Below are 45,551 nucleotides of genomic sequence, written 5' to 3'. Positions count from 1 at the left end.
TTGGTTGGTTGGTTGGTTGGTTGGTTGGTTGGTTGGTTGGTTGGTTGGTTGGTTGGTTGGTTGGTTGGTTGGTTGGTTGGTATAGGCAACCTATTGAACTTTGATAATTCAAAATTTTTTAAATACAGTCTGTATGGAGATGGTATTCACCTGACAGTTGCCCACAAAAGGGAGTGGTCATACGGCTTCAAACCGGATAACAAAACGGTACCCCTACCGTGTTATCTGGAGTCACCATATGACCACCAACGAGAAAGTAGCACGTCATAAACTCAGCCTGCTAGAGCTCGCCAAAGAGCTCAATAACGTCAGAAAAGCCTGCAAGCTCATCGGCTACAGCCGCCAGCAGTTCTACGAGATTCGCCGTAACTACCAGACCTATGGCGCCGAGGGCTTGCTCGACAAACTCCCCGGCTGTAAAGGCGCTCATCCCAACCGGGTCGCTCCCGAGATTGAGCAAGCCATCCTCGATTACTCTCTCACCAGACCAACCCATGGCCCGCTGCGGGTCGCGCAAGAACTGGCTCTGCAAGGCATCAACGTCAGTGCGGGCGGTGTGCGTGGCGTGTGGCAACGTCACGACTTGCTCTCCAAGCATGACCGCTTGTTGCGCCTCGAGAAAACCCATAGGGAACAGACGATTGAGCTCAATGACGAGCAGATCCGCCTGCTCGAGCGCTTCAGCCCCGAGTTTCGCGAACGCCAAATTGAGGTTCACTACACCGGGGAACTGGTGGCGGTCGACACCTTCTTCGTCGGCGCACTCAAAGGGGTTGGCAAGGTGTATCTGCAAACCGTGCTGGACTGCTACAGCCGCCACGCCTGGGGACGGCTCTACACCAGCAAGCTGCCGGTGACCTCGGTTCATGTGCTCAACGAAACGGTCCTGCCGTTCTTCGAAGCCCATGAGGCTCGGGTCTATACCATCTTGTCGAACAACGGGCGCGAGTTCTGTGGGCGCCCTGACCATCATCCCTACGAGCTGTTCCTGCAACTGGAGGGGATTGAGCACCGGACCACCAAGGTACGCAGACCGCAGAGCAACGGCTTTATCGAGCGGCTACATCGTACCCTGCTGGATGAACACTTCCGTATCAAGGGGAGGACAACCTGGTATGAGTCGGTAGAGCAGATGCAGACAGACCTGGATAGCTACCTGGAGCACTACAACATCCAGCGGCCACATCAGGGCAGGATGATGGAAGGACAGACTCCCTACAGCATGTTCAAAAAGGGTCTGAAATTGATACCGAAGGAAGTGCGCACTAAAGTAGCGTAAACAAGACACCGGTTTGAGGCCGGTGTCAGGTGATAACTAGATCTGTACAGCTCCGCTCAGTTCACTTGTCGCCTGACAGGGGATCTCCTGTTGGGACTTGCCCATCTGACTCTCTAGGTTGGTTGAGTCAGAGGATCAGCTCCCCGGATTCGCTGAAAATTTCGGATTTAGTCAATAACCCACTAAAATTCCACAATAATTAAATTTTTTCCTACACTCAGACTAACGCTCACAGGGATGTCACTATGAACTTATCCATTAAAAACAAGCTGGTCTTGGCTATCGGGATCATCATCCTGGTGATCACCGGCCTGCAAGTCTGGTACAACACCTCACAACTGCGCACTGAAACCCAGAGACTGGTCTGGAGCATCATTGACGAAAGCTCCATGGCCAACGTCAAGGGTATCTCCAACTGGGTCGATGCCCGCATCAGCATGGTCAGTACCACCAAGGAAGCATTCACCAAAGAAGATGAACCCATCAGCCATCTGGCCCAAGCCATGAATGCCGGTGGCTTTGAGGGGGTCTATGCCGGTACTGCTGACGGCAAGATGCTCGAGAGTACCCCCTCCGGCCTGCCAGCCGATTATGACCCCCGTCAACGCACCTGGTACAAGGATGCAGTTGCCGCCGGTAAACTGGTCATCACTGCGCCCTACGCCGATGTCTCTAACGGCAGTTTGATCGTCACCATCGCCGAGCCATTCCAGCGTGGCAACACCCAGGGGGTTATCGCCGGAGATGTCTCTATCAGCGCCCTTATCTCGGATATTCTGACGGTCACTACCGAGGGGACTTACGCCATTCTGGTCGACAGCAACGGCACCATCATCGCCCACCCCGATGCCTCCCTGAGTCTGAAACCCGCCACAACGCTAGCCCCCGAGTTGACCGCGTCTTACATCAATCAGATCGCTCATGACGGTACGATCAACGAGCTGGTGATCAGCGGTAAGAAAGAGGTCTTTGACTTTAACGCGATCCCCAACACCAATTGGTATTACGGCATGATGGTGGATGACGAAACCGCTTACCAGTCGGTACGCCGCATGGTCACCTCCTCACTTATTCAGGGACTTATCACCATATTGATCGTGGCTGGCTTCTCCTATGTCGCCATCAACAGCTCGCTAGCGCCTCTGAAAACCCTGGGCGAGGCAATTGCCGATCTCTCCCGTGGCAACGGCGATTTGACCCGCCGCCTCAAGATCGAGCGTGAAGATGAGGTGAGCGCGGTTGCCAAACACGTCAATACCTTCATTGAGCGGCTCCATGCTATGGTGCAGGACATTTCCAACTCCTCCGGCCAACTCAACCAGCAGGCCAAGTCCTCCCACAGCATGGCGGAGAAGGCCAATGAGGGGCTGGCTCGCCAGCAAAACGAGATCACTCAGATCGCCACTGCGGTCCATGAGATGTCGGCAACTGCGGTCGATGTTGCCAGCAACGCCGAGCAAACTGCCGAAGCGGCCCGCAGCTCCTCCAGCAGTTGCGAGCATGGCAAACAGGTGATCGCCCGCAACCAGCGCTCCATCACCGATCTGGCCACCCAGGTGGAACAGGCCTCCAACATCATTCAGGAACTGGAGAAAAACGCTCAGGAGATCAACACCATCCTCTCCACCATTCAGGGCATCGCCGAGCAGACCAACCTGCTGGCGCTCAACGCTGCCATTGAAGCGGCGCGTGCCGGTGAACAGGGCCGTGGCTTTGCGGTAGTGGCCGACGAGGTGCGCGTTTTGTCACAGCGTACCCACAGCTCGACTGTCGAGATCCGCAGCATGATCGAAACCCTGCAACGCAATACCCAGGGAGCGGTCAGCACCATGCACGAAGGCCAGCAGCTGGCCCAGAACAGCGTGGATGACGCCAACAACGCCACCCATGCGCTGGAGCAGATCACCACCTCGATCAACCAGATCTCCGACATGGCGACCCAGATCTCCAGCGCAGCCGAAGAGCAACGAGCCGTCACCGACGAGGTAAGCCGCAACATTCAGGCGGTCAAAGATGTCTCGGACGAACTGGCGTTGGATGCAGACAGTTCACGTCATCTCTCTGAACAACTTAAAAATATTTCGGATGAACTGAGTAATCAGGTCGGTATGTTCCGCATTTGAGTATGAGTAAAGGGGGCGTATATGCCAAATGCCACTCAGTTAAGGCTCCAGAGGCCGCTCCCCTGATGTGTAAAAATCCGAAACCTTTTGATTTGGTTTCGGATTTTTTATGCTTATCGACTAAGGAAGAGGCGAACAAGTTGATTGCTCCTTCATCATAATCAGCCTACTCACGTTTATAATTTCATTACTCCATTCGCACCGTCCTAAAAACATCCGATTACATCTCTATCTTGTTGATATGAAACTGATATATCCATAGCTTACATTAAGTAACGTTAAAAACGTTTGCCATAGTTCTTACATGTGATTGAATATTCGCCGCTCAATTTTTGAGCATGCAAAGGTTATGGATATTAGAATGGATAGTGCAATGTTGTTGCCTGCGGAAAATGCGGGTCATACGAGCCCACCTCGTATGACCCTTTTATTATCTCGTCTGCAATTTGGGGCGAAGATGAATGTTTTGATGGGACTTATGTTGTTGTTAAGGAAGGTGCGAATAAGCGGGGAAATTCTTCTCGGCTGACGCAGTCATTTCATTTCTTCATGTTTGAGCCGATTTTTTCTCCCGTAAATGCCTTGAATCAGCCTATTTAGACCGTTTCTTCGCCATTTAAGGCGTTATTCCCAGTTTTTAGTGAGATCTCTCCCACTGACGTATCATTTGGTCCGCCCGAAACAGGTTGGCCAGCGTGAATAACATCGCCAGTTGGTTATCGTTTTTCAGCAACCCCTTGTATCTGGCTTTCACGAAGCCGAACTGTCGCTTGATGATGCGAAATGGGTGCTCCACCTTGGCCCGGATGCTGGCTTTCATGTATTCGATGTTGATGGCCGTTTTGTTCTTGCGTGGATGCTGTTTCAAGGTTCTTACCTTGCCGGGGCGCTCGGCGATCAGCCAGTCCACATCCACCTCGGCCAGCTCCTTGCGCTGTGGCGCCCCTTGGTAGCCGGCATCGGCTGAGACAAATTGCTCCTCTCCATGCAGCAGATTACCCAGCTGATTGAGGTCATGCTCGTTGGCCGCTTAGAGATCCCCTCATTTTTTAGAATGATAGCGGCACGTTGATCGAAGATATAAACATCTGCTCATTGCTGAAAAAGCCAAACCACGCTACAGACCGCATAAAACCTGATTTCCTTTCTTTTTACGCTTCACTGTATTTGCCGGTCAAAAAGAAGAGGGCATTCTTGGAGTCCGCGCCACGCCTAGCTCATATGAGGGGATGATTAAGCGTTGGCCGCGGTGGTGACTAGGCTGTGGGTCAGGCCACTCTTGGCATCGACACCAATGTGGGCCTTCATGCCAAAGTGCCACTGATTGCCTTTCTTGGTCTGATGCATCTCCGGATCGCGTTGCTGCTCTTTGTTCTTGGTCGAGCTGGGTGCCTCAATGATGGTGGCATCGACCAAGGTGCCTTGAGTCATCATGACGCCTGCTTCGGCCAGACAGCGATTGATGGTCTTGAACAATTGGCGGGCCAGTTGATGCTGCTCCAGCAGGTGGCGGAAATTCATGATGGTGGTGCGGTCCGGCAAGGCGCTATCCAGGGATAACCGGGCAAACAGACGCATGGAGGCGATTTCGTACAGAGCATCTTCCATCGCGCCATCGCTCAGGTTGTACCAATGCTGCATGCAGTGAATGCGTAGCATGGTTTCCAGCGGATAAGGTCGCCGGCCATTACCAGCCTTGGGGTAAAACGGCTCGATGACTTCCACCATGTTTTGCCATGGCAGAATCTGCTCCATGCGGGACAAGAAAATCTCTTTTCTGGTCTGACGGCGCTTACTGCTGAATTCACTGTCGGCGAAGGTGAGCTGATGACTCATGATGAACCCTTTTTCATGGCTCCAGATGACAAACATGATCTCATATCAGGGACTTGTTCGCACCTTCCCTAGCCAAACGACTGGGGTTAAAATGATAAAGATACATAGCTATGGGCCATTATAGAGTTGCATCCTGCATATTGGTTAACGTGTTGATTTATAGTGTTTTTTATGCACGTATGGTGTAATGTGACGCTAGCATGGTATTGAGAATGTAGTTATGGATAACAAAGTTTCAATCGAAGAAATGCAAGCATTAAAAGTATTGCTTGTAGATGACCACGCTATATTGCGGGCAGGAGTCAAAGCTACACTCTCAACAGATCACCTTATGAAGGTGATTGCAGAGGCTGGCAATGGTAAAGAAGGATTAGATCTGGCAGTAGAATATGAACCAGATTTAATATTGCTTGACCTTCAAATGCCAGTGCTTAATGGATTAGAAACGCTGAAGAGAATCAGAGCAAAGAAAATAAAAAGCAAGGTCGTTATCTTCACCGAGTCAGATTTGGAAATTGATGTTGTAGAAGCGTTTAGGTTCGGAGCCAATGGATATCTTTCAAAAAATATTGAACCGCTTGATTTAATTGGCTTCATTAAGAGCATATGTGCTGATACATCAATTGAAAGTCCTCAGTCAAACAATAAAGTAATGTCAATCTCATTATCAGATAGTAATGTTGGCATTATTGAATCATTAAGCCATAGAGAAATTGATGTAGTAAAACTTCTTGCTGAAGGTCACTCAAACAAAGTCATTTCAAAATTATTATATATATCTCATGGGACGGTAAAAATACATGTGAGAAACATTCTAAGAAAACTAAAATTAAAGTCTAGAGTTGCTGTTACTGTATGGGCACATAACCGAACTATTAAGTAACTATAATTTAAAAATGTACATAAATAAAAATTAACTTGATATTTTTATTGTTGCAGATTATTGCCATACTAGTTAACGACTCTCTTAAATCATATGCCCATAGGGTGCATATGATTTATAAATTCTGCTTGCAACGATACATGGCCTCATCCGCCAAACGGAGTAACAAGTTTAGATCTGGTGGTGTAGTTGCATCATATTCCACATAGCCTATAGAACAAGAAAGGTTATATACCTTACCGCTATGCTTATTGAACTCATCAAAGATCTGATTTATTCGATTATTGATTGATTCAATATAGTTAATGTTTGTTTCTGGGAGTAAAACCACGTATTCATCACCACCTAATCGAGCACAGATATCAGCATTTCTAAAAATCAAGTTGATCAAGCTGGCGGCTTGGCACAATGCATCATCTCCAACATCATGACCAAATCGATCGTTTATAGATTTGAAATGATTCAAATCTATAAACAATAATGAAAGGCCCCTTTTCGTTCTGTATGCATGTTGCAAGTACCTCTCAGCCAGAAGAATAAAACCTCGCCTGTTGGTTATCCCCGTCAACTCATCTATTGTCGCCATTTGAACTGCACGTAACTCGCTTTCAACTGTTAATGCCAAGTCGGTAAATAAAGCTCTATCCTTTTCTCCAAAAGCCCTAGCCTTACGGTCTATAAGGCACAACGAACCGATATGCAATCCATCAGTTATTACTAATGAATGACCAGCATAGAATCGGATGTATGGCTCCCCTTGAACCATTGGATTATTATAATAAAGAGGATCTTTGGTTGCATCCTCAATAACAAGCATGCGTTCTTTGAGAAATCCATTTTTACAAAAAGAGATATTAGGAAGAGGTTCATGGATGTTTAGGCCATAACAAGGCTTGGCCCACTCGTGTTCATTGTCTTCGAATGAGATCAGGGCAATAGGCACATCAAACATGTTGCGAGCCATTCTTGTTATACGAATGAAACGTTCCTCTGTTGGGGAGTCAAGCACTTGGAGACGGCGCAATGCATCTAAGCGAAGAAAGTGGGGATCACTGGTTTCAGAGAACGGTTGCATCCTTGCGGCCTTTTACGTTGTGTCCGAAGCGATGCTATTATGACACTCATTTGGATATAACTAAATAGAATGCTGGATTACGGATGACAGATTTTTAGCGCGGGTATGCGAAAATACACACATTTGGTTTTCTAATGAGACCATCACTAGGGGGGCAATCGAAACTCATTCGTGTTGTTCTATGAAGGCGAGGATATCATCGAGCACCCCAGACGCTTGTAAAGCACCATGGCACGAACTGGATTTTAAATTAATCATAATAGCAAAACTGCTCTTGCAGTTGTTCTACTCTACCCTCGGTTTTCATTTTTTTTAGCATTAAGGCCAAATCTTTCGCTAGCCTTGAGTGTTTTTTATTAAGATACGCATAGCCTGCCAAGGTATCAACAATTCCTGCGGAATATATTTTATTATACTCGGTCGATTCCGCAAGCAATGCTTGCTTGCTCCTATCAAATACCAGAGTCTGCTCCACAAATACATCAACGCGTCCTTTTATCAGTTTTTTCAATCCCTGCTCAGTTGTGTTTACCTCTGTCGGCAGGGGGGAGGTAATAAGCTTGGAAAGTGCGTCTTCGGCGCGTTTTGAGCCTCGCCTGAATTCAACTCTTAATCCTTCCTTATCTAGGCTATGCCAAGAATTATATTTTGATTTATTGTCATACACATAAGCTTCAATAGTCACGTTGAAATGTGATTCATTCACTCTGATCAAGTTGGTTGTTTGCTGTTGGTATTCAAATGCCCGATGAATTTCACCATCAACACTGCCATTCTCCGCGAGGATCGGTGCTCTTCCACCAGGAACGCCCTGATATAGAAATTTATATCCCAATCTAGAAAATGCCTCGCTATAAATATTATATAACCAGCACCCATACTTTGAATGATAAGTGTCCGCTGAACTAACTAGAACAATTTTGGTATCAACAGCAATAGCGCATGAAGAAAGTGTCGCAAGGAAAATTAACAATATGTTTCTTATGTTGTATTGTGAAAACATACATACCCCACATTGACACATCCCACTTTTAATATAGCTCACGTTAAAAAATTCGCCATGCTAAATGAAATTAAAATACTGTTGGTGACATTTCTCACGAGATATGGGCTCGCGCCACTTAAATAGTGTTTCTTCCAAAATGGTTTGCTCTGCTGAAAGCTAATGTATAGGAATTCGAGTAGCAAGCCATCAATGCATATTCATAGACAAGTAATTAAAATTATACACAGACACTGAATAAAATAAACAAGATCCCCATGATTAGGGTATCTTGTTTCATACGGTCAATTACTTCTTTACCAGTATAAAAATGATTTCTCTAAGAAATGCTCAGATAGTTGTATTTTTGGCGACAGCTATTTATCGTTTCACTTTGCATGAATACATCTCTTCATCTGCGTGCCGCAGTAGTTGATCTAAATTAGGCGGCATACTAGCATCGTAAATCACAATTCCTAAGGAGCATGACAACTGGTATGGCTTACCACTATGACTATTGAAGTCATCTATTGCATGATTCAGCCGCTCTTTAATTCTCTGACAATGTTCACTACCAGTGCCAGGTAAAAGGACAACGAATTCATCCCCACCAAGGCGAGCGAATATATCAGCATCGCGGAATACTCGGCATAACAACTCGGCCATATGTCGCAACGCGTCATCGCCAATGTCATGACCAAACTTATCGTTAATTAGTTTGAAGTGATTTAGATCTAAAAAAAGTAAGGCCGCTGTGTGTTTTACACGAAATGCATATTTCAAACTTTTTTCGGCGAGCAGCATGAATCCTCTACGGTTAGTTATCCCCGTCAATTCATCTATGGTTGCTCTCTGAACGGCTTGTAACTCACTCTCAACCATGGATGCCAAATCAGCTAACAGCGCTTGGTCTCGTGGGCTAAAACCCCTGGGTTTAGAGTCTATGATGCACAATGTACCCAGCTTCAAACCGTTCCCAACTTCTAGTGGATGGCCTGCATAGAAGCGAATGTGTGGTTCCCCCGTGACTAAGGGGTTGTCAGAAAATCGTGGATCTTGGGCCGCATCTTCAACTACAAACAGTTCTTCACCGAGAATTGCATGACCACAAAAAGAAATGTCTCGCGGTGTCTCCAATACCGGCAACCCACAACATGACTTGAACCACTGTCTGTTTTCATCCACCAATGAAACCAATGCGATGGGCACATCAAACATGTTGCGAGCCATCCTGGTAATCCGGTCAAAACGCTCCTCTGCGGGGCTATCAAGTATCGCTAAACGGCGCAATGCGTCTAAGCGAAGCCGTTCGTTATCCGGTACTACAGGGCTTTGCATCAACATCTCCTTGTTGTGTGGGCACTGTACGCTGCCAACATATACTGTGCATCTGTAGATCTGATGTACTGACAGTATATTACAGTAGGTAGACCTATGATTTCGAGCCATCTCATCTTTGATGACAGGAGCAGTGTTTGCACTCTTGGTAGCGTGGTTGTCGCTCGCTCGACAAACAAGAGCTCGCCTAGAATCCCCCTAGGCTGTGTTCTTAAAGTGATGAAGATATAATCTCACATCTTCTCAACAGCTTAAGATCCATTCCGTGTCCCGCCGTTATCAGCTGACTGATGCACAATGGGGGCTTATCGAGCCCTGTTTCCTTCTCGAAGCCTGATCGGGCGCCCTACCCGTGAAACGCGCCAAGTGCTCGATGGCATTCTCTGGATACTCCACACCGGAGCTCCTTGGCGAGACCTTCCAGAACGTTTCGGACCATGGAATTCGGTCTACAACACCTTCCGGCGTTGGCAGGATGCAGGCCGGATTGATGCCATTCTGGAAGCGCTGCAACTCAAGCTCAATGAAGAAGGGCTCATCGATTTCGACCTGTGGTGCCTGGACGGCTCCAATGTCAGAGCATCCAAAGATGCTGCCGGTGCACGTAAAAAAACACCTCAATGAATCAAGCCCTTGGCCGTTCGCGGGGAGGTTTCGGCAGCAAAATTCACTTGGTCACGGACGGTCATGGCTTACCACTGAGCTTCTGCCTGTCACCGGGGCAATCAGCAGAAATCAGCTATGCAACAAGCGCGTTGGCCATGGCGAGGATACCAACGTCATCAGGTCGCTACCGAACACGGCCAGCGCATCTTGCCGCAGACAAGGCCTATAGCAGCAAAGCCTTTCGAGCCGAGCTACGGCGGAGAAGGATAAAAGCGGTCATTCCGCAACGCAGCGACCAGCAACGGCGCCATAAGGGGCGTCCATTGGTACTGGACAAGGTGCATTACCGCAGGCGCAATGTCGTGGAGCGGTGCTTCGGTTGGTTGAAGAAGTTTCGCCGGTTTTCAACGAGATATGAAAAGCTAGCCAAGAGTTTTGCAGCCTTTATCAAACTGGCATTCTGCCTTCGCTACTTGCGCGAGTTATGTGTGGACAGAAAACCAGCATTTTGAGAACACAGCCTAGTTTTATTCGACCATCCTAGCAAAAAGCCATTCCGCAGTTAACTTGTTTGTCATTAATGAACTAACCTCATATCATCAAGTCTCCCAGTTTTTGCATCTGGATGTTTCACGATGGTCAGAGTCATTTTTCAAGCCAAGGTACATACCTCCGTTGATTCAGGCGGGTGGGTCGAAGTCCCACATTTATGCTTGCAACACTGCGTTATAGAGGACTTTAAGGCTCACCCTCGCTGGAGAAGATCCATCTCATCTTTAGAGCTGGATGAGATTCTCGAACAGCACACCACTAGGTTGTTTGGGGAGGCCAGGCGATTAGATCTGAACACTGTGCCTGAAGGTGTCTCTGTAGATGTGTTCGGGGCTTTGGCTATTGTTACTATAAATTTGATGCAGTGTGACACATACCATTGAAAATATAATATATTCAGACACTTATGGCTTTAAAGCTCAGGCCATCGTCTTCATCGTAGACAAACCTTAACGTTCAGATTGTATGAACGGTAGTAAGTAGTTATCGAGCAAGTCGTCCTGAGGGGGCTCGTTCAGGTTCGAGGAGGGTGATCACAATGATGGGCTCATTTAAAGCTTTCTGGTATGGTTAGCCCATCAGATTTTTTCAGACAGGATGTCGGTGTAATGAGTGATAAAACCCAGTGGAAAACATAGTCATTGATTTCCCGCATGCGTCTTGGGTTAGGGAAGGTGCGAATAAGCGGGGAAATTCTTCTCGGCTGACGCAGTCATTTCATTTCTTCATGTTTGAGCCGATTTTTTCTCCCGTAAATGCCTTGAATCAGCCTATTTAGACCGTTTCTTCGCCATTTAAGGCGTTATTCCCAGTTTTTAGTGAGATCTCTCCCACTGACGTATCATTTGGTCCGCCCGAAACAGGTTGGCCAGCGTGAATGACATCGCCAGTTGGTTATCGTTTTTCAGCAACCCCTTGTATCTGGCTTTCACGAAGCCGAACTGTCGCTTGATGATGCGAAATGGGTGCTCCACCTTGGCCCGGATGCTGGCTTTCATGTATTCGATGTTGATGGCCGTTTTGTTCTTGCGTGGATGCTGTTTCAAGGTTCTTACCTTGCCGGGGCGCTCGGCGATCAGCCAGTCCACATCCACCTCGGCCAGCTCCTTGCGCTGTGGCGCCCCTTGGTAGCCGGCATCGGCTGAGACAAATTGCTCCTCTCCATGCAGCAGATTACCCAGCTGATTGAGGTCATGCTCGTTGGCCGCGGTGGTGACTAGGCTGTGGGTCATGCCACTCTTGGCATCGACACCAATGTGGGCCTTCATGCCAAAGTGCCACTGATTGCCTTTCTTGGTCTGATGCATCTCCGGATCGCGTTGCTGCTCTTTGTTCTTGGTCGAGCTGGGTGCCTCAATGATGGTGGCATCGACCAAGGTGCCTTGGGTCATCATGACGCCTGCTTCGGCCAGCCAGCGATTGATGGTCTTGAACAATTGGCGGGCCAGTTGATGCTGCTCCAGCAGGTGGCGGAAATTCATGATGGTGGTGCGGTCCGGCAATGCGCTATCTAGGGATAACCGGGCAAACAGACGCATGGAGGCGATTTCGTACAGAGCATCTTCCATCGCGCCATCGCTCAGGTTGTACCAATGCTGCATGCAGTGAATGCGTAGCATGGTTTCCAGCGGATAAGGTCGCCGGCCATTACCAGCCTTGGGGTAAAACGGCTCGATGACTTCCACCATGTTTTGCCATGGTAGAATCTGCTCCATGCGGGACAAGAAAATCTCTTTTCTGGTCTGACGGCGCTTACTGCTGAATTCACTGTCGGCGAAGGTGAGCTGATGACTCATGATGAACCCTGTTCCATGGCTCCAGATGACAAACATGATCTCATATCAGGGACTTGTTCGCACCTTCCCATGATTGACAGCAAGTGACGCCGCTTTGGCCCTTTCCTCACGGCTTAGGTAGATATAGCTTCCTGTAGAACCCAGTGCGCCAATCGAGTCAACATTGGCTAGAGCTAATCGCTCTATCAGGTGGATATAGGCCCTTTCATCGATGCCGTGATGGTTGACGGGCGTCAGGGGAAAAGCACTTAGTCCTGAAAACATCTCTTGTGTTCCCTAGCCATGAAATTAATCAAAATTCAACCTTCTCTTTGGCAGAAGAAGGTTGAGATATAGAGAAACGCGATAAATAAACTTATTTATTCTTTATCTTCAACGTATGTAAATACAATTTGCGCTTCTGGCATCATTTTCTTGAGACCAGAAATAAGGTCATCACTAGCAGCCTGTAGGGCCTCACGCGGCATTTCTGGCAGACTTTCTAAAATGAACCACATCTTTTTTGCATGCTCATCCAGTCGAGTTCTTACACCTTGACGCCAATTCCATCTACGGCAGGTTACTCCTGCTTCATCTCTCCAAATGACTTCCCCTTTCTCTGGTGGTTCATTTGCTGGCTGGCCTGATTTGACTGTATCAAATGCTTCTGTACCTTCAGCAATTGTTAGGTGTGGTATCCCAACATATGCTTCGTAGTTTTCACCACCGACAGGAATTGCATATTTAATGCTGATGGCATTATAGAGATCAACGATAGGATCTGCACTTGTGATCCCACCATCCTTTAGGACTCTATTACGTAAAGCCTCGGCAGAGCATGGCGTTCTCTTCGGTTTTGCACCAAACGTCTTAAATACCTCTCCCCATGCAGCAAGGTGTGCTTCGGCCCAAGTAGGATTATCCTCATGCACACACTTATATGAGTCTAAAAGTGCCTGAGTCGCTACATCAGAATCAATTATTTCTGACGCCAAGACCGTAATACTTATAGCGCGAAATCCAGGGGCAATCTCAAATATCTTTGGACTAATCAAAGGTGCAACTGGCATGCAATGCCTCCATCTATCATATCTTCATCAATCCTCTCATATTATTCTCATCCTAGCATTACTAAAATCAATAAGATTTGAGTAAATCACTTCCAATTCATTGATTTTTTCTGTAATGAAATTTTGAATGCTCAATCTATTATCTACAGGATTGCAGAGAGGTTTACGTTTTTGAATAGTCAGTATATTGCATAAACTTATCCATAAGCTCAAATTATTAAAACTAAGCCATCATTAGCTAAACTGATTGCGCTTGGTGGTCAATTGGATAGCATGGACTGAAACGTGTATGGATACGGTATTCACCTGACAGTTGCCCACCAAAGGGAGTCGTCATACGACTTCACACCGGATAATAAAACCATACCCTTACCGTGTTATCTGGAATCAGCGCATGACCACCAATAAGAAAGTTGTGCGTCAGCTACAGCTCGCTGAGCACCAACGTCGATTGCTCTCCTTGGCGGCAACACGTCCCTTATGTGCCCGCAGGGTCAATGGTGCAGCCGGTATTCTTTCCAGCAGCAGTCCATGATCGCGTATGACGCGATATACCCGTTTGGCGTTTACCAGAGGCTGTCGTGTTGCCTCTGACTGACGCCGTAACAGCGCCCAGACTCGACGATAGCCATAGGAGTGAAGCTCAGCCATCGCCTCCATGATCCGGCCAAGTAAGGCAGCATCATCATGCAGGCGATGATGACGACCATCTTGCCAACCTGGTTTTCGATGAACACGAACGGATAGCTGAGCACGCGATACATTAAGGGCTTGGCTCACACCACTTAATCGTCGTCCCCCGGCAACAAGGGCGCATGCGCAATCCATTTTTTGCTCGGCCATACTCCACGGCTTCTTTGAGGATCTCGTTCTCCATGGTCTTCTTCCCGAGCAGACGCTGGAGCACTCGGACCTGCTTGATGGCAGCAGCCAACTCGGAGGCAGGAACAACATCCTCACCGGCGGTGATCGCCGTGAGCGACCATTCTTGGAATTGTTTGCGCCATTTGAAAAGCTGGTTGGCGTTGACGTCGTGCAAGCGAGCGACATGAGAGACGGTCATCCCAGGCTCAAAGGTCTGCTGCACGATAGCGATTTTCTCTTGCGGAGTCCGGCGTCGACGGCGCTCTGCCCCTGTTAATACTTCGACCATCTTCTCGTTGTGACTAGTACTGCACATAGTTTCAAGACTACCTCTTAAGTTAAGAGGGGCGAAGTGTCTGGATCTTTAAGGGGCCAATCTAGTAACCAAGACCTCAGTTTGAGGCTGGTCTCAGGTGATAAGTAGATCTGTACAGTCTGTAAACCCCCATTCATACAGTCGGTGTTCAGCATTTCCTATGTATACTTTCCGACCACTCATACTCAATTAAACACAAAAAACAAGAGAGATGTACAGAATTGAACAATAAAATGCATACAACTAATAACTCATCTTATATTAAGACAGTACTTCATACAGTCCTATTTATTATTATAATGTCCATGATTGGCATGACTTCAGGTTGAACTTATTATTATATTTCAACCAGACACAACAATGAATCAATAGTAGTTACCGTAAATATAGCCATGTCTATTAATGTCAGGGGTAAATGACTTATACACTGCATAATGGAAAGTCAAAAGTTATAACAACCCAATCTTGTTAAAAAGCCACATCGACTCTCACCTGATTAAATACATTATAAAACAATTCAATGCAGAGGTTAAATTGTTTATTAAGAACAGTTTAAAAGAAAATAGAGATAAGCTTCAGCATGCTTTTAGCTCATATATATATGACATTTCAGCAATTGCACTACTTCTATTACCATTAACACTTACAAACTCATTGTGTGTTTTGCTTGGGCAGGGCTTTGCTCACGCAAATTATGCTACTATATCAGATCTACTAATTCAACTTTCACACACTTTAATTAATTTTTATCCTCTTGCACTGTGTGTGTTAACTAGTTACTATTTATCTCACAAAACATCTATAAATAGTGGTACTTTTATTGTATACGCAATAATACTATTCTATAGTTTATCTCATGCAAACAACTTATACTCCCCTGTTTTTCACCTCCCAAATAACACTATATTGGCTTTAGTAAGCCCGATTTTAACCTTAATCTACTGCAAGAAGGTTACATTACGAGATCTTGTTCCACATTCACTCGATTTCCCCTTAGCCATCTCTTTGCATGTTGCTCGGTTTTCTTGTTTTGCAATTCTAGTACTTGGTCTATCTACACTTAGTAAGTATATATTTAATTTATCTGTTGAGAACTTCGGCGAATATAGACTTAATCCATTAACTTGGTCAGGCGGACTTCTATATCAGACCATATTAGGCTTGTTAGGTTCAATTGGTATTAATGGGCATAACTTCCTACTTCCAATAAAACAAATGCTTTATCAAGCTACAGAACATAACCTTGCTGATGCACATGCTGGAATAGTGCCTGTAAATATTGTTAGCCAAGGGTTCTACGATGCATTCCTCTCCATGGGGGGGTCTGGCAACAGCATTTGTTTACTATTCTGCATTCTATTATTTTCACAGAACCGTAATCATACAATGCTAGCTCTGGCAGCTTTGCCAATGGTTGTATTTAATATAAATGAAGTCTTATTGTTTGGGCTACCTATAATTTTCAACCCACTACTCATAATACCATTTATTTTTGTACCATTAATTAGTTTTGGCATTGCTTATTTTGCTATATCTATTGGCCTTGTAAACCCAATAATTACAACTATAGATTGGATGACACCACCATTGTTGAGTGGGTATATAGCGATGGGTAATAGTATCGATGGTTCGCTATTGCAATTATTTATAATAACAATTGGCATATATATATATAAACCATTTTATATTTCGTTTGCAGGCACGGGTATAAATGAACGGAATGATGGCTGTGATATCAAACGGATCACTCTTGGTCATCTGCTAGCAGAGATTAGGTCCTCCGCACGTAACAATCAAGAGCGAGCAAAAGCACAAATACGAGTTGAAGGTATGGTAAAAAAAGGAAAATTCTTAATGTACTACCAATGCCAAGAGTCCAGCTCAAACTCACCGTTAAGTGTAGAGGCTCTCATTCGTTATCTTGATGAGTCAGGAGAACTCTGTGGTCCGAGTTTTATATCTGATTTTCAACAATTAGATGCTATGCCAATGCTCGATTATATTGTTATTGACCTAGTATTAGCTGACATGCAGAAAATGCCATTAAATAGATTAGAACGTGTCGCGCTTAACATTTCCGCTTCCACATTTAGCCAACGTAATTTTGTTTGCTACTTAACATCTCGTATAGAATTTTTTGAGGTTGACCCGAATAAAATTGAGATTGAGATTACTGAAGAAACTTTACTTGATAACACGGTAGAATTATCTAATACCATTAAGAAGTTACAGTCGCTTGGGATTAATGTTGCCATGGATGATTTTGGGGCTGGATTCGCGTCTTTCCCACACTTAATGAAATACCCATTTGATAAAGTAAAGCTTGACCGTTCATTATTGAAAGATTGCTCTACATATAAAGGTCAGCAGTTATATAAACTACTAGTTCAGATAGGGAATCTGGCCAAATGCCAAGTGCTCGCAGAAGGAGTAGAAACCGAATGGGAGAAAGACTTTGTTATTTCTTGCGGAGTTAAAAGAATTCAGGGATATCAAATTTCCCGCCCAGAACCACTAGCAAAATTTTTGGATAGAATATAATGCCGCTATTTTTTTAAAAAATAACTTTTGTCTTTTTAAGATAAAAACATATCAAACACGTAGAAATAGTGGCGCACCTTATTCCAAGAATAATGGTATACAAAGCGCAGGAAATTTTATCGCTATCGTTAGCGGAATATCATTTATCTTTGTTCATCTAATTGAACGTAGGAGGGGTAAACAAAGTGAGAGCATCTCAATCTAGATTAAATTATTTATTCTTCAAAGCGTTGTCACTTATAATACTGCTAACTTTAATGCTGACTACTTACATGGCTATAGTTAATTACAAGCATGTTGTTAGATTGCACTTGGTTAATTACAATCACCTGTTAACCGTTCTTGAAAAATCGTATTTAAAAAAGATTTTCAATACCAACAAGATTCAACTGGAAGTTCTGTCTGCACATTTAGATCTAGATGCTTTAAGAAGTGGAGAATCTGCTATTAATCAATACTGGCCAATTGTACATCGTATTAAAATGCCAAATCAGCACGCTATCCATTATTACGATCTAAATTCAAATACAATTGAAAGTTATCCACTACAAACAACTATAGGTTACTTTAAGCCTCAGCATCGACCATGGGCTGACCTCCTTAATAAGAGTACTGATGAACCATCTTGGGTTGGTATATATGAAAAAGTAGATAACAGCTCAGTATTGATTTTTGGAAAGAAAGTTATTGATTCCACTGGTACAACAGTTGGTTTATTATTAGTTGATGCCCCTTTAGAATCACTACATCAAACTCTTAGTTATTCCCTCGGAGAGCTTAATGCATCTTTATATTTAGAACATAAACCATCACAAAACTTAATTTCAATTGTAAACCCTAACTTGCTAGATGCAAATACAAATTTATCACCAAAAAATTATTTTTCTTTGGCAAAGACTTGGAATGGCTATTTAATTTTACATGAATTACCCGGGTCAGAATGGCAATTGGGGCTATATTTACCACCTAGTCATTTTACAGACATACTAAAATCAGAAATGAGTAAAGTACTTTTCCCAACAACTGCTATTGCGCTGTTGGCTGGGTTTGGAATCATGCTATTAATTCGTATATTCAAACATGAACAAACATTGATATCAGATAGAATTCAGCAGATTGACAACAATGAAATTGAAAGAGTATCGAATGATAAAAAACTTTACTCTTGGTTTGTTGGAAAAAATCTAGATGAGATAGAGGCTCTTGAGAAAAAGTATCATATTCATCAAAAAGAACTTCGATTAGATCCTCTTACAGGTGTGTTCAATCGTAGAGCATTCAACCAAGACCTAGAAGCGATTGATATGTCTTCATCAGATTATACACTCATACTTATAGATCTTGATGACTTTAAAAAAATAAACGACAACTATGGCCATCAACTTGGTGATCTAGTTTTATGCAGAGTAGTTGATACTTTAGTATCAGTTCTTGGTCTAGAAAATGTGTACAGAATTGGAGGTGATGAGTTTGCAGCAATCCTAATGGTTGATTCAGAGATAGTTCCTAAACTTTTAGATCGGCTTCAGAAGCAGGTATGTAAACTAAAATGGCGAGAAAAAAACTGTACCGTTACGCTTAGTATTGGTGTAACGAAAGGCCAACGTAATTACATAGAGGCAATATCACTTGCTGATGCAGCCCTATATCGTAGCAAGGAAAAAGGCCGTAATTGTTGGAGTTACTAATATAATCCCCCGGAAAACTGGGGGACATATAATAAAATATATCTCGTATCTTGAGATGCTGGAGGTTGTACACTAGAAAATCACGCTTTAGCGATTCTCGAGCCATAACCATCGTCAAAGGTGAGTCAGCTCACCAACCTAGGCTAGGGAGGGTGAGAACAAGTACCCTCCACAACAAAACTGAAAATTTTAGTCGATTTAATTCAAATGCTTACAAAGGCGTATTTTTGTACTTGGTGACTTATTCGCACCTTCCCTAATAAAAAATGCTTGATAGATAAATGGAAAACATGCACCACAGTCAGTGGTGCAACCTATAAGACATAGTTGACCTGTACAGAACTATCATTCTGTCCTTGCTCCACGAGAATGAGATGATGGGCCATTGTTTACATTTTAGGTTTAAGGAATGAGCCATATCTATATGTTTAAAAACAGTCACTCTCTACGGCACAAATCAGTAACCCACTGCTGCACCTGAATATTTCTCTCGATTTTGATATAAATCTGCTCACGACATTTATATTTGGCTCATCAAACTAACTATTTCAGCATTATTGAACCAAATATACTGCCGCTTTTAGCAGCAGTACCATTTTTCAAGCCAACGTCCACAGAGAGCCGCCCATCAATACAGTTTCTCCATGCGCTGAATACAGCGACAACTGGCGCTTTCCTGGCTGCGGGTAAATACGACTGGACAAGGTCGCATCCCCATCGTTAACAAATACCTCCACAGACGAGAGATCCAGGAAAACACGAAGTGTCAGATGAACCCCATCAGGCAGAGCAATGCTGCGATAACCATCCAGTCCCTCATCCGGGTAATAACGCCAGAGTACCAACCGTCCAGCTTGGTTATCTACATAGAGCCGGAGCCCTTCCCCCAAACGGATTCCATAGTGTTCTGCTTGACTGTCGCCGGTATGCCAAGTCAGTTCAAGCTCTACAGCATTCGCATCTTCAGTGAGCAAATGTGTACCGCTAAGCTTCTCAAATAGTAGCGGCTGGCGGGCTTTACGAAGAGACTGAACTTCTTTGACAGGACGCTGGCACAAACGCCCATTGCGTTCATAAAGCTCTCTCGGTAGTGTCAAACAGCCCGCCCACGCTTCGCGCTTGGTAGGCATTGGGGACTCCCACATGTTCATCCAAGCCATTATGATTCGTCTGCCGTCATCAGCGACAAAAGATTGCGGAGCATAAAAATCATGCCCGTGGTCAAGTTCTTCGAATTCACCGGTTACGGCAAATGCAGTTCCAGGTTGCCAGTGACCAGGCAACACACCACTCTGAAAACGGTTGCGAAATCGGAATTTTTCCTCTTTCATCCCCTGTGGAGAGAACATTAGCCAGTGGTGGTCGCCACAGTGGAAGAAGTCCGGGCATTCCCACATATAGCTTGACCCAGAGGCCGAGTGCGCTAGTACCCGTTCCAGATGCCAGTCCCGCAGTGACGTACCGCGATATAGAAGTACCTGACCGGTATCAGAAGCATCTCGTGCGCCAATAACCATCCACCAAAATCCATTCTCCCGCCAGACCTTCGGATCACGAAAATGCATGATTCCTTCCGGTGGGGTCAGCACACATCCCTGTTTTTCAAAATTAATTCCGTCACGACTAGTAGCTAAACACTGCACCTCACGGATAAGACTGTCATCCCCTCGCTCTTCCAGACAGACATGGCCAGTGTAGACCAGCGACAACTCTCCATTATCGTCCACAGCACAACCAGAGAAACACCCATCTCTGTCATATTCTTCACTTGGAGCCAGTGCAATCTGTTCGTGTTGCCAGTGCAGCATATCTTTACTGGTGGCATGTCCCCAGTGCATAGATCCTTGATGCTCGCTTGCAGGGTGGTGCTGATAAAACGCATGATAGCGTCCACCAAAATATATAAGCCCGTTCGGGTCATTCATCCACCCGGCTGGAGGAGCCAAATGAAATGATGGATACCAAGTAACACCGCGATGACTAAGGAGTGAATCAAGTGCAGAGTGTGCAGTCGCAATACGTTGTTTCATACGCGGACCTCCTTAAGTTCTATTGTAGGTTCTGTTGAAGAAGTTACCGATTTGCGGGAATTACTCAGGGTGAATATAGATATGACGGTAACAGCCAAGACGATTCCACCCAGTACCAGATAGGTGCTCTGGAATCCAATACTGTCATACAGGTGACCTGCAAAGATTGAGAGGAATATCGCTGCCAATTGTTTTGAGAATTGAAAGCCGATCAGATAAATAGATGCTGATAGCCGGATATCAAAAACACCTGAGATATACTTGAACGCGCCGACCAATAGGAATGGCACTTCTAGAGCATGTAGCATTTTCAGGATAACTACTTCAGTTGCTGTAGTAGCAAAGGCCGACCCAGTGATGCGGATAGCCATAATCAGTCCAGCAACAATCAACGTGTTTTTAGCACCGATGCGGTTAATCACCCAAGGAGAACAGAACATAATGATGGCATTGCAAATCTCGCCAGCCGTAGTGGCAAAACCAAATGCTCTAATCCCCTCCTCTGGTGTATCAAAAAAGGATCGGAAGAATGTAGCAAACTGCTGGTCAAAAACGTCATAAACGCAGGCAACTCCAATCATGTAGAGCATAAACATCCACATCTGACGCATACGAAATAAACTAAATACCATTTTTCCGGAAATCACGGGGGAGTTCGCGCCCAACGCATTCATGACCATCGCCGTCTGACTGGTTCCTGGACGCGCCAACGCCAATAAAAGAACCAGCAATAACGCGCAGCCTGAACCCATCCAGAACACCAGGGATGGATCAATGTTGAAGAGTAGTCCTGCCGTGGTGGCACAGAGAGCCCATCCTAGACAACCGAACATCCTAGCCTTACCGTATTCAAACCCGCTGCTGCGGCTGACACGTTCAATATACGCCTCAATGGCACCGGCCCCAGCTGAAAAAACAAAGCCGATATATAATCCACCACTCAGAGCTCCAGCCCAGATGCTAAACCGCAAGAGCGGAGCAAACACGTACAGAAAGAAAGGGGCGAACAGTACCAGAAGCAGGCTAATGAGCCACATCAGATGTTTTTTTAGGCCAAGACGATCTGAGATAATCCCCAGCAGAGGCTGGAAACTAATTGCAAACAATGACAAGCATGAAAAAACAATTCCGGTATCTGTTTTACTTAATCCAACAACGTCAGACAACCAAACAGGTAGAAATGGAAAACAGGTTGCCATAATGAAAAAGTAGAGAAAAAAGAACAGGCCGAAAATCCAGAAATCCTTTTTCTTATGAGTACTAGGCGCATTCATTATTTTTATCCTCTCGGGATAGAATAGAAAGGGCCGAGACCGGCCCAGGTCTTATTATGCCAAACGCTCAAGAGCTATTAGCATGGCGCTTTCCGGATCCAGTATGGGAAGCTGAATACCAGCCAGTGCTAGCCATTCTCCGCAGACCTCGGTGTTCTGGCACATCCATTCTGGCAACCTACGCATGGTATGCCCCCCCTCACCAACCAGTTGAAGATCGGGATGATCAACAACGTGGAGGCGATAACGGGCCTGCGCTTCCAACCCCGGGATACGCAGGGTTCCCGGTAAGGTGTTATCAGGCATCGCGAGCTGACTCACGAGAAAAAGCGCCTGCGTTTGATCTGAGCTCACGACGCCTTGAACCTGAGTTGCAACGTCTGGCATATCAACCCGCCACAACGTGCCGGTGTGAATAAGCTGACGCCATTTTTTGTAGAGCGCAGCATATCGACAGTAACCAGCAGATTCGTCTTCACTTGCTGTCACCGGGTCCAGCTCTAGGCCCATATGCCCAAAAAGAGCCGTCAAGCCGCGAAAAGCAATGCTGTGTTGCCGGAAGGTGGCATGGCAACGATGGCTACCAATGTGTGCTCCCATAACCTCCGGAGGGAAGAAGTAACTCATCCCACGCTGTATGGTGCATCTCTCTAAGGCATCATTGTTATCAGAAGCCCAAAAACGATGTGTGCGAGCAAGCACCTCAAAGTCGATACGCCCGCCACCAGAAGCACAGGATTCAAACTCAACTCGAGGGAAACGTTTTCTCAAAAGCTCCAATAGCCGGTAAAACTGTCTGGTCTGTGAGTCCACCGCTGCACGACCTTCATGCCCCGCTTGGACAAGTTCACGGTTCATGTCCCACTTCACATAGTCAACAGGGTGTTCGCCCAGTAGCCATAAAAAACGTTCATAAATGTATGTAAAAGCTTCGGGAATATTCAGGTTGAGAACGTACTGGTGTCTTCCGGTTGGTTGTGTATAGCCCGGCATTGATAGCACCCAATCGGGATGCAGGCGAAAGAGGTCAGAGTCTGGATTGATCATTTCGGGTTCTAGCCAAATTCCAAACTCCATGCCAAGAGATTTCACATGATTAATCACTGGCATTAGCCCATCTGGATATTTCTGTTCATCTAGATACCAGTCACCTAGGGCTGCATGATCATCATTGCGCCCTTTGAACCAGCCATCGTCGATAATGAATCGCTCGACACCAAGTGCTGCTGCGCGCTCAGCCATCTGCGCGATGTAGTCAGGGTTGTGGTCAAAATAAATACCTTCCCAAGTGTTGAGGTGCACCAGACGAGGTTTCTGATCAGGGAAGTGAATGATTTCATCACGCAAAAAACGGTGATATTGCTGGCTCATGCCGTTGAGACCATCAGGGGAATGGCAGGCGTACAACCAAGGGGTATACAGGGTTTCATCCTGCTTAAGTGCTTTCTCTCCAGGCATCCATAAGGCTTCCGCCTGAAGGTAACGTCGCCCGTCAGTTTTGACCTCACATTTCATGCGATGGTTTCCGCTCCAGCCCAGATGTGCAGCCCACACCTCACCTTGCTGTTCAGAAAAGCCAGGAGTACCTGCAATCAGCGCTGGAAAATGCTCATGGGACGTTCTGCCCCGGCGGTTTTCTAAGACAAAACCATCATGTGTTAGTCGGACCCGGTGCGGTTGAAACTCGCGTGTCCAGCGTCCATGAAAGGCCATCACTTCTCCCGCTCGCTCAGCCACAGGTAAAGTGATCGCGAAACGATTAACCTGCCAATCCCCTTCACGGAGGTTCGTTAGGGCATGCCGCATTTTCAGTACGCCTGAAGATGTCAGTATCAACTCACTCACCATCCGTAGGCCCGCCACCGAATCCTCACTCGTCAGAGTGAGTACTTCTCCGATCTGCTCGACTCTGACGGTTCTGAACACTGGCGATGCATCGAGACCATTTCGGTGTCCCTCCAGCCCTGGAGAGCCAAAAAGTCCTAGTCCGTTCTCAGCCATTAAGGTCAACGGCGTGTCTATATCTAGACGACCATTCGCAACCGGTCTTTCGAGGCTAATACAGTCATCTGGATTAAAGTGTTGCAGAGCGGATCCCCACCAAACTATCTCGGCATAAGGGTGAGTTTTAATAATCAGGTTTGAGTGGGGGCTGCTCAGCCTGCGGTACGTCGGTTCCATAAGACATCTCCGTTTTCGAGTATGTCCTACTGTTGATCCGAAACGTTTCGGCCATCAACCAAAACGTTTCGGATGTGTGATCTGGTTAAAACTAAGACGAAGGGGGAAGGGCTGTTTTACCCGGATTAAAATCCGGCTGCCAGAGCACTTGCAGCGTTTCCGGAGAAACATCTGTGATGAGTTTACGTATCATGTCAGCAACCTGACGGCCGACACGCTCTCTTGTTGACTGAAGAACGGCTGCCACATCCAATTCTATGATACTGTCCTGTGGCAAACCGTCGTAGACAACTAGAGAGACTGCATGCTCTCCATATAGATGGTCAGAAAGCAACAGCGATATGGCTGCACCGTCACCACTCAAGTCGCTATCGGTAATAATGGCGGTAGGGGGAAGTGGAAGTGACATTAGCTCGTTCACAGCTTGGTAACCAGCGCGTCGTGTAGGGGTAATTAAACGTAGCCAAGTCTCAGGCAAGCTATGTAGACTTAGGGCATCTCGCCAACCTTGGCGTCGAGCCATGACATAGGCCCGGGAACTATCCTCACTAAGTAATGCAATTCGCTGATGCCCAAGTGCAATGAGATGCTGCGTGGCATGCCACGTGCCCGCATGGTTATCAAAGTCAAACCAAGCACAGGGAAGACCGGACAACACTTTTCCGAGAGCCAGAAACGGTATGCCAGCCTCAAGAAGGTGTATCAGGCGCGGATCGTTGTCCAACGTGTGAGCCACAATCAGAGCATCAACCCGGCGGCTTTTGACCAAACGCATATAGCTGTGACTGTCAGCCCCCTCATCATCAGCTATCAGCAGTAAGTCGATATCATGCTTGGCCAGTTCACGGCTTATACAACTGACCATATCCATGAACACACTGCTGTTAAATGGTACGGCATGTTCAGGAAACACAAAGCCAACCGCATCAATTTTCCCAGTTTTAAGTCGTCTTGCTTGGGTGTTTGGACGGTAACCCCGACGTTGTGCCTCCATCTCCACACGCATACGGGTCTCTGCCGAGACATCAGAAAACCCACCAAGCGCTCGGCTGACAGTGGTGACAGAAATTCCGAGTTCGGCAGCAATAGCCTTAAGTGACATATCTTCTCCTGCTGTTAACTAATCGCTCTTGGCTGTGTTCTCAGATGTTCGTTCTTGTCACGCCATAGTTTCCGTGGGTAGTGAAGACAGAAAGCTAGCTTGGTAAAGGCTGGAAAAACTCTCACCTATAATTCATATCTAATTGAAAATCCGAGAAACTTCATTAGCAATTCGAGATACCACTCTACCATATTGCACCGATGTTAGCGGAGTTTACCGGTATCAGTGGAGGTATCCCTGAATCGCCCCCAGTACTTTAAAAACCTCACAGCCTTGAATGAGGCAACTATTGGTGATGTATGATCTGCCAGCCTTATCCGGAAACAATCAGAATCGAAGCGATTAAACAAGTCATAGAGTACGTGTGGTCGGTGACTACCGTTGCACGATAAACCGGGGTATCCAACCACAGCCTGCATGCATGCATGGATCAAGCAGTAGGCTGTCCCTGCTGAATAACTGCACGAAGAGTAAGTCTTTACAAGCCGAGATCCGATGCCATAAACCAGTCACCGCAGAGGTAACTGTTTTACGGAATTGGTCAAGCAATCCTGGCCTATCAATAGTGTTCCCAGCCAGTTGTCAATCAGCGCTGTGAGTTGTGGAATGAGCCGAATGAGGGCTATTATCGGTTCATACCGTGAGCCGAATAAGGTGTCAATTCGGCTCATTTTTGGCATTGCACTGCTTGCCCGCGACACATAATCAACGAGGTTATCGATGACAGTAGACTGGATCTGGCAACACGAGGACTGGCCACATTTTTGCTGGCAAGATAAGCAGTTACTGCCAAGGCTACGTCTGGCACACCGCAATCTGGGACTACTCCAGGGCCTTCATTTATCAGCTCACAGCACAACACTGGCGCATCAGACACATGCCCTAGATACGCTGCTGGCCAATATCGTCGCGTCCTCAGCTATCGAGAATCAGCAACTGAACGCGCAGTCGTTACGTGCATCTCTGGCATGTCGCCTCGGGATAGTGGAGCAGTCACACTACCCTACCTCAGTTAGATCCGAGGGGCTGGCCGCCATGATTGTGGATGCAATTAGCAGCGATGAGCAGTTGACGCTTGAACGCCTGCTGCAATGGCATCGCTGGCTTTTTCCCGCAGATGACCGGAGATCGCATCAGATACGCGTTGGCCAGCTGCGTGGTGATGAGCCGATGCAGGTGATATCCGGAGCACGTGATCGACTCATCGTGCATTTCGAAGCCCCACCACGTGAGGGACTAGGGCAGGCATTGGCCACTTTCATCGACTGGTTCAATACCAGTTTCGATGATCCCTGCCTAGATCCATTACTGCGAGCCGCCATCTGTCAGCTCTGGTTTGTCACGTTACATCCGTTTGATGACGGTAACGGACGGATTAGCCGAGCCCTCACCGATCTTGCACTCTCTCAGGCCGACAACCAGAGCATCAGTCTGTATGCAATTTCGACAGTGATTTTTGAGCGTCGAGCTGATTACTATCGCGCTCTGGAGCAGACCCAGAGAGGTGGTCTGGATATCACCCCTTGGCTGGTTTGGTTTTTGGACACACTCAACGTCACGCTGGAACAGGCACAACAATCATGCACCCAAACTCTGGCCCGGCAACGTTTCTGGCAGCAACACGCTAATGACCAATTGTGCCCTGAACAGGTAATGATCCTGAACTATTTGATAGGCAGTGATGATGATCGCTGTTTGCAGAGCATTAGTGCCAGTCAGTATCAAATTATTGCTCAGGTGAGCAAATCTACAGCCACGCGCCATCTTACTGATCTACTGGAAAAAAACTGCCTAGAAAAAGAGCCTGGTGGAGGCAGAAACACACGATATCGGCTCAAATTGACACCTGAAAAGTAAGCCAATTTATAATATGAGGTGGGTGATTACTGGATTTGCCCCATAGAGCCAGACACTTGCACCTTGTCCATGAATGCTAACTTGTAGGGGGGGAGTGCCGATCGGATTCTCGCCTTCTCAGTTAGTTCCATCCCGAAGCATCGATTTGGGCAAGAACGCCCCGCATCTTTATTCATCACACCGAAAGAGCAAGCAGAGTTCGCTCTATTTTGCAAGATCACTCGAGCACATGATGAAAATACTTCTCATTTTGCTGTTCAAGCTATCCTAAGGGTCCCGTAAGAAATCACTAATCTATCCTCACAGAGTGAACATCTTCAGGTGATAGAACCTTTACTCGTGTATACGTGAACTTTATCATTAGGCACATCACACTTTAAGGTAGCTATTTAATTTAGTGATTTTACTTAGCTGAAGCATTACTGTTTGGAGAGAATAAATGGCAAGGAAAAGGCGGACATCAAAGAAACTTGGAGATTTTTATCTAATTATACTTGCCATCGTCATCTTTATTACTATCAAGATAATTGAAGCTATTAAAGCGGTTCCTTGGCAATTTTGGGTGGGTGCATTCTGCGTTTTATTTCTTTTTTTCACATACCGTTACAAAAAAACCACCGACAAACCAGAAAAACCAACAGTTACAGCCACACCTCATCCAACTAAGCACACTTCACCAGTGCATCGAGAGCCGCCGAGGGCAGCTTTCACGCCATCACATGCCCCCAGTCATTCGAAAGCTATAGCCAACGCGGATACAAAGATGCAACCAGAGGCGTTACCACACCAACAACCGAATCCAAACACTGAAGATCTGATCAAGGTATCGGCCTCTGACCTCATGATTTCTGGAGTATCAACCCCTTTTGAGCCCACGACCTTGGATGCAAACTCTTTTGCCAAGACAAAGCCAGATCCAGCTATTGATGCGCCACCAGCCTCCCTTGATTTTGATGACGATGTTTTTACTGTTTTGTCCCTGACAGATAACGATACGGAACTACCCGCGCCCGAGTTCAGCATATCTTTTTCATTCGGAGAACGCAGCCCATCCGTTGTGCCTTCTGAGCAAAACGTACTCTTCACCTCTTCTGAGCTAATGCCTGCGGGGCCCTGCATGGTTGGCCGCTGGATGTCCCCAGGTGAAGAGATCACTCTTGCTGGTCTCAAAATTAGCGGCGGTATGTTTTATGTCGGCAACACCAGGCTGGATGGAGGCCTCTTTGAAGAGCCATCACTTATCGATCCACAAGCCCTTGTTACCATCAAAGATGCGCCCTCAGATCTTCCTCTGCATGGATATTATCCGAGCTATAAAAATCTCACTGCCGACGCCAAGAAAAGATATTTGCAATGGATTGCGAATGGGCGCAAAGACCCCGACGTCGCAATTGGGTTTGTTTTCATCTTTTTCTATGGCCTTGAGCGCCGGTATTTTATTGATGCCAAAAGAGACGAGCTAGCCAAAAGAGAGATGCCATTTATTCTTGCCGAAATAGCCAGATTGGTGACCATCTATTCGGCGCACCCCTCTTTCACAAGATATGCCACCAATTTTCTCGAATATGGGATGGCGAAGAACATCAGCAAGGAATATTACCTTTTCCCCGCACAAGAGGCCGATCCGCTCAGCTACCACGTCCCTATTTCGCTGAAAATCTGCCTCGGGCAACTGGTTAGAGACGGCAAGCCGGTTCCTGCCGATTGGGCTTTGCTCTGGGCGACCTGTACCCCGACAATTTCCTTACGGACCCCCGCGCAGCGCTGCTTTGATATCTTCAAGGCTATGTTCATCGACACCTATAAACGGGAGTATGGCGATGGCATCAAACTGAAAGAGCTCAAATCCCGTGTCGAGGTTTCCTATGCGCCGTCTTCTTATGCCGTCAGCCAATTCATTGAGCGCTGCGTCACCAATCTATCTGATGTCTCCTTCTCGCAGCCATACATCAGAAAGCTGAGTAAGGTTGTTGACCTTTGCACCTCCTTGCTTGAGCCATATAGCCGGTATCTAGGGAGAAATGTTGGGGCAGAAAACACCTTGGAAGCTTTGCTTCATCTGCCATATCAGTATTGGCCAACAGCCATGAAACAAACGTTCGTGACGCTGGCAGAGGTTGTTGGTGTTGATGCCATGCTCCTGCCTTGGTCTGACCTTGCAGCGCGTATCAACATCAACAGCACGGGAGGCCTCAATAAAGCGCAGTATGAAGGTTTGGCTAACATCTTGGCTCACCACCATATGAGCATCGAGCCTCACCCAGAGGGAAGCAATAAGCGCCCGAAGGGAGACGAGCCTGTTGTCATCTATCCGATAAATCCGCAAGAGACGCTGAACAAAAATCAGAGCAGTGTGGATACTGTGTCCGCATTTGTAGATCTGGCCTGTGTTGTCCTGAATACCGACGAAGATAAATCGGAAGTCACGATCGCTTTCCTCAAGGAGCAGATCGGTTCAATGAACTTCCTGACCCACTCTCAATCAGTTCGACTGATCGCAAAAGCGCTACTGGGCACTCAGGCACCTCCTACCCTGTCGATCGTAAAGAAAGCCATCGATGCCTTGGATGGTGAACAAAAGGCATTAGTCGGCAAGCTGCTCGTCGCCTTTGTGAAAGCTGACAACTCGATCACCCCAGCCAAAGTGAAGGTACTGGAGCAGCTGTATAAGCTGATCTCTTTGGATGTGAAACAGGTCTACTCAGACCTCCATTCAAATGAGGCCAGGATCGTATCAACGAGCAAATCTGGCAGCGTGACCAAGGCTACTGGCAGTGCCTCCAGTTTGGATATGGCTCGGGTGGCACAGCTCAAACAGGAGACCTCTCAAGTCACTGCAATGCTTGCATCCGTGTTTACAGAGAATGATGGTGAACATGATGATATCTACCAGCCACAACAGGCCAAGACAGAAGCGTCATCAGATCAAGCGGACGAGCCGACAACCCTTGGGGACACTCGTTCTCTATTTGGCCTTGATGATGACCTAAGCCAATTCCTCAGGGCTCTGCTTGCCCGTCCGGAATGGGCTCGTGATGATTTGTCTGCACTTGCCAACACCATGGGCCTGATGCTCGATGGTGCACTTGAACAAATTAATGAAGCCATGCTCGATCACTTTGATGAAATGCTGATCGAGGGTGATGACACCATTGAATTGAACACTGACCTTCTGGAGCAAATTCCTCATGAGTAAAATCAGGCCAAAAGAGCGTGACGCCGTCATCCAATCCTTAAGAGCGGGTGTCGTGCCCAAGGTGGGTCAGCATCTCATCCAAGTTGGCCGCAAAAACGAAATTGACGCCTTCATGACAGACATCAATCGCGTTGCCGATACAGGTTCATCATTCAGGATCGTTGTCGGGGAGTATGGTGCCGGTAAAACCTTCCTTCTCAACCTTGTGCGAGCAATCGCGCTTGAGAAGCAGCTTGTTACCGTTCACGCCGATCTCAATCCCGATCGCCGACTGCATGCCAGCGGCGGCCAAGCGCGTTCCCTCTATTCTGAGCTCGCCAAGAATATGTCCACCCGCACGAAACCTGATGGCGGTGCACTTGCGGGTGTAGTGGAGAAGTTCATCGCTCAGGCGAAAAATGAAGCCAAGGCGAATGGCTCACAACCTGAAGCGGTCATCCGGAAGAAGCTGGAAGATCTAGCCGAGATGGTCAATGGCTATGACTTTGCCGAGGTGATCGCCGCCTACTGCAAAGGGTTCCAAGATGGAAATGACCAGCTGAAGCATGACGCCATCAGATGGCTTCGGGGCGAATTCTCAACCAAGACCGATGCCCGCATAGCGCTGGGTGTCCGGACCATCGTTGATGATGCCACCATGTATGATCAGCTCAAGCTGATGGCCCGTTTCGTTCAGCTGGCAGGCTATTCAGGCTTGCTGGTATGCCTTGATGAGATGGTGAACCTCTATAAGCTTGCCAACACCCAGGCTCGCAACTCCAACTACGAACAAATCCTGCGGATCCTCAATGACTCCTTGCAAGGGACGTCGGTCGGGCTCGGGTTCATCCTTGGCGGCACTCCCGAGTTTTTGATGGACACCCGACGCGGCCTCTTCAGCTATTCAGCCCTGCAATCCCGTTTGGCCGAGAACAGCTTTGCTCAGGATGGGCTGGTGGATTACTCAGGGCCAGTACTGCGCCTCTCAAGCCTGACCCCTGAGGATTTCTACGTTCTCCTTGAGAAGTTGCGGCATGTCTATGCCTGTGGTGATGAAACCCGTTACACATTGCCAGACGAAGCGTTACCGGCATTTATGGCCCATTGTGAGAGCCGGTTGGGGGAAAGCTATTTCAGAACCCCCAGAACGACGATCACCGCCTTTGTGAACCTGCTGGCCGTCCTAGAGCAGAACCCTGATGCAAACTGGAAAGAGCTCATTGGCTTTACTGACATCAAATCTGATCAGGGAGCGGAGTTAGAATTGGCAGTGGAGCCCGATGATGAATTCACCTCGTTCCAGCTCTGACTCCCGACATTTTGAACGGCTGGATGAGCGGATCCGGCGCTGGGTGTGGCAAAAGGGGTGGACCTCTCTTCGTGATGCGCAAGAGCGGGCGATACCGGCATTATTGGGGGCAGATACAGACGTGATCATCGCTGCTGCCACTGCTGCGGGTAAAACTGAAGCTGCCTTCTTGCCGATATTCACGGTGCTACTGAACAGCCCCGAGCCCGCTACGGTTCTATACATCAGTCCTCTCAAAGCGCTGATCAATGATCAATGGGGACGGCTCAACGAGCTCTGTGACTCGTTGGAGATCCCTGTTACTGGCTGGCATGGTGATATCGCCTACAGCAAGAAGCAGAAGTTCTTGAAGAGTCCCAATGGGGTGTTGTTGATCACCCCTGAATCCCTGGAGGCCCTCTTTGTGAATCGGGGGTCATCCATCCCTGGGATGATGGCCAACATCAAGTACATCGTGATTGATGAGCTGCATGCCTTCATCGGCTTTGAGCGAGGAAAACAGATCCAATCCCTGATGCATCGTGTTGAGCTGGCCATCGGTCGTCAGGTCCCCCGCGTTGGGCTCTCTGCTACTCTCGGGGATATGTCGCTCGCGGCAAAATTCTTGCGCCCTTCCCTACCTGATAGCGTCCAGCTCATCGAGTCAAAGGATGGTGGCCAGGAGCTAAAGGTCCTCATCAAAGGCTATCTCGAAGGTAAAACGGAACCAGACGAAGAACGAGATGAAGACGACCCAACATCTCCCTATGTAGCCATCAGTAACGACTTGTATCGTGTACTCCGCGGGTCAAACAACCTGGTATTTCCCAACTCCAGATCGAACGTTGAAAAGTACACAGACCGTTTACGTCGCCTTTGCGAACAAGATAAGGTCCCAAACCAGTTCTGGGCACACCACGGCAGTTTGTCGAAAACATATCGTGAAGAAACGGAACAGGCTTTGAAGTCGGGTGATGTGCCAGCGACAGCGATTTGCACCAGTACGTTGGAGCTCGGGATCGACATTGGCTCCGTTAAAAGTATTTGCCAAATCGGTCGACCACCTGCGGTGTCTTCATTGCGGCAACGTCTTGGTAGGTCCGGACGCCGTAAGGGAGAGTCCGCAATCCTTCGCGGCTACATCATCGAGCGCGAACTCTCCCCCAATACAAGTATCTCAGATTCACTACGTGAGGACCTGATCCAAACTATCGCCATGGTCAGGCTACTGATCGGTGGTTGGTTTGAGCCTCCCCTTGCTGGTGGCTTGCACGCCTCAACTCTAGTTCAACAGATCCTTTCTGTTATCAGTGAGCGCGGCGGCATCATGGCCAGAGACCTTTGGCATAGTCTGCTCTCCCCTGGTGCGCCTTTTGAAGGATTCACACCTGATGACTTTATTGGGCTTCTCAAGCAGATGGGCCGCTTGAAATTGATACAACAGGACTCATCAGGTTTGCTGCTGCACGGTGAAGTAGGCGAAAAACTCGTTAACAATCACGAATTCTACGCATCATTTGTCAGTGATGAGGAATACCGGCTGATCTGCGCCTCTACTCAGGTTGGGTTGATCCCGATAAGCAGGCCTCTGATTACAGGCCAGAAGATCATTTTTGCCGGTCGCCGCTGGCAAGTTCTCGAAGTGAATGAAGAAAAGAAATTTATACTTGTGGCCCCCTCAAAAGGAGGGACTCCTCCTGTCTTCGATAACTGCTTGGCCACTGTTCACGAAATAGTCAGGGTTGAAATGCGCAATGTGCTTGCTGGTGGCTTTGATGTTCCATTTCTTGATACCAGAGCAAAAGAGCTACTGTCCGAAGCAAGAGAAAACTTTAAACGCTTTGACCTTGACTCGACTACATTGATTGAATTGGGCGATAATTCCGTACAGCTGTTCCCGTGGTCCAGTGATATTGCACATGATGCGTTTGTTCTGTTGATGCAAAAAAATGATATTGATGCTGTTAATGAAGGCATTTACATCTTAATTAATTGCAGCAAAGAAAAAATGCTGAATGTTATAGTCAGCATTAAAGACTCACATGTACTATCGACAGACCTACTGGACGGAGTCCGAAACTTAAATCGAGAAAAGTGGGATTGGGCACTTCCTGATAGAATTTTGCGTAAGTCATTCTCCTCACTTAGGTTGGATCTGGAAGGTGCATTAGGAATATGTAAGAAGGTCATACTCATGCATGGAAAATAATTTTTCTACTAAACTGGCTAAATAGCTATTCCGAATAGTAGATCACTGTACTCGTACCGCTTCTACAGGTGACATGGAGCACACATCGTCGATGAGCCTTGTCACTTCAGGTGTTGCATGTTAACCAGAATATGCCAGCGGTGTGACTGTGGATCGTTTGCCGTTGAATAACGGCAATTAAAAATAATTGGTTAATCATTGTTTAAGCCACCTAATCAACCTAAACCCCACATTCGTAGGTTTATTTTCGCTAATGGTTAGATGGTTAATTAGGTTCGCTATAAAGCGATAAGTATATTGACAGCGTTGAATTATACTCATCCATACCTCACAATATTATTTTCATTGAAATTACTTAACCACCTAACCATAACTATCACTCAATCAGTAATAATGTGGCTTACGGATGGTTAGCAACATCATAATGCTCACTTAACCAGAATATAATACATTAACCATTAGTCGCATCTTTTGATAAAAACACCCGACTCAGTGGCGGGTGTTTTTTTACTTTATTACTTTATTACTTTATTACTTTATTACTTTATTACTTTATTACTTTATTACTTTATTACTTTATCTATCCTATTTGTTCCAATCACTGGCAAACAGTATAGAGTTTGATTAGATCGGCCTTTTTTGCTCTTTATTTTCCCCTCGCTCGCAAGCATCCTGAGTGCCTTACCACAAGATGTTGCCATATTGACCTTCTCTCCATGTAGCTTGCACAATTCACTCGCAACAACCCATTTAGTATCATTATATTCCCCTGACAGATAATTATGGCAAATAATATCGTACCAAGCCCCCTTATCAGTGTGAGCATCGTTTACAGACGCAGCTTGAATGACTGTCGTTTCATCCAGATACCAAGAGCCCCCATCATCATATTTTGCCTTTACCTCCAACCAAAACTGACGTAATTTCTCGGGTTCGGTGTGACGCACTCGCCCCTCATCCCAACTCCAACCAAGAATTTCATTAAGAACATCCATATTTGCTGGTGACGCCAACTCGATCACCGCAAACCGCGAACTCCCAGTAGCATCTTTCAGGAAACCAGTGCCGTTAACCGTGCCAATAAAACTAGTTTGACGCCGCTTAACAGTGAAATTACGCCCATACGGCACTCGAAAACGGTCATGATCTCTCGTTAAAAACGCTTTCAGGCTGCCAGCCTCATGCCTGGTGGTACTCTCAAGTTCGGCCAATTCTACCACCCACGCGGAAACTGCGCGTCTCACATCATCAGGCACATCGGGATTGATGGAGCAATCCAGTGTTGACCCAGGTACCACAGTGGCAATATGGCGTATCCATGCAGATTTTTTGAATGATTGGCCACCCGCGAGGACCGGAACCAATTTTGATATCCAATTGGGTTCATATAATGCAGCAACACATCCAATCAACCATGGATTTATTACCTGAGCGGCATAACCTGGGTTGACCGCACCTAGGGTGGCTATCACCTTATCCACTCGTAATTGACCATCCCACGGCATCCCGTCCTCCAGCCAACTACGTACAGGATGATAACTATGCTGTTCACAAATCGCTGTCAAATGATCATCAATTGCCCTGTCTGACAGATGTGCATGCTGGCAGGCATCAACCAGCGCAGATCGCTGACCTGCATCAGAGAGACCTAGGCGCTGATTATCAGAATTAGCGACCTCTGGTTCAGCCGTCATCTGGTTGAAACGCGGGATCCAGTTTTTGTGTAAAATAATAGCATGCAGATTACGGCTAGTCCTCATCGGTCGGCTATTTGGCAAAAGGTCCGGCAACGTCAATTGCTTGCTGTTGTCCATGACTTTCGCGAAAACTACATTTTTTTCCTGCTGCTCATTATTTTTCTGATCTTGCTGGTCGTACGTCAAGAGTTCACACCCAAATATTTTTTCATTGCTTTGCTTCATTGTTATTATCCTCGGCCTTATAGGCCTGATTTTTATATATACTATGCATTACCACTTGGATTTCATTTTAATTATAACCAAAATTAGCCTGTTATAAATCACGCGTGAAATATCAAAAGATGCTTTACCTTTAGTTTATTCCAATGAGACCAGACATGCTTAAACTGTGCTTCGTGTACAATGTCACTTGTAACGACCATATGAGTATAGTGCACAGGAATTCAGAGATAACATTTCAACAAAACCAGTAGATTACGTTATATCTACATAGGCCAACCAGTCTATGTGCCGATGAAGATATGACTATTTCCATCAAAGATCAATAGGACGAAAAAAATAAATTGACATTTTGTGCAATTTATTTATTAAGCCTAATGATTGCACCTAGAATTACAACAAATATATATAAACACTAATTCCTAGTGACGAAGCATGGCTATTTAAACTACCAGGTTATCGATAAATTTCCGAACGTCGCAGTAGTTATGGCCGCACAGCTAGAGCAGTTCTCGGCATGTCGCATACTGTCCAAAATTGCAGCGGCTGAAACCACTACAGAGGAGAGACCAATCGCCAGCATTGTAGATACAGAACTGGATCACATGCACCACGACCAGTGGTGCAACCTAGAAAAAATGGCTACTGAGCTATCCTGCCTGGGGGGCGAGTACCGACAGATCTATGAACAATCCTCGCTACGCGAGAATGATAGCCATAGCTATTCACCTTTTCAGGTGAGAGGGATACGCTTTATCTATATATATAAAAACAATCCCTCTCAGCTATGCAACTCAGTTACACTGCTGGACCTCAGAGTTTCTCTCGCTCCTGGGCAGTTGGCTGCTCACGTTCGGCCATGACGTCGGCGCTCATACCAGGCTCATCAAACCACCTATCCCAGGACTCACCTACAGGTGTGATTATGCGAGTACGACCAACCACTACGATCTCAACATGCGTGACCTCATCTGGCAGGGCCACGGCCTCGGGCAGGTAAACCCCCTGGCCACGACCACACTTAAAAACTGTTGATTCCATCACGCGTCCTATGAAGCCAGATACCATGTGAACCGAACATAGCTAATGGGCCCGGTATGTCAACTGACACCGGATGCACACGTTATGCAATACGGCTACACTGTATATAAAAACAGTAACCAGTGAGCCACCATGTTCGCCATCCCACATCCAACCCCGGACGCTCTAGAGCTGCCGCTTTTTCTGTCCCCTGTGATTTGCGGCTTTCCTAAATTACTGATCCCAATAGTGCTACTGAATCGCCCCCAGTTCCCTAGACACCTCACAGCCTTAAAATGAGGCAACTATTGGAGGTGTTATGACCCGTCAGCGTTATCCAGAAACATTCAAAATCGAAGCCGTTAAACAAATCACCGAGCGCGGACGGCCGGTGGTTGACGTTGCACGAGCCCTCGGGGTATCCGGCCACAGTCTGTATGCCTGGCTCAAGCAGTACGGTAAGCCTGCTGACCAGCAGCTCGAAGAGTCTGCTTTGCAAGCCGAGATACGCCGCCTGAAAGCCGAACTGCGCCAGGTCACCGAGGAGCTCAATATCCTAAAGGAGGCCGCGTACTTTGCCAGCGAGTCAAGGAAAGGTACGCATTCATAACCTCCCGACTCGACCGCTACAGCGTCGTTACCCTGTGCCAGACCCTGGGGGTTCACCGAAGTGGCTTTTACGCGTGGCTGAAACAGCCCACATCGCCACGCCATCAGGAGGACGAACGACTGACCGGATTGGTCAAGCAATCCTGGCTGGAAAGTGGTGCTGTCTACGGTTATCGCAAAATCCATCGCGACCTTCGTGACGCAGGGGAAGCCTGCGGCAAGCACCGTATGGCCAAATTAATGAGGCGGGAAGGGCTGCGTTCGCAAACGGGCTATCAACGCCGCAAGGGGCATTATGGAGGAGGCAAAAGCCCACAGGTTGCCCCAAACACGCTGGCACGTCAGTTTAAGATGCCAGCTCCCAACATATCCTGGGTGACTGACATTACCTACATCCGCACTCAAGAAGGGTGGTTGTACCTGGCGGTGGTGCTCGACCTGTTCTCTCGCCAGACGTCGGTTGGGCGATGAAGTCACGCATGACGGCAGACTTGGCGGTTGATGCGTTATTGATGGCCGTCTGGCGACGCAAGCCCAAGCAGCCGGTAATGGTGCATTCGGATCAGAGCAGCCAGTTTACCGGTGGTGAATGGCAGGACTTTCTGAAGACCCACAACCTGAGTTGCAGCATGAGCCGACGTGGCAACTGTCACGACAACGCGGTCGCCGAGAGCTTCTTCCAGTTGCTCAAACGGGAGCGGATCAAGCGCAGGATTTACGCGACAAGAGACGAAGCCCGCAGCGATGTGTTTGATTATATCGAGATATTTTACAACCCAATCAGGCGCCATGGTTCCAATGATGGGCTGTCGCCGGTAGAGTTTGAAAGGCAGTTTATTTTTCAGCAACAAAGTGTCTAGAAAACCAGGGGCGATTCAAACGCACCGACTCAAAAGGTTCGAGCTGCATGGCATCGTCACACGCACAGCGTATGCTGAGACACCTCCAAGGGTCGTGTATGAACTAACACCGCTTGGTGAGGGCCTGCGAGTTCTTGAGGCAATGGGTAAGTGGGGGTACTCTTTGCCGGATGATGCCACGTCAAATGAGTCACCATTACAATGGTGACGGACATGGAATTCGTTGCAAGTCCTGAATGCTCTTTTTGAGCCCTCCACCGAAATCTCTCACGACGACACAAGCGATGAGCATTAAGAGCCGCTAAGTAAAGTGCTAATTAAGCCAGTGGTTGAACATCGATGGCCCAATCCTATCGAAAGTTGTCATTTAGGCCACTTTTTAGCGCATGGAGATTGAGCAAAAATCACCTCCTCGAAACATCAACAGGACCAATCACATGAAATTCAACGCACTTCCTTTGGTACTCTCTATCGCTTTTGGTGCAGTCACCGCCCCGGCGTTTGCAGGAGAAAGCAACACTCAGGCTTCCACTTCAACTCATAAAGTTGAAATGCAACAGGTTCGTAATGCGACAGTGAAAATCACTTACGCAGGCACTACCTTCTTGATCGATCCTATGCTGGCTAAAAAGGGCGCTTACCCTGGGTTTGAAGGTACCTATCGCAGCAACCTCCGCAATCCGCTTGTGGAGTTACCTGAGTCGGCAGAGAACATCATCTCAGGAGTGGATGCGGTCATCGTTACTCATACCCACCTTGACCACTGGGACGATGCAGCACAAAGAGCATTGCCTAAAAACATTCCGCTGTTTGCGCAGCATGAGGCTGATGCACAGCTGATCCGCGCTCAGGGTTTCAAGAACGTTCGCGTACTGACTGACGAAGCTGAATTTGGTGGCGTTCAAATTTCCAAGACTGGTGGTCAACATGGCACAAACAAAATGTATGCCGATCCCGTTCCCGCAAAACTGCTTGGTGAAGCCATGGGCGTCATTTTTCAAGCGAAAGGCTATAAGACCCTCTATTTGGCCGGTGACACCATCTGGCGTAAAGAGGTAGACCAGGCCATTGAGACATATGACCCTGAAGTCATCGTGCTCAATGCCGGAAAAGCAAAAATGACTGGGTACGAAGGCGCAATCATCATGGGTGAGGAAGACGTGCTTCGCGCATCACTGGCTGCGAAGAATGCAAAAATTGTTGCGGTGCACATGGACGCAGTTAATCACATGTCCTTGACCCGTGATGAACTACGGGCCTACGTCAAGAAGCATGGTATCGAGAGCCGCGTTGATATCCCGGAAGACGGAGTGTCACTGGCGTTCTGATGTCAATTACATAAAGCGGCATGAAACGGCTTTTGATGTTCAGCAAAGGCATCGTTGCTCGGTTAAGGGGTGGGTTATTGAATAACCCACCCTGCAAGTCTCTGTCAGTTAGGGCTAATCTGTGTCCGCAATACATGTTGCTGTGCTCGCCTTCAAGGAGGTGAGGCCGTTGCTTCCCAAATCTGCCGTCCCCAGCCCCAAATGGTCGCTACATTTGGGGCTTTCCGACAGGCAGACCAAGGCTGTTCAGTTTGTTTATCGCGCTCTCATACGCCATCATTTCCCCTACCTGATCGCTGTATTTCCGCAGACTGATTTTCCCCGCCATCAACTGCTTGAACCGACACATTGCTGTCTCTGCCAGCGAGCGATGTTGATAACCCGATCATCTATAATATAATGAGAACGGGCCATACATTTTACCAGTGAAATGAAAACACGACAAACCAATGCCAATAAATACCTAGCAAGATTAGATATAACCCCATATCTATCGTGATTTCATTACCGCAGGTAAAAGCCAGGATCAGCCTCTATCAACACGTTTTGCTGGTAACTCGATTTTTCAGAGCCTTATTTATCTGCGACAATATTGTTGCTCTATGATTAAGTGGAAGCATTTTTTCAAAAATGCTTTGTTTATAACCAGAAGCCGCTGTAATCAAGTAAAAACAATCTTTTTCCCCCAAGAAAAGAGAAAACCATTCATTCTTTGTGAAAGGATTTATTTTATGAATTTTAATTAGCGCATTAAAAATATCCTTAAACACGTCAGACAAACGACCTTTCTTTCTCAACTCAATAATATTTTCATATAACGAGTTGTTAGACTCAACAGATTGTATGGGTGACGACAGTGGGATTTGATTGATGATTACACCAATAAATTCACCAACCCTGCAATCTGGAATATACCCATAATGATCTCGATACTTATCATCGTCGCTCTTATTACGTTTGATAACAGGACACCCGCCAATTAGTCCTTTTTTCTGATTTTCCATGTAAGCATACTGGACCAGTCGTTGCTGCTCCTGGACCCAAAGCTTTGCATTTTTTGCGTCAGCCTCGGTTAACTCTTTTATAAGGGAAAAATCAGAATTCATATCAACTGTACCTAGGTGAACATTTACAGCCCTATACCTACGAACACATTTACCTGAACTGAGCTCCAGCTCTTCCAGTACACTCACGGTTTTGCTAAATGATACTGTTCTAAGATTTGCATTCAACCTCATGTTAGCCATGTCACACCTCTCATTATTATTGTTATTTTATGTTTTTTTCTTTGGTTTGTTCGTGTGATATGGGATCCCCATACCAATCAGCAATCCATTCATTGTTAGTAAAAATTTCATTTTTTAGTTTGTCTCTGTCTAAGAAAAACATGTTTGGCTTATCAATAGTATCTTTTTCTGAGTTGATATCCTGGACATATCCATCAGGAATCAATGCGTTTGATCCTACATGAACGCTCTCCAGCCCTTTCCTAAAAATTGTAGCCAAAACGCCTTCCAACAGTGCTCGTGCATTTGATATAAAACTATCCGATGGTTCTTCGATTGATAGCAAAACAAAATCCAATCTTAGAAGCCGGAAAAAGAATGACGATGTACCATATGTTTTTTTATCCACAAATGACTGCACTGTTCTTTTAATCTTGGCATATTGTTTTTTAGTACAACGAATCAATGCAGTAAACGGTATCACTCTAAGAACGCTTAATTCATTTAATTCATTTGAAACACCCAAGTTCAGACTGTAATCATCTCGTCTAGGTGAATATTCAATACCTTGCTCGATCAGCTTAAACCAAGTAGCCCGTGACTTTTTAACTTTCGTCCCTGATATCCATCGCTGACCATCTATACTGTAACAGATCCCCTGTGGCTCACGATTATCAACTCTCCACGGCTTGACCATTACATTATGCTCACGCAACCCAGTGACAAATTCAGTCATGTTGTTCGGCTGTTTTTTAAAAACCACGTCCATTGCATCCCTGATAATACAAGCGGGATCATGCATAGCATGAAAGCTCCCTCTACCACGGCCATTTTTAATATTTACTATGCTATACTCATGACCGAAATTTTTTTCAGGGCTTTTACAGATCGACAATCCCAATTCCATTTCAATTTTTCGAGCAGCGTCAACTCCACGAGCGTAGTCATTACTATCATCAACTAAGGTTCTGTCTAGTTTTACTCTACATGCCACAACATGTACATGTAGAGACCTTGTATCGCGGTGTATAACAGATGTCCATCGAGTATCGCTACCATATCCCAATTCACTCATTAGCAGCCTAGCTGCAACTAGACATTGATATGGCGTTAATGATTCATCGGGGCTCAATGATAGTGAATAATGTGCACATAGTTGGTTTCCTGTGCCTGCATACAATGATGCCTGCATATTCAACTCCATGAGTAGTGGCCCGATGTCATAATCAGAGACCTCACCTCTTTCATTCAATGTAATATTTGGTCTATTAATTACACCACCACCGAGATGATAAACCTGTGATGGCATGGATTTTCGTTTCCTACCAATATGTATAGCTCGGTAAATATAAGACAGTCTGTACTGGAAGTTTTGGCCGAACCTGTGTTTTTCAAAATTCATTTCAACTTTACTCCAATCAGAGCTTTTTCAATTCCTATAAACAGAGAATTTATAGATGAGAAAGCCTGCATCACTGGAGAGTTATCACTACTGTCAGTAATAAATTTATAAACGTCACTACCGACCTCAGCTTGTCTAATCAACAAAATGATTTGATTTAAATTCGATGATATATTGTATACCCCCTCGAGCAATCTCACACGATCATCATATGAAAAATCTGGTGAGATATTACTGTCTGGTTCCCGGAGAGCCAAAAACCGAATCAGGCTAGACTTTTTGGGAATACCATAGGTTTTACTATGCTTAGTTAAAACACGTTGCTCAGCTGCATTAAATGAGATTCGGAGCATTAAACTGCGTTTTTCATCAGCTGATTTTTTGGGTCTACCAGACCGTGGTTTTCTGTTCAATTGCGTGCACCTTTATAATAATTATTAGTAGTGTTATGCGTTTTATTTTTCAAACCAACCTATTTAATAGACATTAAAACATAGCTGGTTTAGCGTTTTTTCAAAAAATATACAATAAATTTATACGAAGTCACATTCAGAAGTGAGCTAAATTATTCGGTGATATTTAATGCTCACTCTAATTATAGTATTGCAAACACTAAATATAATATCAACAATTTTTTGAGCTAAATTATTAATTTAACGACTAACGTTATCTATGGCATTGGCGAAAGTTAATATTTAAAATATGAAATTAACTAGACTTACATGGTGAATTTAATTTTCTTCCGTGAAATTAAAACTATGACATTGGCTGATTAAAGTCATATAAAAAGGCATGCTCTCATCCTATGACAGACATACCTTTTCTAGATCTGGTCGAATCAATGATGTCATATAAGCTCAAGGCTATGAGATAAAATCTTCCCAAATGCTTGATCGTCAACATAATCCGCATGATCATTTATACGCATATTTTTTATCTGACTCAGCACAGTAAAAAAGCACTCCTCACATAGATGTACCTCATATGCCGTACCATCATGTTTCGAACCATAACCCCATTTTGCAGTCAGGGCTCCAAACTGAGGATTATACAAATTTGGGTTCATATTTGGAGTTGTGCTTTTATGGCATACGTCACACTGAATATCAGCTATAACCTCAACCTCTTTTGTGGTCATTATTTTCATAGAACACTCGCTATACATGTAGAGTAATGGACAGATAGCATGAACAAAAATGTCTCATGCCACCCTAAACAAAATTTATTATAGTCGAATGAATAAAAAAAGCAGCCTTACGGCTGCTTTCAATACCACTATAATTGTGGATTAGATCAGATAATCCTCTAAGGACTTTCCGCTAGCAACGCCCTCAGCGATGGCTTTCGGCATACGGCCCTGACCAGTCCAGGTTTTTTCCTGGCCATCTTCGTGATACTTGTACTTTGCGGGACGCGGCGCACGCTTGGCCTTTTCCTTTCCTTCAGCTTTCGACGGAGCTGCACTGCCAACCAGTTCGCTGGGGTCAATCCCTGCGTTTTTCAGCATCTCGCTGAATTCCTCGAGCTTACGCAGACGCTCGGCATTTTCCTCCTGATATCGGAGCTCAGCAGCCTCACGCTCTGTAAACACCTCATCAAATTTGGCCTGAATCTCGACCAACTGTTCGAATGGTAGTTCACGCAGAGCAGCCCGGAGACTACGAATATTCAACAGTGTTTTGATAAAATCGTTCATGGATATCACGCCTAAAAAGTTATTTGTTTATTGCCTAGCATTATCACCTAGCTGTAGTTTGGTGCCAATATTTATCATCAAAATAATTGATCTTTATATAGCCACTTAGGGAAGCTATGAGTAACCGCGCAACGTCGATCTGACTTGAGCTAAGACCCCACAGGTTCCATTAGTTACTGCTAGACTGGTTTATTCATACTGACAGCAGAGATCTTGTGATGACTCAACTCATTCTACTAATCGTTGCCCTCAGTACTCATGGGAGATCCCATGAGATTGCATATGAGGTTTGTGATACATTTATTGAGGATGCTGTTCGGTATTCAGAAATGGACACTATGCATCTGACAGCACTGCGCTCACAGGTTATGGCTGCAAAAGATCTAGCTTTTTTTGAAAGGTTGTTTTCGACGACATCAGACAAATTGCTCCGAGCCTATTCTGCCCATAGCATCGAACAGGCTCGTGAAATGGCTTTTCGCGATACACGGCAGTGGGAGCTGTTGTTGCTAGATATCGGCATCAAGATGCATGGACGACCCGCTAGCGAGTTGTGGAGCACGTATTATCTGGCTTGCCGAGAGACACTGTTGTAATACCATCACTATCTAAGATGCCCCCTCGCTCGGGGCGGTTGTAGCTCTACAATCGCAGACCCACACCATCAAGCAGCGAATTATCGGTTTTATGCATAGCCCACAACTACTGGTACAGCTGCTGGCGGCATAGCCGCAGCAAACACAAAAAAGCTCCATTGGAGCCCGTGCATAGACACCTCAGCCCACACAGGTGATACTGATCATATTCATATTGCTCGGAACTTAGCCACTTACGTTCAGCGCAAAATGACTTTGTCAGGACCCAGTCCATCGAGTGCTCTTTTGAGGTAGCCATGGCACGCACGCTTGACGAAATATTGACCACAGAAATGCCCGACGTTGTCACTCAGGCCAGGGAAAAAGCAGAGCAAATGCGACTGGAGATTCATCTCACCCAACTGCGTGAAATGCTGACCCAGGCTGGCACCGAACCCATGATTTGCGATCAAACACCATCAGTACAGGACGTTACACTGATGGATCTTAAACGCTGGGTCGAGGCTGCTGGGGGAAAACTACAGCTCAATGTTGAAATGCCAAACGGATCTCAGATCTCGTTTACCGTTTAACTAGAAATCCATCTCTGCACACCGTAGCAATTGTCAGCTGACAACAGAGAGATCTGTACCTCGGTGATCGCAGGGGCACACATCATCGGTATCGTGAAATGAAACCCTGGCTGCTGACGGCGGGATGAGCTGCACCTCAGCGCCTGTTGGTTATCCGATTATCGGTATCGTGGAATGGATCTCTGACTGCTGACTGACCGCAATTGTCAGCTGACAACGGGATGATCTGCTCATTAGTGCCCGCAGGCATTCGCGTTATCAGTATCGTGAAATGGAACC

General features: G+C 46.3%; 29 protein-coding genes and 6 pseudogenes. 14 read left to right on the top strand and 21 right to left on the bottom strand.

Annotated elements, in window-relative coordinates; translation table 11 throughout:
* Positions 1–238: 238 nt before the first annotated feature.
* On the top strand, positions 239–1,279 hold the full coding sequence (locus tag G5229_RS20105; protein ID WP_100654372.1) for an IS481-like element ISAs19 family transposase: 1,041 nt from the start codon (positions 239–241) through the stop codon (positions 1,277–1,279).
* A gap of 245 nt (positions 1,280–1,524) precedes the next feature.
* Positions 1,525–3,402: a methyl-accepting chemotaxis protein gene (locus tag G5229_RS20100; RefSeq protein WP_100654373.1), complete on the top strand. Its 1,878-nt coding sequence runs from the start codon at positions 1,525–1,527 to the stop codon at positions 3,400–3,402.
* A gap of 637 nt (positions 3,403–4,039) precedes the next feature.
* On the opposite strand, the pseudogene G5229_RS20095 reads toward G5229_RS20100, so the two are convergent.
* Together G5229_RS20095 and G5229_RS20090 are read right to left on the bottom strand one after the other, a co-directional pair.
* A pseudogene (locus tag G5229_RS20095) lies at positions 4,040–4,432 on the bottom strand (transposase); the annotation flags it as partial.
* A 218-nt stretch (positions 4,433–4,650) separates the two neighbouring features.
* Positions 4,651–5,238, bottom strand: a pseudogene (locus G5229_RS20090) (IS5-like element IS5B family transposase); the annotation flags it as partial.
* A 220-nt stretch (positions 5,239–5,458) separates the two neighbouring features.
* On the opposite strand from G5229_RS20090, the gene G5229_RS20085 reads away from it, so the two are divergent.
* Positions 5,459–6,121: a response regulator gene (locus G5229_RS20085; RefSeq protein WP_144716203.1), complete on the top strand. Its 663-nt coding sequence runs from the start codon at positions 5,459–5,461 to the stop codon at positions 6,119–6,121.
* A gap of 115 nt (positions 6,122–6,236) precedes the next feature.
* Here G5229_RS20085 and G5229_RS20080 read toward each other — a convergent pair whose 3' ends face one another.
* The 3 genes from G5229_RS20080 to G5229_RS20070 form a co-directional block, all read right to left on the bottom strand.
* On the bottom strand, positions 6,237–7,196 hold the full coding sequence (locus tag G5229_RS20080; protein WP_080602637.1) for a sensor domain-containing diguanylate cyclase: 960 nt from the start codon (positions 7,194–7,196) through the stop codon (positions 6,237–6,239).
* A gap of 250 nt (positions 7,197–7,446) precedes the next feature.
* A complete protein-coding gene (locus tag G5229_RS20075; protein WP_186301956.1) occupies positions 7,447–8,199 on the bottom strand; it encodes a transporter substrate-binding domain-containing protein in 753 nt (250 codons plus the stop codon).
* A gap of 360 nt (positions 8,200–8,559) precedes the next feature.
* Positions 8,560–9,516: a sensor domain-containing diguanylate cyclase gene (locus G5229_RS20070; RefSeq protein WP_151286328.1), complete on the bottom strand. Its 957-nt coding sequence runs from the start codon at positions 9,514–9,516 to the stop codon at positions 8,560–8,562.
* A gap of 265 nt (positions 9,517–9,781) precedes the next feature.
* Between G5229_RS20070 and G5229_RS20065 the strand changes: the two are divergent.
* Positions 9,782–10,634 (top strand): annotated as a pseudogene (locus G5229_RS20065) (IS5 family transposase).
* An 855-nt stretch (positions 10,635–11,489) separates the two neighbouring features.
* Here the strand turns inward: G5229_RS20065 and G5229_RS20060 are convergent.
* The 4 genes and pseudogenes from G5229_RS20060 to G5229_RS20045 form a co-directional block, all read right to left on the bottom strand.
* The gene (locus tag G5229_RS20060) at positions 11,490–12,470 is read right to left on the bottom strand and encodes an IS5-like element IS5 family transposase (protein ID WP_247824038.1); all 981 of its coding nucleotides are present in this window, start codon (positions 12,468–12,470) and stop codon (positions 11,490–11,492) included.
* Between the two features lie 45 nt (positions 12,471–12,515).
* The gene (locus G5229_RS20055; RefSeq protein WP_235634715.1) at positions 12,516–12,734 is read right to left on the bottom strand and encodes a dihydrodipicolinate synthase family protein; all 219 of its coding nucleotides are present in this window, start codon (positions 12,732–12,734) and stop codon (positions 12,516–12,518) included.
* A 95-nt stretch (positions 12,735–12,829) separates the two neighbouring features.
* Complete coding sequence (locus G5229_RS20050; protein WP_100652441.1) at positions 12,830–13,519, bottom strand: B3/4 domain-containing protein; 690 nt, start codon at positions 13,517–13,519, stop codon at positions 12,830–12,832.
* A 435-nt stretch (positions 13,520–13,954) separates the two neighbouring features.
* Positions 13,955–14,672: pseudogene (locus tag G5229_RS20045) on the bottom strand (transposase); the annotation flags it as partial.
* A gap of 561 nt (positions 14,673–15,233) precedes the next feature.
* Here G5229_RS20045 and G5229_RS20040 point away from each other — a divergent pair.
* Complete coding sequence (locus tag G5229_RS20040; protein WP_247824045.1) at positions 15,234–17,240, top strand: EAL domain-containing protein; 2,007 nt, start codon at positions 15,234–15,236, stop codon at positions 17,238–17,240.
* A 272-nt stretch (positions 17,241–17,512) separates the two neighbouring features.
* Positions 17,513–18,928: a GGDEF domain-containing protein gene (locus G5229_RS20035; protein WP_186301952.1), complete on the top strand. Its 1,416-nt coding sequence runs from the start codon at positions 17,513–17,515 to the stop codon at positions 18,926–18,928.
* Between the two features lie 599 nt (positions 18,929–19,527).
* On the opposite strand, the gene G5229_RS20030 is transcribed toward G5229_RS20035, so the two are convergent.
* From G5229_RS20030 to G5229_RS20015, 4 genes are all read right to left on the bottom strand, one after another.
* Positions 19,528–20,958, bottom strand: coding sequence for a glycoside hydrolase family 32 protein (locus G5229_RS20030; RefSeq protein WP_201952314.1), 1,431 nt, complete (start codon positions 20,956–20,958; stop codon positions 19,528–19,530).
* Positions 20,955–22,232: an MFS transporter gene (locus G5229_RS20025; protein WP_201952317.1), complete on the bottom strand. Its 1,278-nt coding sequence runs from the start codon at positions 22,230–22,232 to the stop codon at positions 20,955–20,957. The genes G5229_RS20030 and G5229_RS20025 overlap by 4 nt, the downstream gene beginning before the upstream one ends.
* Before the next feature lie 54 nt (positions 22,233–22,286).
* Positions 22,287–24,413: an alpha-galactosidase gene (locus G5229_RS20020; protein WP_201952320.1), complete on the bottom strand. Its 2,127-nt coding sequence runs from the start codon at positions 24,411–24,413 to the stop codon at positions 22,287–22,289.
* A gap of 91 nt (positions 24,414–24,504) precedes the next feature.
* On the bottom strand, positions 24,505–25,515 hold the full coding sequence (locus G5229_RS20015; RefSeq protein ID WP_201952323.1) for a substrate-binding domain-containing protein: 1,011 nt from the start codon (positions 25,513–25,515) through the stop codon (positions 24,505–24,507).
* Between the two features lie 720 nt (positions 25,516–26,235).
* On the opposite strand from G5229_RS20015, the gene G5229_RS20010 reads away from it, so the two are divergent.
* The 4 genes from G5229_RS20010 to G5229_RS19995 all read left to right on the top strand — a co-directional run bounded on the left by G5229_RS20010 (position 26,236) and on the right by G5229_RS19995 (position 34,044).
* On the top strand, positions 26,236–27,372 hold the full coding sequence (locus G5229_RS20010) for a Fic family protein (RefSeq protein ID WP_421210195.1): 1,137 nt from the start codon (positions 26,236–26,238) through the stop codon (positions 27,370–27,372).
* A 439-nt stretch (positions 27,373–27,811) separates the two neighbouring features.
* Positions 27,812–30,568 carry a TerB N-terminal domain-containing protein gene (locus G5229_RS20005; protein ID WP_421210193.1) on the top strand — a complete coding sequence of 919 codons (2,757 nt, stop codon included), beginning with the start codon at positions 27,812–27,814 and terminating at the stop codon, positions 30,566–30,568.
* Entirely contained in the window at positions 30,561–31,856 is a 1,296-nt protein-coding gene (locus G5229_RS20000) for an ATP-binding protein (RefSeq protein ID WP_075114266.1), read from the top strand. The genes G5229_RS20005 and G5229_RS20000 overlap by 8 nt, the downstream gene beginning before the upstream one ends.
* Positions 31,828–34,044, top strand: coding sequence for a DEAD/DEAH box helicase (locus G5229_RS19995; RefSeq protein WP_247824043.1), 2,217 nt, complete (start codon positions 31,828–31,830; stop codon positions 34,042–34,044). Before G5229_RS20000 ends, G5229_RS19995 begins: the two co-directional genes overlap by 29 nt.
* Positions 34,045–34,607: 563 nt before the next feature.
* Here G5229_RS19995 and G5229_RS19990 read toward each other — a convergent pair.
* Both G5229_RS19990 and vapB read right to left on the bottom strand, forming a co-directional pair.
* The gene (locus G5229_RS19990) at positions 34,608–35,966 is read right to left on the bottom strand and encodes a VapE domain-containing protein (protein ID WP_075114264.1); all 1,359 of its coding nucleotides are present in this window, start codon (positions 35,964–35,966) and stop codon (positions 34,608–34,610) included.
* 810 nt (positions 35,967–36,776) lie between these two features.
* A complete protein-coding gene (gene vapB, locus G5229_RS19985) occupies positions 36,777–37,004 on the bottom strand; it encodes a type II toxin-antitoxin system VapB family antitoxin (protein ID WP_098968699.1) in 228 nt (75 codons plus the stop codon).
* A gap of 298 nt (positions 37,005–37,302) precedes the next feature.
* On the opposite strand from vapB, the pseudogene G5229_RS19980 reads away from it, so the two are divergent.
* The 3 genes and pseudogenes from G5229_RS19980 (at position 37,303) to G5229_RS19970 (ending at position 39,780) form a co-directional block, all read left to right on the top strand.
* A pseudogene (locus tag G5229_RS19980) lies at positions 37,303–38,452 on the top strand (IS3 family transposase).
* Positions 38,445–38,660 (top strand): winged helix-turn-helix transcriptional regulator, encoded by a 216-nt coding sequence (locus G5229_RS19975; protein WP_345774167.1) that lies wholly within the window; start codon positions 38,445–38,447, stop codon positions 38,658–38,660. The pseudogene G5229_RS19980 and the gene G5229_RS19975 overlap by 8 nt, the downstream one beginning before the upstream one ends.
* Before the next feature lie 229 nt (positions 38,661–38,889).
* Positions 38,890–39,780, top strand: coding sequence for an MBL fold metallo-hydrolase (locus G5229_RS19970; protein WP_421210190.1), 891 nt, complete (start codon positions 38,890–38,892; stop codon positions 39,778–39,780).
* Positions 39,781–39,988: 208 nt separating this feature from the next.
* On the opposite strand, the pseudogene G5229_RS19965 reads toward G5229_RS19970, so the two are convergent.
* The 6 genes and pseudogenes from G5229_RS19965 to G5229_RS19940 form a co-directional block, all read right to left on the bottom strand.
* A pseudogene (locus G5229_RS19965) lies at positions 39,989–40,165 on the bottom strand (IS5/IS1182 family transposase); the annotation flags it as partial.
* 151 nt (positions 40,166–40,316) lie between these two features.
* Positions 40,317–41,027, bottom strand: a complete 711-nt coding sequence (locus G5229_RS19960; protein ID WP_421210189.1) for a hypothetical protein — start codon at positions 41,025–41,027, stop codon at positions 40,317–40,319.
* A gap of 22 nt (positions 41,028–41,049) precedes the next feature.
* Complete coding sequence (locus tag G5229_RS19955) at positions 41,050–42,315, bottom strand: relaxase/mobilization nuclease domain-containing protein (RefSeq protein ID WP_421210187.1); 1,266 nt, start codon at positions 42,313–42,315, stop codon at positions 41,050–41,052.
* A gap of 89 nt (positions 42,316–42,404) precedes the next feature.
* Entirely contained in the window at positions 42,405–42,821 is a 417-nt protein-coding gene (locus tag G5229_RS19950; protein ID WP_128821761.1) for a hypothetical protein, read from the bottom strand.
* 434 nt (positions 42,822–43,255) lie between these two features.
* Complete coding sequence (locus G5229_RS19945) at positions 43,256–43,555, bottom strand: hypothetical protein (protein WP_266134029.1); 300 nt, start codon at positions 43,553–43,555, stop codon at positions 43,256–43,258.
* A 141-nt stretch (positions 43,556–43,696) separates the two neighbouring features.
* On the bottom strand, positions 43,697–44,104 hold the full coding sequence (locus G5229_RS19940) for an H-NS family nucleoid-associated regulatory protein (RefSeq protein ID WP_042655815.1): 408 nt from the start codon (positions 44,102–44,104) through the stop codon (positions 43,697–43,699).
* An 892-nt stretch (positions 44,105–44,996) separates the two neighbouring features.
* On the opposite strand from G5229_RS19940, the gene G5229_RS19935 reads away from it, so the two are divergent.
* On the top strand, positions 44,997–45,272 hold the full coding sequence (locus G5229_RS19935) for a transcriptional regulator (RefSeq protein WP_201902237.1): 276 nt from the start codon (positions 44,997–44,999) through the stop codon (positions 45,270–45,272).
* Positions 45,273–45,551 lie beyond the last annotated feature (279 nt).

The sequence above is a fragment of the Aeromonas sp. 602396 genome (assembly GCF_049173735.1).
Taxonomy (GTDB): Bacteria; Pseudomonadota; Gammaproteobacteria; order Enterobacterales; family Aeromonadaceae; genus Aeromonas; species Aeromonas veronii_A.
This window is presented reverse-complemented; position numbering and strand designations above follow the sequence as displayed.

What these genes read in the sequence shown, in the direction of transcription:
- G5229_RS20055 (WP_235634715.1), bottom strand. Translation starts at nt 12,734, where the DNA reads ATGTTTTCAGGACTAAGTGCTTTTCCCCTGACGCCCGTCAACCATCAC.
- G5229_RS20015 (WP_201952323.1), bottom strand. Translation starts at nt 25,515, where the DNA reads ATGTCACTTAAGGCTATTGCTGCCGAACTCGGAATTTCTGTCACCACT.
- G5229_RS19940 (WP_042655815.1), bottom strand. Translation starts at nt 44,104, where the DNA reads ATGAACGATTTTATCAAAACACTGTTGAATATTCGTAGTCTCCGGGCT.
- G5229_RS19970 (WP_421210190.1), top strand. Translation starts at nt 38,890, where the DNA reads ATGAAATTCAACGCACTTCCTTTGGTACTCTCTATCGCTTTTGGTGCA.
- G5229_RS19960 (WP_421210189.1), bottom strand. Translation starts at nt 41,027, where the DNA reads ATGGCTAACATGAGGTTGAATGCAAATCTTAGAACAGTATCATTTAGC.
- G5229_RS20085 (WP_144716203.1), top strand. Translation starts at nt 5,459, where the DNA reads ATGGATAACAAAGTTTCAATCGAAGAAATGCAAGCATTAAAAGTATTG.
- G5229_RS19935 (WP_201902237.1), top strand. Translation starts at nt 44,997, where the DNA reads ATGGCACGCACGCTTGACGAAATATTGACCACAGAAATGCCCGACGTT.
- G5229_RS20105 (WP_100654372.1), top strand. Translation starts at nt 239, where the DNA reads ATGACCACCAACGAGAAAGTAGCACGTCATAAACTCAGCCTGCTAGAG.
- vapB (WP_098968699.1), bottom strand. Translation starts at nt 37,004, where the DNA reads ATGGAATCAACAGTTTTTAAGTGTGGTCGTGGCCAGGGGGTTTACCTG.
- G5229_RS19955 (WP_421210187.1), bottom strand. Translation starts at nt 42,315, where the DNA reads ATGCCATCACAGGTTTATCATCTCGGTGGTGGTGTAATTAATAGACCA.
- G5229_RS19945 (WP_266134029.1), bottom strand. Translation starts at nt 43,555, where the DNA reads ATGAAAATAATGACCACAAAAGAGGTTGAGGTTATAGCTGATATTCAG.
- G5229_RS20070 (WP_151286328.1), bottom strand. Translation starts at nt 9,516, where the DNA reads ATGCAAAGCCCTGTAGTACCGGATAACGAACGGCTTCGCTTAGACGCA.
- G5229_RS20075 (WP_186301956.1), bottom strand. Translation starts at nt 8,199, where the DNA reads ATGTTTTCACAATACAACATAAGAAACATATTGTTAATTTTCCTTGCG.
- G5229_RS19990 (WP_075114264.1), bottom strand. Translation starts at nt 35,966, where the DNA reads ATGAAGCAAAGCAATGAAAAAATATTTGGGTGTGAACTCTTGACGTAC.
- G5229_RS20000 (WP_075114266.1), top strand. Translation starts at nt 30,561, where the DNA reads ATGAGTAAAATCAGGCCAAAAGAGCGTGACGCCGTCATCCAATCCTTA.
- G5229_RS20080 (WP_080602637.1), bottom strand. Translation starts at nt 7,196, where the DNA reads ATGCAACCGTTCTCTGAAACCAGTGATCCCCACTTTCTTCGCTTAGAT.
- G5229_RS20010 (WP_421210195.1), top strand. Translation starts at nt 26,236, where the DNA reads ATGACAGTAGACTGGATCTGGCAACACGAGGACTGGCCACATTTTTGC.
- G5229_RS20035 (WP_186301952.1), top strand. Translation starts at nt 17,513, where the DNA reads ATGGCTATAGTTAATTACAAGCATGTTGTTAGATTGCACTTGGTTAAT.
- G5229_RS19995 (WP_247824043.1), top strand. Translation starts at nt 31,828, where the DNA reads ATGATGAATTCACCTCGTTCCAGCTCTGACTCCCGACATTTTGAACGG.
- G5229_RS20025 (WP_201952317.1), bottom strand. Translation starts at nt 22,232, where the DNA reads ATGAATGCGCCTAGTACTCATAAGAAAAAGGATTTCTGGATTTTCGGC.
- G5229_RS20005 (WP_421210193.1), top strand. Translation starts at nt 27,812, where the DNA reads ATGGCAAGGAAAAGGCGGACATCAAAGAAACTTGGAGATTTTTATCTA.
- G5229_RS20050 (WP_100652441.1), bottom strand. Translation starts at nt 13,519, where the DNA reads ATGCCAGTTGCACCTTTGATTAGTCCAAAGATATTTGAGATTGCCCCT.
- G5229_RS20020 (WP_201952320.1), bottom strand. Translation starts at nt 24,413, where the DNA reads ATGGAACCGACGTACCGCAGGCTGAGCAGCCCCCACTCAAACCTGATT.
- G5229_RS20030 (WP_201952314.1), bottom strand. Translation starts at nt 20,958, where the DNA reads ATGAAACAACGTATTGCGACTGCACACTCTGCACTTGATTCACTCCTT.
- G5229_RS20100 (WP_100654373.1), top strand. Translation starts at nt 1,525, where the DNA reads ATGAACTTATCCATTAAAAACAAGCTGGTCTTGGCTATCGGGATCATC.
- G5229_RS20060 (WP_247824038.1), bottom strand. Translation starts at nt 12,470, where the DNA reads ATGAGTCATCAGCTCACCTTCGCCGACAGTGAATTCAGCAGTAAGCGC.